General features: G+C 65.8%; 44 protein-coding genes and 2 tRNA genes (1 of these 46 running past the window's edge). 18 read left to right on the top strand and 28 right to left on the bottom strand.

Features of this window, described 5'->3' with window-relative positions:
• The 3 genes from GQ651_RS15335 to GQ651_RS15325 all read left to right on the top strand — a co-directional run.
• On the top strand, nt 1-678 hold the end of the coding sequence (locus tag GQ651_RS15335; protein ID WP_160765070.1) for a tripartite tricarboxylate transporter permease. It extends 828 nt beyond the left edge of the window; only the last 678 of its 1506 coding nucleotides appear in the window; its start codon lies off the left edge, out of view; its stop codon occupies nt 676-678.
• Between the two features lie 301 nt (nt 679-979).
• Nucleotides 980-2326, top strand: coding sequence for an acyclic terpene utilization AtuA family protein (locus GQ651_RS15330; protein ID WP_160765069.1), 1347 nt, complete (start codon nt 980-982; stop codon nt 2324-2326).
• Nucleotides 2319-2621, top strand: coding sequence for a DUF4387 family protein (locus tag GQ651_RS15325; protein WP_160765068.1), 303 nt, complete (start codon nt 2319-2321; stop codon nt 2619-2621). The genes GQ651_RS15330 and GQ651_RS15325 overlap by 8 nt, the downstream gene beginning before the upstream one ends.
• A gap of 6 nt (nt 2622-2627) precedes the next feature.
• Here GQ651_RS15325 and GQ651_RS15320 read toward each other — a convergent pair whose 3' ends face one another.
• The 8 genes from GQ651_RS15320 to GQ651_RS15285 form a co-directional block, all read right to left on the bottom strand.
• On the bottom strand, nt 2628-3482 hold the full coding sequence (locus tag GQ651_RS15320) for an MBL fold metallo-hydrolase (protein WP_160765067.1): 855 nt from the start codon (nt 3480-3482) through the stop codon (nt 2628-2630).
• A 172-nt stretch (nt 3483-3654) separates the two neighbouring features.
• Nucleotides 3655-4761, bottom strand: coding sequence for a RuBisCO large subunit C-terminal-like domain-containing protein (locus GQ651_RS15315; protein WP_160765066.1), 1107 nt, complete (start codon nt 4759-4761; stop codon nt 3655-3657).
• On the bottom strand, nt 4758-5810 hold the full coding sequence (locus GQ651_RS15310; RefSeq protein ID WP_227258209.1) for a transketolase family protein: 1053 nt from the start codon (nt 5808-5810) through the stop codon (nt 4758-4760). Before GQ651_RS15310 ends, GQ651_RS15315 begins: the two co-directional genes overlap by 4 nt.
• Before the next feature lie 224 nt (nt 5811-6034).
• On the bottom strand, nt 6035-6982 hold the full coding sequence (locus GQ651_RS15305) for a transketolase (protein ID WP_227258208.1): 948 nt from the start codon (nt 6980-6982) through the stop codon (nt 6035-6037).
• Nucleotides 6982-7425, bottom strand: a complete 444-nt coding sequence (locus GQ651_RS15300; RefSeq protein WP_160765065.1) for an RbsD/FucU family protein — start codon at nt 7423-7425, stop codon at nt 6982-6984. The genes GQ651_RS15305 and GQ651_RS15300 overlap by 1 nt, the downstream gene beginning before the upstream one ends.
• A 137-nt stretch (nt 7426-7562) precedes the next feature.
• On the bottom strand, nt 7563-8600 hold the full coding sequence (locus GQ651_RS15295; RefSeq protein ID WP_160765064.1) for a substrate-binding domain-containing protein: 1038 nt from the start codon (nt 8598-8600) through the stop codon (nt 7563-7565).
• A gap of 36 nt (nt 8601-8636) precedes the next feature.
• Nucleotides 8637-9683 carry an ABC transporter permease gene (locus tag GQ651_RS15290; protein WP_227258207.1) on the bottom strand — a complete coding sequence of 349 codons (1047 nt, stop codon included), beginning with the start codon at nt 9681-9683 and terminating at the stop codon, nt 8637-8639.
• Between the two features lie 250 nt (nt 9684-9933).
• The gene (locus GQ651_RS15285) at nt 9934-11445 is read right to left on the bottom strand and encodes a sugar ABC transporter ATP-binding protein (protein WP_160765063.1); all 1512 of its coding nucleotides are present in this window, start codon (nt 11443-11445) and stop codon (nt 9934-9936) included.
• 105 nt (nt 11446-11550) lie between these two features.
• Here GQ651_RS15285 and mtnK point away from each other — a divergent pair, with 105 nt between their 5' ends.
• The 10 genes from mtnK to ccoS all read left to right on the top strand — a co-directional run bounded on the left by mtnK (nt 11551) and on the right by ccoS (nt 24331).
• A complete protein-coding gene (gene mtnK / locus GQ651_RS15280; RefSeq protein WP_160765062.1) occupies nt 11551-12801 on the top strand; it encodes an S-methyl-5-thioribose kinase in 1251 nt (416 codons plus the stop codon).
• On the top strand, nt 12798-13886 hold the full coding sequence (mtnA, locus tag GQ651_RS15275) for an S-methyl-5-thioribose-1-phosphate isomerase (RefSeq protein WP_160765061.1): 1089 nt from the start codon (nt 12798-12800) through the stop codon (nt 13884-13886). Before mtnK ends, mtnA begins: the two co-directional genes overlap by 4 nt.
• A gap of 240 nt (nt 13887-14126) precedes the next feature.
• A complete protein-coding gene (locus GQ651_RS15270; RefSeq protein WP_227258206.1) occupies nt 14127-16151 on the top strand; it encodes a bifunctional aldolase/short-chain dehydrogenase in 2025 nt (674 codons plus the stop codon).
• Complete coding sequence (locus tag GQ651_RS15265) at nt 16151-17122, top strand: sugar-binding transcriptional regulator (RefSeq protein ID WP_160765060.1); 972 nt, start codon at nt 16151-16153, stop codon at nt 17120-17122. The genes GQ651_RS15270 and GQ651_RS15265 overlap by 1 nt, the downstream gene beginning before the upstream one ends.
• Before the next feature lie 57 nt (nt 17123-17179).
• A complete protein-coding gene (locus GQ651_RS15260; protein WP_160765059.1) occupies nt 17180-18118 on the top strand; it encodes an aldose epimerase family protein in 939 nt (312 codons plus the stop codon).
• Between the two features lie 115 nt (nt 18119-18233).
• Entirely contained in the window at nt 18234-19514 is a 1281-nt protein-coding gene (locus GQ651_RS15255; protein WP_160765058.1) for a DUF3422 family protein, read from the top strand.
• Nucleotides 19515-19993: 479 nt separating this feature from the next.
• Nucleotides 19994-21556 carry a cytochrome c oxidase accessory protein CcoG gene (gene ccoG / locus GQ651_RS15250; RefSeq protein ID WP_160765057.1) on the top strand — a complete coding sequence of 521 codons (1563 nt, stop codon included), beginning with the start codon at nt 19994-19996 and terminating at the stop codon, nt 21554-21556.
• A complete protein-coding gene (locus GQ651_RS15245; RefSeq protein ID WP_160765056.1) occupies nt 21553-22011 on the top strand; it encodes a FixH family protein in 459 nt (152 codons plus the stop codon). The genes ccoG and GQ651_RS15245 overlap by 4 nt, the downstream gene beginning before the upstream one ends.
• A complete protein-coding gene (locus GQ651_RS15240) occupies nt 22008-24173 on the top strand; it encodes a heavy metal translocating P-type ATPase (RefSeq protein ID WP_160765055.1) in 2166 nt (721 codons plus the stop codon). The genes GQ651_RS15245 and GQ651_RS15240 overlap by 4 nt, the downstream gene beginning before the upstream one ends.
• A complete protein-coding gene (gene ccoS, locus GQ651_RS15235) occupies nt 24173-24331 on the top strand; it encodes a cbb3-type cytochrome oxidase assembly protein CcoS (protein ID WP_160765054.1) in 159 nt (52 codons plus the stop codon). The genes GQ651_RS15240 and ccoS overlap by 1 nt, the downstream gene beginning before the upstream one ends.
• Here ccoS and GQ651_RS15230 read toward each other — a convergent pair.
• A complete protein-coding gene (locus GQ651_RS15230) occupies nt 24328-24558 on the bottom strand; it encodes a DUF2842 domain-containing protein (protein WP_160765053.1) in 231 nt (76 codons plus the stop codon). The genes ccoS and GQ651_RS15230 overlap by 4 nt on opposite strands.
• 62 nt (nt 24559-24620) lie before the next feature.
• The gene (locus GQ651_RS15225; RefSeq protein ID WP_160765052.1) at nt 24621-25913 is read right to left on the bottom strand and encodes an adenylosuccinate synthase; all 1293 of its coding nucleotides are present in this window, start codon (nt 25911-25913) and stop codon (nt 24621-24623) included.
• A gap of 177 nt (nt 25914-26090) precedes the next feature.
• On the opposite strand from GQ651_RS15225, the gene glpX reads away from it, so the two are divergent.
• The 3 genes from glpX to GQ651_RS15210 all read left to right on the top strand — a co-directional run bounded on the left by glpX (nt 26091) and on the right by GQ651_RS15210 (nt 29178).
• Nucleotides 26091-27056 (top strand): class II fructose-bisphosphatase, encoded by a 966-nt coding sequence (glpX, locus tag GQ651_RS15220; RefSeq protein ID WP_160765051.1) that lies wholly within the window; start codon nt 26091-26093, stop codon nt 27054-27056.
• Nucleotides 27057-27264: 208 nt separating this feature from the next.
• A complete protein-coding gene (gene recJ / locus GQ651_RS15215) occupies nt 27265-29028 on the top strand; it encodes a single-stranded-DNA-specific exonuclease RecJ (RefSeq protein ID WP_319637453.1) in 1764 nt (587 codons plus the stop codon).
• A gap of 75 nt (nt 29029-29103) precedes the next feature.
• Nucleotides 29104-29178, top strand: a tRNA-Glu gene (locus GQ651_RS15210).
• Nucleotides 29179-29259: 81 nt separating this feature from the next.
• Here GQ651_RS15210 and GQ651_RS15205 read toward each other — a convergent pair.
• Nucleotides 29260-29718, bottom strand: a complete 459-nt coding sequence (locus GQ651_RS15205) for a hypothetical protein (RefSeq protein ID WP_160765050.1) — start codon at nt 29716-29718, stop codon at nt 29260-29262.
• 210 nt (nt 29719-29928) lie between these two features.
• Between GQ651_RS15205 and GQ651_RS15200 the strand changes: the two genes are divergently transcribed.
• Nucleotides 29929-30600: a Crp/Fnr family transcriptional regulator gene (locus GQ651_RS15200; RefSeq protein ID WP_160765049.1), complete on the top strand. Its 672-nt coding sequence runs from the start codon at nt 29929-29931 to the stop codon at nt 30598-30600.
• Between the two features lie 2 nt (nt 30601-30602).
• Here the strand turns inward: GQ651_RS15200 and GQ651_RS15195 are convergent, their stop codons facing one another.
• From GQ651_RS15195 to GQ651_RS15135, 13 genes are all read right to left on the bottom strand, one after another.
• A complete protein-coding gene (locus tag GQ651_RS15195) occupies nt 30603-31859 on the bottom strand; it encodes an adenylate/guanylate cyclase domain-containing protein (protein WP_160765048.1) in 1257 nt (418 codons plus the stop codon).
• Complete coding sequence (locus GQ651_RS15190; RefSeq protein WP_160765047.1) at nt 31856-32248, bottom strand: response regulator; 393 nt, start codon at nt 32246-32248, stop codon at nt 31856-31858. Before GQ651_RS15190 ends, GQ651_RS15195 begins: the two co-directional genes overlap by 4 nt.
• The gene (locus GQ651_RS19060) at nt 32245-34143 is read right to left on the bottom strand and encodes a sensor histidine kinase (protein ID WP_160765046.1); all 1899 of its coding nucleotides are present in this window, start codon (nt 34141-34143) and stop codon (nt 32245-32247) included. The genes GQ651_RS15190 and GQ651_RS19060 overlap by 4 nt, the downstream gene beginning before the upstream one ends.
• Before the next feature lie 116 nt (nt 34144-34259).
• Complete coding sequence (locus GQ651_RS15180; RefSeq protein ID WP_160765045.1) at nt 34260-34964, bottom strand: cyclic nucleotide-binding domain-containing protein; 705 nt, start codon at nt 34962-34964, stop codon at nt 34260-34262.
• A 39-nt stretch (nt 34965-35003) separates the two neighbouring features.
• Nucleotides 35004-37109 carry a hypothetical protein gene (locus tag GQ651_RS15175; protein WP_160765044.1) on the bottom strand — a complete coding sequence of 702 codons (2106 nt, stop codon included), beginning with the start codon at nt 37107-37109 and terminating at the stop codon, nt 35004-35006.
• Between the two features lie 11 nt (nt 37110-37120).
• Nucleotides 37121-39010, bottom strand: a complete 1890-nt coding sequence (locus tag GQ651_RS15170; protein ID WP_160765043.1) for a Kelch repeat-containing protein — start codon at nt 39008-39010, stop codon at nt 37121-37123.
• Nucleotides 39011-39026: 16 nt separating this feature from the next.
• A complete protein-coding gene (locus GQ651_RS15165; protein ID WP_160765042.1) occupies nt 39027-43034 on the bottom strand; it encodes a hypothetical protein in 4008 nt (1335 codons plus the stop codon).
• Complete coding sequence (locus tag GQ651_RS15160) at nt 43031-45118, bottom strand: hypothetical protein (protein ID WP_160765041.1); 2088 nt, start codon at nt 45116-45118, stop codon at nt 43031-43033. Before GQ651_RS15160 ends, GQ651_RS15165 begins: the two co-directional genes overlap by 4 nt.
• The gene (locus tag GQ651_RS15155) at nt 45115-50028 is read right to left on the bottom strand and encodes a DUF6603 domain-containing protein (RefSeq protein ID WP_160765040.1); all 4914 of its coding nucleotides are present in this window, start codon (nt 50026-50028) and stop codon (nt 45115-45117) included. The genes GQ651_RS15160 and GQ651_RS15155 overlap by 4 nt, the downstream gene beginning before the upstream one ends.
• Nucleotides 50029-50064: 36 nt before the next feature.
• Complete coding sequence (locus GQ651_RS15150; protein WP_160765039.1) at nt 50065-52227, bottom strand: hypothetical protein; 2163 nt, start codon at nt 52225-52227, stop codon at nt 50065-50067.
• A gap of 410 nt (nt 52228-52637) precedes the next feature.
• Nucleotides 52638-52727: transfer RNA gene (locus GQ651_RS15145), tRNA-Ser, on the bottom strand.
• Between the two features lie 170 nt (nt 52728-52897).
• Entirely contained in the window at nt 52898-53995 is a 1098-nt protein-coding gene (gene ychF, locus GQ651_RS15140) for a redox-regulated ATPase YchF (RefSeq protein WP_160765038.1), read from the bottom strand.
• Nucleotides 53996-54056: 61 nt separating this feature from the next.
• A complete protein-coding gene (locus GQ651_RS15135; RefSeq protein WP_160765037.1) occupies nt 54057-54251 on the bottom strand; it encodes a hypothetical protein in 195 nt (64 codons plus the stop codon).
• A 131-nt stretch (nt 54252-54382) separates the two neighbouring features.
• On the opposite strand from GQ651_RS15135, the gene trpA reads away from it, so the two are divergent.
• Nucleotides 54383-55177: a tryptophan synthase subunit alpha gene (gene trpA, locus GQ651_RS15130; RefSeq protein ID WP_160765036.1), complete on the top strand. Its 795-nt coding sequence runs from the start codon at nt 54383-54385 to the stop codon at nt 55175-55177.
• Nucleotides 55178-55184: 7 nt separating this feature from the next.
• On the opposite strand, the gene GQ651_RS15125 is transcribed toward trpA, so the two are convergent.
• The 4 genes from GQ651_RS15125 to GQ651_RS15110 form a co-directional block, all read right to left on the bottom strand.
• Nucleotides 55185-55352, bottom strand: a complete 168-nt coding sequence (locus GQ651_RS15125) for a hypothetical protein (RefSeq protein WP_160765035.1) — start codon at nt 55350-55352, stop codon at nt 55185-55187.
• A 50-nt stretch (nt 55353-55402) separates the two neighbouring features.
• Nucleotides 55403-55618, bottom strand: a complete 216-nt coding sequence (locus GQ651_RS15120) for a hypothetical protein (protein WP_160765034.1) — start codon at nt 55616-55618, stop codon at nt 55403-55405.
• A 153-nt stretch (nt 55619-55771) separates the two neighbouring features.
• Nucleotides 55772-57082: an ammonium transporter gene (locus GQ651_RS15115; protein ID WP_160765033.1), complete on the bottom strand. Its 1311-nt coding sequence runs from the start codon at nt 57080-57082 to the stop codon at nt 55772-55774.
• A 20-nt stretch (nt 57083-57102) separates the two neighbouring features.
• A complete protein-coding gene (locus GQ651_RS15110) occupies nt 57103-57441 on the bottom strand; it encodes a P-II family nitrogen regulator (protein ID WP_160765032.1) in 339 nt (112 codons plus the stop codon).
• Nucleotides 57442-57671 lie beyond the last annotated feature (230 nt).

The raw sequence follows: 57671 nt of genomic DNA, 5'->3' as shown, positions 1-57671 counted from the left end.
TCGTTCCTGGCCTACATGACCGAAAAAAGCTTCGCGGGAAAGAACGGCGGCTTCGGCACGGGCGTTCCCAGGGGTATCGCCGCGCCCGAGGCGGGCAACAACGCAGCCGCCGGCGGCGCGCTCGTACCGATGCTCACCCTAGGCGTGCCGGGATCGGGCACGACGGCGGTTCTGCTGGCGCTTCTCATGACCCTCAACATCACGCCCGGCCCCACCCTCTTTACCGACCGGCCCGAAGTGGTCTGGGGCCTGATCGCGGCGCTCCTGATCGCCAACGTCGTGCTGCTGATCATGAACGTGCCGATGGTGAAGCTCTTCGTGCATATCCTGTCGGTGCCGCCGGGGCTGCTGCTGCCGGGGGTGATGATGGTCAGCTTCGTCGGTATCTTCTCGCTGACCGGCAGCTATTTCGACCTTCTCCTGATGACCGGCTTCGGCGTCATGGGCTATCTCTTCCGCAAGATCGGCGTGCCGACAGTGCCGATCATCCTCGGCATCCTGCTCGGCGGCCACATGGAAGACGCGCTCCGCCGCGCCATGATCCTGTCCGACGGGGACGTGACCTATCTCTGGTCCTCGCCGATCGCGATCGGTCTCTGGGCCGCGGCCATTATCGGCTTCATCGCACCGATGTTCCTCCGCCCCATCCTGAAACGTCCCGACCGGGTGATCGACTGATGTTTCGGATCTGCGATCCGACACACCGGAGGGTGAGAGCCAGTCCGCCGCAGGCGGCGACACGTCGGGTGGACGTGTCGAGGTTCGAACTGGCCGGGCCCCGGCCGAACCACCGGAGGGGTTCCACCCCTCCGGACCTACCCGGGAGTATTTTTCCCAAGAAGAAGAACAATTTGAGTCAAATTGTCTTCGCCTGTTCCGAAATATCCCGGGGGACGAGGAACGTCAGTGACGAGGGGGGCGGAGCCCCCACCGGTTTTCCCCGAAAACCGCTCACCGCGACGCCTGAGGCGGCGCAACCGTGACGCGTATCCTCGTTCCGTCCGGCGCGCTCGGCCTCGGCTGGGATCAGGAGGCCCTTGAACGCGGCATCGCGAACAGGCCCGATCTGATCGCCATCGACGGCGGCTCGACCGATTCCGGCCCGTCCTATCTCGGCCGCGGGGTCTCGAAATACGCGCGCTCGACCACCAAGGCCGAATGGGCCGCGCTGATGGACGCCGCTCACCGCGCCGGCTGCCCGCTGGTCATCGGAACTGCCGGCACCTGCGGCGCGGGCCCGGCGGTCGACTGGCTGACCGACATCACGCACGAGGTGCTGGCCGAGACCGGCCGCACCGCAAGGGTCGCCATCCTCAAATCCGACCAGCCCGCCGGGCGCATCGCTGACGCCATGGCAATGGGCCGTATCACACCCCTCCCCGCGGCACCCGAGATCGACGCCGATACCGTGACAAGCTGCGCCCATATCGTCGCGCTGGCCGGTATCGAACAGGTCAACGCCGCGCTGGCCACGGGCGCCGATATCGTCATCGCGGGGCGCACCACCGACACCGCCATCATCGCCGCGCTCCCCATTGCGCGGGGCATCGACCCCGGCCTCGCCTGGCACGCGGCCAAGATCGGCGAATGCGGCGCGCTCTGCGCGTCGAACCCGCAATCGGGCGTCCTCCAGATCGACTTCGAAGACGACGCCTTCACGTTGACGCCCCTCGCCGACGGTGCACAGGCGACGCCGCACACGGTTTCCGCCCATATGCTCTATGAGAACTCCGACCCGTTCCTCCTCTACGAGCCGGGCGGCGCACTCGACGTCACCCATGCGCGTTACACCGCGCTCGACGACACCCGCGTCCGCGTGACCGGCCCCGTCTGGCGCCCGTCTCCCGACTACACGGTCAAGCTCGAAGGCGCGCGCGTCGCGGGCTACCAGACGATCCTCCTCGCGCTCCTCCGCGACCCGCGCTATGTCGCCAAAGCCCAGGGCTGGGCCGACGACATCATCGCCCGCGCCACCGCCAAGGCCCGCGACCGCACCGGACGCGACGACTTCTCAATCGAGATCCGCCTCATCGGCCGGAACGCCACGCTCGGCGCGCTCGAACACCGCACAGGCGACCCGGTCGAGGTCGGCGCCCTCGGCATCGTCACGGCGCCGACGCCCGAACTCGCTTCGGAAATCGGCAAGCTTCTCAATCCCTACCTCCTGCACCACCCCCTGACGCGGGAAGAGGAACAGCCCACCTTCGCCTTCCCCTTCTCGCCCGCCGAGATCGACCGGGGCGCAATCTACGAATTCTGCCTCCACCACGTCATGACGCTCGACGACCCGATGGAGGTCTTCACGCTCGAGGTGATTGATGCCTGAGCTTCGCTCGATCGCCGAAAAGGTCCGCTCGAAGAATGCGGGGCCCTTCTGGATCACCGTGGACATCTTCTGCGGCACGGACACCGCCTTCACCCGCATCCGGGACGGGCTCGACACCGCGCGCGTGGCAGAGGCGCTTGATTGCCCAGGTCAAACGCTCAAACGCTTCGACATCCCAGATTTGCACGTGGTCAAGATTTCGATTCCGCGCCCCCAGGTTCAGGGCACCGCCGCCGACCGCGACATGCACGGCGCCGCGCTCGCCAACATATTGGCCGAAATCGACCTTCCCTGAGAGCGGTCAAAGGTCGATCCGCACCCCGTCGGTCCCGAGCGTGAGCGCCCCGTCCCAGTGCCGGCGCAGCTCGCGCTCCCAGTCGGCGTCGGTAAACCCCGGAAACCCGTCCGGCACGAAATGGTTGACCGCCAGATGCCCGACACCAGCCGCCGCCGCGACTCGCCCCACATCCGCCGCCGCCGTGTGGCTGCGCAGGATATGCTGCCTGAGCCGCGCGTCCTCATGTCCGAGATTGGCGATCACCGCGTCCACGCCATCCACCAGCATCGCCTCATGGACCAGCAGGTCCGCGCCCGCAGCAAACGCCGCCATCTCCGGCATATAGGCGGTGTCGCCTGACAGCACGATGGCGCGCCCGCCCGCCTCGAACCTCAGGGCGAAACTGTCGCACAGGGGCGGATGCACGTTCCGCATCGCCCGGACCGTCACCTCGCCCACACGGATCACCTCGTCCGGCCCCAGCGGCCGCAGCGCCGCCAGAGGCTCCAGCGGCACGCGCCCCTCATCGGCGATGCGAAGCGCGATATCCGCCTCCATCGAGGCGAGAAACCCCGCCCAGTACCGCTCCAGCCCGGCAGGCCCATAGACCGGCACCTCCCGCGTCAGCCCCGCGGTCCACGCCGTGTGCAGAAGCGGCCCTAACTCAAGGTAGTGATCGGAATGCAGATGCGTGACGAACACCGCATCGAGCGCGGTCAGCGCCACCCCCTGATCGCACAGACCCCGAGACGCGCCCAGACCCGCATCGACAAGGATCACCGCCCCCCCGAGCGACACAAGGATCGACGTCGGCATGTGCGACCCCGGCCGGATCGCCGGCCCGCCCTTCACGCCCATCAGCGCCACGAAATCGGCCATCATTCCTCCCCCGACTGCCGAGCCTACCCTCGCCCCGCACGGCCCACGGGACAAGCGCGAACCGCACACCTTCTTCTGTTCGGAAATACTCCGGGGTGGTGCGGAGGGGCAGCGCCCCTCCGCCTGCCGCGATCACCGAAGGTGAGCGCAATCCCTCTTCAATGGGGATACCTCAGCCGAAAGAGCCTACCAGATCGGCCACCGCGTCGCCGATCCCGTCCCCGTGACGGAGAAGCGCCCCCCCCAGAAGAAACACGGTGTCGTCACCATACATTTCCCGCATCTCGCCCGCGCGCTCGGGGCTCATGCCGCCCCCCGGCGAAGGCAGCATGGGCGCACCGATGCCATCGGTACTCTGGCAGGCCCGCGCGATCTCCCGGCACTCCGCCGCCGAGAACCCGAACCGCCCGCCCACATTGGGAAAGACCGAGATATCCGACCCCGCCAGACGCTGCAGCACCCCGAACATCATGCCATGGGTGAACCCGGTATCTTCCGACAGCACGTAAGGCCCGAGGAAGCTGGGATGGGTCATGATCGGCAGGCCTAGATCAGGTGCCTCAGCTAGCCGTCGGACAAGGTCGAACCCGTAAAGCCCGGGCATCACCAGAAACCCGGTGGCGCCCGCCGCCTTTGCGAAGCGCGCCCTCTCCATCAGCTTTTCCGCCGGCCCCGCCAGCGCTGCGAAATAGAGCGAATTGCCGCCCGTCTCGTCATTGGCCCGCCGGACCGCTGCCGCCACAGCCTCCACCCGCGCCTCGAAAGGGGCAGCGGGCTGATCGGCCAACCCGTGATCCTCCTTGATCACATGGGCCCCTGCAGCGGCCGAGCGATAGGCGACCTCCGCCAGCGTCGCGCTGCCCGATCCCATGGGCTTCAGGACCGGCGCCAGCATCGGCCCCGACCCACAGCCCGCTAGCCGCCGCACGCCACGGATGCCGAACCGCGCCCCCGGAAAGGCCCCGGCCAGCGGCCCGAGATCGAGCGCGGTCACCTTGATCCCCTTCTGGATCGAGGAGTTGCCGAAAAGCACGTTCAGCACCTGCGGCAGGTCGGTCCCAGTACTGTCGGGGGAATAGCTGATGGCGGCACGATAGCGCCCCTCGCCCTCGGCCCCGATCTCTTCGACCCGGCCCACGATCTCGTCCGCGATATAGCCCTCGGGCACCACGTCGGCGGGCACTTCTACGGTCTGTTCCAGCGCGACGCCCAGGGCGCGCTCCCGCGCCTCCGCCTCCGAGCGCGCGAAGATGCGGTAGGTGACGGTGAACCGGCTCACAGCGCCTCGGCCTTTTCCTTCGAATGCACCGCCTCTACCCGCGTGGCGGCCAGCTGTTCCTCACCGATGCCCAGGTCTCGGCCCAAAAGCCGCCCGACCCCGTCCACCAGCGCGGTCGCGTCCAGACCGTAATACTTCATCAGGTAAGGCCGCGACCCGCCATGGGCATAGGTGTCCTTCAGACCCAGCCGCACGAGCTTCTTGCCAACGCCATTGTCCGCCATGATCTCGGCCAGAAGCGAGCCGATGCCACCCTCGGTCACGTGGTTTTCCAGCGTCACCACCCCGTGGCGCACCGACCCGATATGGTCGAGCATCGCCTCCGCGTCGAAGGGCTTGATCGTGTTCAGATGCAGATGCCGCACCGATACGCCCGCCCCTTCCAGCGCCCCCTTGGCGCGCAATGCCTCTTCGGTGGTAATGCCGGAGGTCACGATCAGCACGTCATCGCCCAAGGACAGCTCGCGCATCCGGCCCACCTCGATGGGCGTATCGAAGAGCCGCGGCACCGTCCCCCGGAGAACCCGGCAATAGACTGGCCCGTCGATGGAATCCGCCGCCTCGCAGATCGACTCGACTTCGGTCGCGTCGCCGGTTTCCAGAATGGTCATGTTCGGGATCGAGCGCATGACGGCGATATCCTCGATCGCCTGATGGGTCATACCGCCGGGCGTCGTGATGCCGGGCAGAAAGCCCATCAGCCGCACCTTGCGGCGCGGATAGGCGATCGACGCCATCAGCTGGTCATAGGGCCGCCGGTACAGGAATACGCCGAAGGTATGGATGAAGGGCCGGAACCCGGCCAGCCCCAGCCCGCCCGCAAAGGACAGCATGTTCTGCTCGGCCATGCCAAGCGACAGGAACTGCTCGGGATATTTGTCGCGGAACTTGTCGATTTCGCAGGAGGACGTCAGGTCCGCCGACAGGCAGAGCACCTCCGGGTTCGCGCGGGCGTATCTCTCGAAGGCCTTCTCGTATGGCCGGTTCACGATCTCGACCATGTCAGCACCTCCCCATGCCGCGCCGCCGCGCATCCGTCCGCCGCACATGATCGGCCTTCTTCTTGGTAAAAATACTCTCGGGGAGGTCCGGAGGGGTGAAACCCCTCCGGTCGGTCGGCGCCGGAGGCGTCGAAACAAGACAAGGTCTTGCGCCGTGCTTCGCACGTCGCGCTGGGCGGGGGCTCCGCCCCCCTTGGCCTTCGGCCAATTCACCCCGGAGTATTTCCGCCAAGAAGATGGCTGATGGCGTGCGTTCAAGGAGGATCGTCATGTCAGTGCCCCTTGCCGTAATCGATGGGTGGAATGCCGAGCGACCTCGCGATCTCGCGGTTCATGTCGGCGCGCTCGCGCTCGCTCTTGAAGCGGACGTAGTGCAGGCGCGGGAAGCGGAGCTGCAGATAGGGCATTCCCCGGAAGGGCGAGGAATTGGCGAGAATGATCAGCGGCTTGCCCCGGTGCGGCGTCCTGACGGCGGCGCGCATCTGGTCGAGGTCATGGCCGTCCACCCAGACCGCGACGCCGCCGAAGGCCTCGATCTTTTCCTTGATGTCGCCCACCTCCATGACCGAGTTCATGGCCCCGTCGCATTGCTGCCGGTTCACGTCCATGAGGGCGTAGAGGTTGTCTATCCCGTGATGCGAGGCGGCGGCGATGGCTTCCCAGGTCTGGCCTTCCTGCACCTCGCCGTCGGACATGTAGACCCATGTCCGCCCCTTCTCGCCCCGCCGCTTCCGGCCCCAGGCGAGACCCGCGGCGGTGGAAAAGCCGATGCCGAGCGTTCCGTTATGGACCTCCATGCCGGGCGAGTGTTCGGCCCCGATCATCTCGACCGACGAGCCGTCCTTGTTGAACATCTCCAGCCCTTCAGGCGCCATCCGCCCGACCTCGATCAGCGTGGCATAGGCCACGAGCGCATAGTGAGCGGGCGCGATGAAGAGCCGGTCGTATTCGGGCTCGGCCGGGCCGTTATATCCCGCGCCGGTGTGATAGTCTGGGTTCGACGCCGATGGCACACCGCCGAAGGGCTTCGGGATCATCGGCAGCGTCGGCGCGCCGAGATTGAGTTCCTCGTTGTAAAGCCACGCCAGCTGCTCGGCCGCCGAACAGGCCTGGCTCAGATAGCCGCCATTGTTCCGCATCGCGTGCTCGAACACGCGGGCGCGGATGCCGAAGGCGACCTCTTCCGTGGTCTTGGTGTTTTTCAGCGCGGCCTCGGCCATCAGAACACGACCCCTTTTCTTAGGATGAAACAGCCGAAAGCGCGCGCCTCCGAGCATTGAACGACGGCGAAGCAGGTCCGCGCATGGGCATAGTAATCCTGCCGCTCGATGGACGCCGTGCCGGCCCCCTCGGGCATCCGCTCCTCGATGATGTCGAAGACGGCGCGGTGCACATCCGTGACCTCGTCCGGCTGACCGTCCACTTCCATCCGAAGCGCGCAATGCGGAACGAACGGGTCGAGAGGCATCACCGAGGTGATCAGCCGGGCGGCTTCGGCGGCATCGAGCCCGGTCAGCTGGATCGGCTCGCGAATGACGCAATGCGCCGCCGTCGACGCGGCAGGATAATTCGAATCCACCAGCGCGATCTCGTCGCCATGTCCCATCCGGGCAAGGCAGGACAGCAGATCGGGCGTCATTCGGGCGTCTATGCCGAGAAGCATGGTCAGGGCTCCGTTTCAGGGTCCGTCCGGGACGCAGCGGTCGTGATCGTCCCCAGCGCAGAGGCGAAGGCACGTTCCGGACGAGAAGGTCAGTCAGGAGTCCCCGGGCGGTGAGCCGCCCGGGGAATAGGGTCACATCACCGCGGCGGCAGCGGCATCCAGTCGGTCATGGCGACATCGGCATGGGCGAACTGGGGCATCTTGGCCGAAAGCTCTTCCATGTTCTTGATGTCGTTCTCGTTCAGGAAGTCCTGCGTGATCAGTGTCGGCGGCACGATGACGCTGGCACCCGGATCGCCGCCCGTCAGCATGATGGCAAGCGCCCGGACCGAGACCTCACCCACCACGGCGGGGTTGGTCGCCACGGTGGCCTTCCAGGCAGACCCCGGCTCGCGCATGGCGCTGATATCGGCAGTCGAGACGTCGGCCGAGTAGATCGAGATGTCGCCCGACAGCCCCGCCTCGTCCACGGCAATCTTCACGCCCTTGGCGAATTCGTCATAGGGCGCGAAGAAGACGCTGATCGTCGGATTGGCTTGCAGGACCGAACGCGCCTGGTTGGCGTTCGAGTTCGCGATCGGGTTGTCGAGCGTGCCCATCTGGGCGACCTCGCGAATGCCGGAATTGGCTTCCTTCACCTCTTCCCAGGCAACGTGACGGCGGTCGAGCGGGGCAATGCCGGGCACATAGACGTAACCTGCATCCCAGCTGGTTCCATTATCCTCAATCGCCTGCTCCAGTGCGAGCTTGCCGAGCAGATAGTCCGACTGCTCGATCTGCGGGATCGCGTCGTTCTCGACATTCACGTCGAAGGCCACGACCTTGATGCCGGCGTCGACGGCACGCTGCGCGGCTTCCTTCATCGACTCGGTCAGGCCGTGCTGAATGACGATCCCGTCGACGCCGAGCGCGATGGCCTGATCGACCATGTCGGCCTGCAGCGCGGCATCCTGACGGCTGTCGAACACGCGCAGGTCGACGCCAAGTGCGGCGGCCTGGGATTCGACGCCCGCCAGATAGGCCTGGAAGAAGTCGCCGGTAGACAGGTAGCGGACGAGGGCAATCGTCACGTCACCTGGATTGTCCAGAGGCGCGGGCATGTCCTGCGCGCTGGCCCCGGTCGCCATCATGGCCGAGGCGATCAGCCCCATCGTGACACGTCTTGTAAAGTTCATGGTCTTCCTCCCTGGAATACGGGCGCTTCGGCCCAATTAATGACCCCCGCCGCCGCGTCTGTGCGACAACGCGAATGTGAACATGAGAGCGATGACAAGCACCGCTCCCTTGACGAAATCCTGCGTGTAATAGGGCGCGTTCATCATGGTCAGCCCCTGCAGCAGGATGCCGACGAAAAGCGCACCGATAGCGGTGCCGAAGGCGTTGGGCTTGGCCGCGCCGAGAACGGCGAACCCGATCAGCGCGGCGGCAACACTGTCGAGCAGCAGGTTGTTGCCCGACGCGATATCGCCCCGACCCAGACGCGCCGCCAGAAGTATGCCTCCCACCGACGCAAGCACGCCCGAGATCATGTACGCCAGAACCTTGTAGCGTGCGACGGGCGTCCCGGCCAAACCGGCGGCCCGCTCGTTCGAGCCGATGGCATACATTAGCCGCCCGTGCCGGGTGAGCTCGAGAAAGACCCAGACCAGAACGCCCACGAGCAGGAACAGGACCACCGGCACCGGGATCAGGTCCTCCAGCACCAGATCGAACCGATGCCGCCCGATCCAGAGGAAAGCGGGCGAGAAGACGCCATCCGCCGTCTCGCCCGAAGGCAGGGTCATGCCGGTCGAGATCGACCGCCCCTCGGTCGGAATACGCTGCAGACCGATCAACAGGAACATCATCCCGAGCGTCGCCAGCAGATCCGGCACGCGCATCTTGACGATGAGAAAGCCGTTGATCGCGCCCACCACCGCCCCCATCACCAGACAGGCCATGACGGCGACGAAGGCGGATTGCTCCATCACCACCATCACATATGCCGAGAGCATCAGCGCCGAAGTCGCAACCGACCCGATTGACAGATCGAATCCGCCGACGACAAGTGTGCAGGTCACGCCAAGCGCCAGAATGCCCGTGATGGCGACGGACTGGAAAATGAACACGGCGGACCGCGGCCCGGCGAAACCGGGCGCGAAGATCGCGAAGAAGATCAGAAGCCCGATCAGCAGGCAGAGAAAGCCGTAGCGGATCGCGTAATACATCCAGCCCTTGCCCGCCCGGAGGGGCGCGCGCCCTGCATCGACTTCGGTCATGCCGCGCACTCCCCGCTCTTTCTTCTTGGTGAAAATACTCCGGGGAGGTCTGGAGGGGCGGCGCCCCTCCAGCCGGTCGACGCCGAAGGCGGCGAAACCGGACAATGCGCCCGACAGGTGTTGCGCCGTGCTGTCGCACGTCGCGCTAGGCCGATTTCTTCAAAAGAAATCGGCGCACCGAGGTGCGCTGCCCCTCGGGGTCCCCGGGATATTTCAGGGCCGATAATGGGGGATGCGGTGTGCTTCAGGCTCATGTCACCGTCTCCGGGGCGGTCTGGCCCGAGACTTCGGCCATGATGCGGGCCACGTCCACATCGCGGTTGGGATGCTCGCCCACGATCTCGCCTTCGTTCAGAACCACGATCCGATCCGCGATTTCCAGCGCCTCGTCGATCTCGGCCACGAAGACCAGCGTCGCGCGCGTCTCGGCCGTTTCGCGGATGCGGCGGCCGATATCCCGGCGCGCCTTGATGTCGACGCCCTGGAAGGGCTCATCGAGCACCAGAAGATTCGAGGCCTCGGCCATCCAGCGCCCCACCATCACCTTCTGCTGGTTGCCGCCCGACAGCGTCCCGATCCCGTCGCCCGGCCCCTGACAGACGATGCCGAGCGTGGCGATCATCTCTTCCGTCCGGCGCCGCTGACGGCGCGGATTCAAAAAGGACAACGCTGCATGGCGCGACAGGAACGGCAGCGTCAGGTTGTCGGTGATGTCGAAATCCCGGATCACGCCATTCGACGCCCGGTCCTTGGGGCAGAGGAACACACCCGCCCGGATCGCGTCGCGCGCCGTCTGCGGCGCATAGTGCGCGAACCGCAGGCGCATCGTCCCGGCAACGGGCTGTTCCAGCCCGAAGAGGACCGAGGCGAGCCGCGTCTTGCCCGAGCCCAAAAGCCCCGTGACCGCGACCACCTCGCCCTGCCGGATTTGCAGGTCGACCGGCTTCGACCCGCCGAACAGCCTGAGCCCGTCGAGGCTCAGGACCGGCTCCGTCCCCGTCTTCACCGCCACATCCACAGCCGTCAGCCCATGGCCCAGCATCGCCGTCACCGCGCCTTCGTAATCCAGCGCCTCGCCTTCGAACATGCCCGCGATCTGTCCATCCCGCATGGACACGATCCGGTCCGCCACACGGCGGATATCCGACATGCGGTGCGAGATGTAGAGGATGGCGACCCCGGTCTCTTTCAGCCTGTCCAGAAGCCGGAACAGCCGGTCGGCCTCGGCCGCCGACAAGGACGAGGTCGGCTCGTCGAGGATCAGCACCTTGGGCTCGCGCGCCATTGCACGGGCGATGGCGATGAGCTGGCGCTCGGCCACACCGAGATCGCCCACGATGGCCGAAGGGTCCAGGTCGAGCCCCATCGCCGCCGCGATCTTCGCCGCCTCCTCGCGCATGGCGCGGGCAGCCACGAAAAAGCCCGAAGACCGGTTCGTCAGGCGGTCGAGAAGAAGGTTTGAGGCCACGTCGAGATCGGGAATCACCCCGTCATCGATGGACTGGTGAACCGTCACCACGCCCTTCGCGATGGCTTCGGACGGCGACGTCGGCGCGTAAGGCTCTCCGAAGAGACGCATCTCCCCGCCATCGGCGCGGTGCACGCCGCAGAGGATCTTCACCAGTGTCGACTTGCCGGCCCCGTTGGCCCCCATCAGCACGGTGATTTCGCCGGGCTTCAGCACGAGATCGATGCCGCGTAGCACGCGGTTCGGCCCGAAAGCCTTCACGATCCCTTTCAACTGACACGCCTCGGCTGCCATGCCATCCTCCCTGAGCCCCGACGTTAGCGGGCGCTTTGCAAATGTCAACGATCTTGACAAATGACTAGCGCCTCGCGGACAGTCGGAGAAAAGACGGGAGGAGACATGTCGGATTATCTTGCGCTCGACACGGGCACGCTGCCGGAACGCCTGAGCGGAATCGAGGCCGTGGCCTCGCGCGTCGGTCCCGATCCCGCCACATGGTCGGTCAAGGAGGTGGGCGATGGCAACCTGAACCTTGTCTTCATCGTCGAAGGCCCCTCTGGAACCGTCATCGTCAAACAGGCGCTGCCTTACGTCCGGCTGGTGGGCGATAGCTGGCCGCTGCCGCTGACCCGTGCCTTTTTCGAGTACCATGCTCTGACGCGACAGGCCGCGCGCGATCCGGGCCGGGTGCCGGAGGTCTTCCATTTCGACGAGGATCAGGCGCTGATCGTCATGGAGTATCTCAGCCCCCACGCGATTCTCCGGGGCCGCCTGATCGCGGGACAAAAGACCGAGGGACTGGGCGAGGCACTGGGCCGCTTCTGCGCAAGGACGGCGTTTCGCGGTTCGGACCTTTCGATGAAGACGCCGGAGAAAAAGGCCGACACCGCGCTTTTCCTCGGCAATGTCGAACTCTGCGACATCACCGAAAGTCTCGTCTTCACGGATCCGTATTTCCAGGCCGAGATGAACAATCACAACCCGCACCTGGACGCGCTTGTCACCGAGCTCAGGGGCGAGGTCGCGCTCAAGACCGAGGCGCAGCACATGCTGGCGAAATTCGCCAACAACGCGGAAACGCTCTGCCACGGCGACCTGCATACAGGCTCGGTCATGTGCACCGACGCCGAGACCCGCGTGATCGACCCGGAATTCGGCTTCTACGGCCCGATGGGTTTCGATATCGGGATGCTGATCGCGAATTTCCTGATGGCCTATCTCAGCCAGCCCGCCCACCGGGGCGACGAGCTCGACGCCTATCAGGAATGGATTCTTTCGGTCGTCGACGAGACATGGACCAGCTTCGCGTCGGAATTCTCGACGCTCTGGGAAGCCGAGCGAACGGGCATCCTCTATCCCGCCACGCTCTTCGAGGACCAAAACCACTCGGCCAGCGGCGCGCTCTCGGACAAGCTGCGCGACATCTGGGCCGACGCGCTCGGCTTCTGCGGGATCGAACAGCACCGCCGCACGCTGAGCCTCGCCCATAACGCCGATTTTGAATCGATCGAGGATGCAGAGACGCGCGGAAAGCTCGAGGCGCGGAACCTCCGCCTCGGCGCCTATCTTCTGATGAACCGGACAACCATCGCGGACACGAGCGAGCTGCTCGACATCGCCCGCAGCTTCAACCGAAAGGATGCGCCATGAAAGTGAACGGCACCCCCTACCGCTCGATCTGGTACGAAGCGGGCGAGGTCCGCATCATCGACCAGCGCTGGCTGCCCCATGACTTCCGGATCGCGACGCTGAAGACCCGCGATGACTTCGCCACGGCGATCCGCGACATGTGGGTAAGGGGCGCGCCGCTGATCGGCGCGACGGCGGCTTACGGCGTGGCCGAGGACATGGCCCGCGACCCCTCGGACGCCAATCTCGACGAGACCTGGCAAGTGCTCAACGCGACACGGCCGACGGCGATCAACCTGAAATGGGCGCTGGACCGCTGCCGCGCCTACCTCAAACCCCTCGCGCCCTCCGACCGCGCCGAGGCGGCCCTCCGCCTCGCCCACGAAATCGCCGACGAGGATGTCGAGATCAACCGGCGGATCGGGGTGAACGGGCTGGACATCATCAAGGAGATCGCGGCGCGTAAACCGGCGGGCGAACCGGTCAGGCTTCTGACCCATTGCAATGCCGGGTGGCTGGCGACAGTGGACTGGGGCACGGCCACCAGCCCGATGTACCACGCCGCCGAAGCGGGCATCCCGATCCATGTCTGGGTGGACGAGACGCGCCCCCGGAACCAGGGCGCGCTGACCGCCTGGGAACTCGGCAGCCACGGGATCAGCCACGCCTATGTCACCGACAATGCGGGCGGGCACCTGATGCAGCACGGGCTGGTGGATATGGTGATCGTGGGCACGGACCGCACGACGGCCACGGGCGACGTCTGCAACAAGATCGGCACCTACCTGAAGGCGCTGGCCGCCCATGACAACGGCGTTCCCTTCTACGTTGCACTGCCCTCGCCCACCATCGACTGGACCGTCCGCGATGGCGTCAAGGAGATTCCGATCGAAGACCGCCCGGAACGCGAAGTGACCCATATCCAGGGCACCGCTGCGGACGGCTCAATTTCCGAGGTCCGCGTGACGCCCGAAGGCTCGCCCGGCGGCAATCCCGCATTCGACGTGACGCCCGCCCGCCTCGTTACCGGGCTCATCACCGAACTCGGTGTCACGGAAGCCTCGGCAGAAGGCCTTGCCGCCATGTTCCCCGACAAGGCCGCCTGAAATGAGCCACAGCCCCATTATCGGCCCTCAAATATCCCGGGGAGCCCGAGGGGCAGCGCCCCTCGGTGCGCCGATTTCTTTTAAAGAAATCGGCCCAGCGCGACGTGCGACAGCACGGCGCAACACCTGTCGGGCGCATTGTCCGGTTTCGCCGCCTTCGGCGTCGACCGGCTGGAGGGGCGCTGCCCCTCCAGACCTCCCCGGAGTATTTCCGAACAGAAGAAAGGGCAGTGTGGCCGCATGATCGAGAACCGATGGGATGAGACCGACGCGGCGCGCTGGCAGGCGGAGGCGGGCGACGATCCGGCGGACCGCGCACTGGCGCTCCGTGTCTATTCCTCCCGGCTGATCGGCTCGGACCCGGACCTCGTCATGCATGGCGGCGGCAACACCTCGATCAAGGTCACGCGGCGCTCGCTGCTGGGCGAGGACGAGCGGGTGCTTCACGTCAAGGGGTCCGGCTGGGATCTCGACACGCTCCTCGCACCGGGCCTGCCCGGCGTTCGTCTGGAACCGCTTCTGAGGCTGCGTGCGCTCGATCGGCTCAGCGACGAGGACATGGTGAACGCTCAGCGTCAGACGCTTCTCGACAGCACCGCGCCGAACCCGTCGGTCGAAACCCTGCTCCACGCCTTTCTCCCGCAGGACGTGGTCGACCACACCCATGCGACGCCCTTCCTCGTCCTCGCCAATCTGCCCGACGCAGAGGCGGTCGCCCGCGAGATCTTCGGCGACCGACTGGGGATCGTGCCCTATATCATGCCGGGTTTCGCACTTGCCAAGGCGGCCGCGGAAGTGTTCGAGGCCAATCCGCATGTCGAGGGGCTGCTTCTTCTGAAGCACGGCCATTTTACATGGGGGCCGACCGCGCGGGAGAGCTATGACCGCGTGGTCCGGCACACCAACGAGGCGGCGGAGGCGCTCGGCCTGACCGGCCCGACCTTCGCGCCCGGCGCCGCGCGAGACCTCTCGCCTGACGTCATCCGCGTCCTGCCCCGTCTCAGAGGTGCGCTGGCCGCGCCGGGAAGCGGGCGGATGCCGGTTCTGAACCTCCGCGCCAACGCGTTGACCGATGCCTTCCTTGCCCGGCCCGATCACGCGGGCCTTGCCGGGCGCGGCACCGCCTCGCCCGACCACGTGATCCGGATCAAGGGGGCGCCGGTCATCGTGGACGTCTCCGACGACAGCGCAGCGATTGCGGACAAGGTCGATGCCTTCGCCCGAAACTATACACAAGTCTTCGAGCGTCAGAACACCCGCGTCGGCGGAATCAAGACGATGCTCTCGCCCCTGCCCAACCTCGCCTGGATCGAGGGGCTGGGACTGGCGGGGATGGGCGCCAACGCCAAGGCCGCTGCCATCGCCGGCGATCTGGGCGAGCAGAACATGCGGGTTGCCGCCGCCGGTGAGGACAAGGGCGGTTTCTGCCCCATCGGCGAGGATGACCTCTTCGACATGGAATACTGGTCGCTGGAGCAGGCGAAGCTCGGCAAATCGAAGCCACCCGCGTTCCAGGGCCGGATCGTGATGGTCACCGGCGGCGCGGGCGCCATCGGGCGCGCCATCGCGGCAGCCTTCGCCGCAGAGGGGGCCGAGATCGTCCTCGTCGACCGGGACGCAGAGGCACTCGCGGCCGCGCGACAGGACCTCGGCACGGGTGTGACGCTGGCGCTCGACGTGACCGACCCTGCCGCCGCGGACGCCGCGATGGCCGGGGCGATCCGCCAGTTCGGCGGGCTGGATATTCTGGTGTCCAACGCGGGTGCGGCGATCCAGGGGGCGCTCGCCGATCTGGATGAGGACACGCTCCGCGCCGCCTTCGAGCTGAACTTCTTCGCCCACCAGCGCTTTGCCAAGGCTGCCATCGGCGTCTTCCGCGAGCAGGGCCAGGGCGGGCAAATCCTGTTCAACGTCTCGAAACAGGCGGTCAATCCGGGCAGGAATTTCGGCGCCTACGGGCTTCCCAAGGCCACGACCTTCTTCCTGCTCCGGCAGCTGGCGCTGGAACACGGGCCCGAAGGCATCCGCGTCAACGGCGTCAATGCCGACCGCATCCGCTCAGGCCTTCTGACCGAGGACTTCATCGCCAGCCGCGCCGCTGCGCGCGGCACCGATCCGGCGGGCTATATGGCCGGCAACCTTCTCGGCCGCGAGGTCGAAGCGCATCACGTGGCGGATGCCTTCGTCGCCCTTGCCAAATCCGAGCGCACCACGGCCCATGTGATGACCGTCGATGGCGGCAATATCGAGGCGGCGCTCCGCTGATGCCGGACGGGCGGTCCATACTGAAGGACGGCAGCGCCTCCGAGGCGACGCTGGCCCATGTGGCGATGCTTTATTACCGCGAAGGGCTGACACAGGGCGAGATCGCGCGGCGGACAGGCGTCAGCCGCGCGACTATTGTGAACTGGCTCCGACTCGCCCGCGAACAGAACGTGGTCGATATCCGCATCCGGGGCGAAAGCTTCGCCGCCTCGCCTTTGGCCCGCCACGTGGCCGAGCGCTTTGGCCTCGTGGATGTCTACGTGGCCCATGGCGATGCCGACCCCCTTCCCCCCTCGGCCATGCTGGACCGGACCGCCGCGCTTGGCGCGCAGGCCATGCGCGACCTTCTGGATGACGGCGATCGTCTTGGCGTGGCCTGGGGCGAGACGGTCCTTCGCATGGCGAAGACCTTTCCAACGGCGCAGCTTCCGGGGCTGATGGTCCATCAGCTCATCGGCTCAATGTATGCCGATCAGCTTTTCGCCGCCGAGACCTGCACCATCGAGATCGCCCGCCGCCTTGGAGCGGGCTGCCGGACGCTCCACGCGCCCGCAATCCTGTCGTCGGGCGATCTCGCTGCGCGGCTCCGGAAAGAGCCGGTGATCGCGGGACAGCTCGCCGCCTTCTCGGGTCTGACCAAGGCGCTTTTCTCGGTGGGCGATGTCAGCGACCGGACAACGCTCGTCGCCGCCGGGATCGGCACCACAGAGGATGTCGCGTGGTACCGCGAGCGGGGCGCGGCTGGCGTCCTCTCCTGCCATTTCATCGACCATGACGGCCAGCCCATGACCGGCCCCCTGACCGACCGCACCATCGGCGTCGCGCCAGAGGTGCTGCGTAACGTACCCCTCAGGATGCTCGTTGTTTCGGGTGAGGAAAAACTCGACGCGACGCGCGCGCTGATCCGGGGCGGCTTCGTCACCCATCTCGTCACCGACGAGGCCAGCGCCCGCATTCTGCTCGACAGTTGATGGAAACCGGCGCGCGTGGTTGAACGGGGGAGACTGTCCCATCAAAGGCGTGCCCCCATGACTCGAGACACCATTGGCGAAATACCCGACGGACGCCCGATCGAGCGTCTGACCCTGTCCTCCGGCACCCTTGACGCACAGGTTCTGACCCTCGGCGCCACGCTGGAGCAGGTCCGTTTCCCCGGCGGTCCGGGCCTCATGGCCGAGATCCCTCTGCCCGAGCGTCTTCTGCCCAAGGCCTATGTCAGCCCCATCGTCGGCCCCGTCGCCAATCGCATTTCGGACGCAACTGCCCGGATCGCGGGACGCGAATACCGTTTCGAAGTGAACGAGCACGACCGGACGTCGCTCCATTCGGGCGGCACCGGCGTGCACCGGGCGCTCTGGACCGTCACCCGGCACGACGCGGGCGGCGCGACGCTCGAAATTGCGCTGCCCGACGGTCTCGGCGGGTTCCCGGGCAACCGCGTGATGACCGTGGACTATGCGCTCACGGATGCCGAAATCGCTCTGACGATCACCGCCATCACCGATGCGCCGACGCTGATGAACCCTGCGCATCACCCCTACTGGTCGCTCGGACCCGGCCCCGGCTGGGCGGGCCACCGCCTGACCGTCGCTGCCGACCGCGTGCTGCCTGTCGATGACCTGACGCTTCCCACGGGCGAAGTCCTGGACGTCACCGGGACACCCTTCGACTACCGCAGCCCACGCGTGCCCGACGGGACGCTGGACCACAACTTCTGCCTTGGCGATGCACCCGCAGAGGCGCCGCGCTTCGCCGCCCGCATCGACGGCGATGGCTACAGGCTCAACATCCTCACTGACGCGCCGGGGCTGCAGGTCTTCACCGGCAAACCCATGGGCATCCCCATCGAGCCGCAGTTCTGGCCGGACGCGCCCTCCAACCCGCATTTCCCCCAGATCGGACTCGAGCCGGGCCAGACCTTCCGCCAGCGCAGCATCTATCGCTTCGAACAGACCGGAGAACGATGACCACGCCCCTGATCGTATACAGTCGTCCACCGCTAAGCGTCGGAAATATATCTGTTTTTACTTTACTTGGCGGCGCAAGCGGCTAGGTTCAGCGCATCAGACAGGCAGGTGCCCCATGTCCCCGATCGCGGATCATCCCCTACGCTACCAGTTGGTGAACGAGCTTCATGCCCGTCCCTTCCCGGTGCTCAAGGGACCGTGCCGCGCCGCCTATCTCGCCATCAAGCCCGCCACCGATGCCGCCGCACGCGACCGCGAACTCGATCGCAAGCACCTTGCCGCGCTTCTCGACCACTACGCCGCGCCGCATCCCGAACCGGGCGCGACGCATTACTTCGGCCCCATCGGCAAGCACTTCATCAAGTGGGAAAGCCACACCGAATTCGTGACTTACACGATCTTCGGCGACGGCGTGGCCGACCGGCCCTTCGACGCCCACACCTTCAGCATGTTCCCCGAGGACTGGCTGCGGGACGCGCCCGGCGTGCGCATCACCTCGGCGCTGATCCGCGTCGAACTGAGCGAGACCGCCGACGACATCCCCGCCAAGGTCGATGACTGGTTCGTCCCCGAAAGCCTCGCCGTCAGCCGCGTGCTCGACGACAGCGCCGTCGTCGCGGGCGATTTCCGTCTCGATGCGGCCGGTCATATCCGCTTCGCCGTCTTCGCCCGCCCCGATACCGGCTCGCGCCGGATCGGCCGGATCGTGCAGCGCCTCTGCGAGATCGAGACCTACAAGACCCTGTCCATGCTCGGCTGGACGCGCTCCCGCGAACTCGGTCCCCGCATGGGCGCGATCGACCAGCAGCTCAGCCACCTCATGGGCGACATGACCGGCGACACCGCCCGCCCCGAGGCGACGCTCAAGGCGCTTCTCGGCGTCTCGTCCGAGCTTGAGAACATCCTCGCCCAGACCGCCTTCCGCTTCGGCGCCACCGGCGCCTACGAGGCGCTCGTCAACCAGCGCATCGCGATCCTGAGGGAACAGCGTTACGACGGCCGCCAGACCTTCGCCGAATTCATGACCCGCCGCTTCGACCCGGCGATGCGCACGGTGAAATCGACCGAGGCGCGGCTCAAGACCATGTCCGACAGGGCGCTCCGCGCGGGCGACCTCCTTCGAACCCGCGTCGACGTCGAACGCTCGGCGCAGAACCAGACGCTTCTCGAAAGCATGGACAAACGCGCCGACCTGCAGCTCCGCCTGCAACGCACGGTCGAAGGTCTGTCGGTCGTGGCGATCAGCTACTACGCGGTGAACCTCGTAACCTACATGGTGTACCCCCTGGTCGAACCGACGGGCCTCTCAAAGGGCATGGCCACAGCGCTCCTGACGCCACTGGTGATCCTGGGCGTCTGGTTCATGGTCCGCCGTGTCCGGAAAAGCCTGCACTAGCCTCCTTCGCCTGTTCCGAAATATCCCGGGGGAGCGGCCGCAAGGCCGCGGGGGCAGAGCCCCTACAAAAATGTATCGTGTGCGCGGCGTGCCGCGCGCCTTTGGATCAGACCACCGTACGGATGACCCACCCGGAATTAACCCCAGCCGTGGCATATCCCTGCCCGAAGCTTCCCTGCGGTGGGTCGGGTGACGACCGGCGCGCCGTTTGACATCTCCGGTCCATGGGGTCGTAAAGAAGGCCCCTTGTCCGCACCGGCCATTACGCCCCGACAGGGGGTCAGGACAGCATCCGGACCGCACCGGCGGCGCCGCCACCCTGATCTGAACAGCTCATAGCCGCAGGCGCACCACCGCCGCCCGACCGGACCGCCTCCATGGCGGGACCGGCCGAAGCCATGCGCGCCGTTTGACATGGGTCAAGGAGGTTGCCCCACCCCCATGGCATCCAGACCCTGCGAACAGAGCAGGAATCACCCATGTCCCAAGAGGAAGCCCCAAGCCTATACGCTGCGCGCGAGCCCGTTTTCCCGCGCCGCGTCTCGGGCAAGTTCCGCACGCTCAAGTGGTGGATCATGGGCATCACGCTCGGCATCTACTACCTGACGCCGTGGATCCGCTGGGACCGGGGCCCTGCCCTCCCCGATCAGGCGGTGCTGGTCGATATGGCGAACCGCCGCTTCTATTTCTTCTGGATCGAGATCTGGCCCCACGAATTCTACTTCGTCGCGGGCCTTCTCATCATGGCGGGGCTGGGCCTCTTCCTCTTCACCTCCGCCCTTGGCCGCGTCTGGTGCGGCTATGCCTGTCCGCAAACGGTCTGGACCGACCTCTTCATCCTCGTCGAGCGCTGGATCGAGGGCGACCGGAACGCCCGCGTAAAACTGCACAATGCGCCCTGGAACGCGCGCAAATGGCGGCTGAGGCTCACCAAATGGGCCGCGTGGCTGGTAATCGCCGTCGCCACCGGCGGCGCCTGGGTCTTCTATTTCGCCGACGCGCCGACCCTTCTCCGCGATCTCGTCACGCTGCAGGGCCATCCGATCGCCTATACGACCATTGCTGTCCTGACGCTGACCACCTTTTTCTTCGGCGGGTTCGCCCGCGAGCAAATCTGCATCTACGCCTGCCCCTGGCCGCGCATTCAGGCGGCGATGATGGACGAGGATACGATCACGGTCGCCTACCGCGAGTGGCGGGGTGAGCCGCGGGGCAAGCACAACCTCCGTCTCCAGAAGCAACGCGAGGCCGCCGAGGCCAAGATCGCCGCCGAACGCGCCATCGGTGCCAACGTGGCAAAGTACGCGCCGACGCCCTTCCCGGGCCGCGACCTGCAGGTGGGCGGCACCCCGGTCCTCTCCGCTGAGACCGAGCCCGCACCCGGCGACTGCATCGACTGCATGGCCTGCGTCAACGTCTGCCCCATGGGCATCGACATCCGGAACGGCCAGCAACTTGAATGCATCACCTGCGCGCTCTGCATCGACGCCTGCGACGACGTCATGGCCAAGATCGGCAAGCCGCGCGGCCTGATCGACTATCTGGCGCTGACCGACGAAGTGCGCGAGCGCGAGGGAAAGCCGCCCCGCCCGATCTGGAACCACATCTTCCGGCTCAGAACCATCGTCTACACCGTGCTCTGGTCGCTGGTGGGGCTCGGCCTCGTCTTCGCGCTCTTCATCCGCGCGGAAATCGACGTGACCGTCGCCCCCATACGGAACCCGCAATTCGTGACGCTCTCCGACGGTTCGATCCGGAACGCCTATGACGTGCGGCTCAGGAACAAGCATGGCGAGACGCGCCCCTTCCGCATCTCGGTCAAGGGCGACCCGGCGCTTCGCATCGAACTGGAGGGCACCGTCTACGAGACCGCCGACGTGGCCGCGAACGAGCAGCTTCTGCAGCGGGTCTACGTCATCGCCCCGCCGGGCTCCGACCCGGCCACATCCGAGCGCACCGAGATCCGTTTCTGGGTCGAAGACCTCGTCTCGGGCGAGCGGGTCCATAACGACAGCCTCTTCAACGGAAGGGAACCGCAATGAGCGAACGCCAGATCACCGGCCGTCAGGTCTTTTTCGTTACCGCCTCGGCCTTCGCCGTCATCATCGCCGTGAACATGACCATGGCCTTCAAGGCGGTCTCGACCTTCCCCGGACTGGAGGTGAAGAACTCCTACGTGGCGAGCCAGAGCTTCGATGCCCGCCGCGCGGCGCAGGAGGCGCTTGGCTGGGACGTGGCGCTCGGTCACGAGAACGGCACGTTGTCGCTCGCCATCACCGACGCCGATGGCCGCCCCGTCCGGGCCAACGACCTTTCGCTACTGATCGGGCGCAAGACCACGTCGGGTCAGGACCAGACGCCCGAGATGACCTATTCGGGCGGCCAATACAGCGCCCCGGTCGATCTGGCCTCGGGCCACTGGACCGTGCGGCTCAAGGCGACGGCCCCCGACGGCACCCCCTATGAGAAGCGCCTCGCGCTCTACGTGCCCAGATGACACTGGCCGAACACCCCTCGCTTCAGGCCTGCCCGGCCTGCGCCACCGCGCCCGCGGCCGAAGCGCTGGCAGGGCGTGGCGGCGCGGGCGAGGCGCGGCTCGATCTCAGCCTGCCCACGATCCATTGCGCCGCCTGCATCTCGGGCGTGGAACGCGCGCTTCTGGCCGTGCCGGGCGTGGCGGACGCCCGCGTGAACCTGACCCAGAAACGCGCCCGCATCCGCGCCGATGACAGCGTGACGCCCGAGGCGCTGGTCGAGGCGCTGACGGCGGCCGGCTATGAGGCGCATGAACTCGACCCCGGCGCGCTGGCCGCGACCACGGGCGACGCCGCCTCGCGCGACCTTCTGATGCGGCTCGGCGTGGCGGGCTTTGCCATGATGAACGTGATGCTCCTCAGCGTCGCGGTCTGGTCGGGTGCCAGCGACGCCACCCGTGATCTCTTCCACTGGATCAGCGCCGCAATCGCCATCCCGACCATCGCCTTTTCCGCCCAACCCTTCTTTCGGAACGCCCTTCGCGCGCTTGGCGCGGCGCGGCTCAACATGGACGTGCCGATCTCGCTGGCGATTCTCCTGGCCGCCGGAATGTCGATCTTCGAGACGGCCGAGGGCGGCAGCCACGCCTATTTCGACGCCGCTCTTTCGCTCACCTTTTTCCTGCTCGGCGGGCGCTATCTCGATCAGCGCACCCGTACCGCCGCCCGCTCTGCCGCCGCCGAACTGTCGGCTCTCGAAGTGCCCCGCGCGACCCGGATCACGGGCGAGACGGTGCCGGTCGCCGCTCTCCTCCCCGGCGACCTGCTCCTCGTCCGTCCGGGCGCGCGGGTGCCGGTCGACGGCACCGTGACCGAAGGCACAAGCGAGGTCGACCGCGCGCTTCTGACCGGCGAGAGCCTGCCCGACCGCGCCGGCCCCGGTGCCGAATTGCACGCGGGCGAGATCAACCTGACCGGTCCGCTGACGCTGAAGGTCACGTACGCGGGCAAGGACACGACGCTTGCCCGGCTGGCCGATCTGGTGGCCATGGCCGAGACCGCCAAAAGCCGCTACGCGTCGCTCGCCGACCGGGCCGCGCGCATCTATGCGCCCGCCGTGCACCTGCTGGCCTTCGCCGCCTTCGCGGGCTGGATGTGGGCCACGGGCGACGTCCGCCTTGCGCTCAATATCGCGGTCGCGACGCTCATCATCACCTGCCCCTGCGCCCTTGGCCTTGCCGTCCCCGCCGTCTCGACCGCCGCGTCGGGCCGCCTGTTCCGGCAGGGGCTTCTGATCAAACACGCCACCGCGCTCGAACGTCTGGCCGAGGTGGACACGATCGTTTTCGACAAGACCGGCACCCTGACCGAGGGGCACCCGGTCCTCAGCGGCCATGACGCCGATGACGAGGCCGCCGCCGTCGCCCGCGCGCTCGCCGCCGCCTCGTCCCACCCGCTGGCGATGGCGCTTCACGCGGGCCTCTGGGCCGCTCCGGCGGCTGTGAGCGACATTCGCGAAGTGCCGGGCCACGGCATCGAAGGCACCTGGCAGGGCCGGACCGTTCGCCTTGGCCGCGCCGACTGGCTGGGCGCGCCCATGGGCGGCGGCACGGCCACGTGGCTTGCCATGGGCGACGCCGCCCCCGTCGCGTTCCACTTTGTCGATACGCTCCGCGAGGGCGCGTCCGAGACCGTGGCCGCGCTCCGCGACCGGGGCTACGCCATTCACCTGCTGTCGGGCGATACCGAAGACGCGGTCGCAAGCCTCGCCGCCGCCACCGGGATCGAACACTGGCAGGCCGCTATCCGCCCGGACGAGAAGGCCACCTTCATCGAAGGCCTCACCGCAAACGGTCACCGCGTCCTGATGGTGGGCGACGGGCTGAACGACACCGCCGCGCTCGCCTCCGCCCATGTCTCGATCTCGCCCGCGTCAGCCCTCGACGCTGCACGCACCGTCAGCGACATGGTACTGCTCGGACGCGCGCTGACCCCGATCACCGACGCCATCGCCACGGCCAAAAACGCCCGCCGCCGCATTCTGGAAAACTTCGGGATCGCCGCGACCTACAACGCCATCTCGATCCCGCTGGCGCTCGCCGGTCTCGCCACGCCGCTCGCGGCCGCGCTCGCCATGTCGACCTCGTCTATCCTTGTCACGCTGAACGCGCTAAGGCTTCGCTGATGGAAGTCCTCGTTCTCCTGATCCCCGTGTCGCTCTTCCTTGGCGGCCTCGGCCTTGGCGCCTTTGTCTGGGCGCTCAAGTCACGGCAGTTCGAGGACCCCAAGGGCGACGCCCACCGCATTCTGACCGACGAGTTCGACGACAAGCCGCGCGGTTAATCCTCGCGCGGCTCCGCATCGGGATCGGCCTTGCCGACACCCTTGAACACCGCCTTCAGCGGCAAGGCCCAGGCGACGCCCAGCACCACATAGATCACGAATTCCAGCCAGATCGGCGGCCGGTCGAACAGCGCCACCACGTTCACCGCGACGATGACGTAAAGCGGCAGCCCCACCAGCAGGATCAGAAGCGACAGGCGGCGGCGGGTTTTCCAAGACAGGGCCATGGGTGTCTCCTTTGGCCGCCCAGATAGGGGCGGTGCGCGGCGGGGCCAGAGCCCCGCGACACTCAGTCCGCGAAGGGGTCGGTGACGAGGATCGTGTCGTCCCGCTCGGGGCTGGTCGACAGAAGCGCGACGGGACACTGGATCAGCTCCTCGATCCGGCGCACATACTTGACCGCCTCGCCCGGCAGATCGGCCCAGCTCCGGGCGCCTGCAGTCGATTCAGACCAGCCCTTCATCGTCTCGTAGATCGGCGTGACGCGCGCCTGGCTTTCGGCAGCGGTGGGCAGATAGTCCAACTGCTCGCCATCCAGCTCATAGCCCACGCAGATCTTCAGTTCTTCGAACCCGTCGAGCACGTCGAGCTTGGTCAGAGAGATGCCCGACACGCCCGAGGTGGCGCAGGTCTGGCGGACCAGAACCGCGTCAAACCAGCCACAGCGGCGCTTGCGGCCCGTCGTGGTGCCGAACTCGTGACCCCGCTCGCCCAGACGCTGCCCGTCCTCGTCGAAAAGCTCTGTCGGGAACGGCCCCTCGCCCACGCGGGTGGTGTAGGCCTTGACGATGCCAAGGACGAAATCGATCGAACCGGGTCCGATCCCCGTGCCGGTCGCCGCCTGACCCGAAATGACGTTGGACGAGGTGACGAAGGGATAGGTGCCGAAGTCGATATCCAGAAGCGCGCCCTGCGCCCCTTCGAACAGTATGCGGCGGCCTTCCTTCTTCTTCTCGTTCAGAACTTTCCAGACGGGTTGAGCATATTGCAGGATCTCCGGCGCGATCTCGTTCAGCATCTTCAGAAGCGCGTCCCGGTCCACAGGCTCAAGACCCAGCCCCCGGCGAAGCGCATCGTGATGCACCAAGAGCCGGTCGACCCGCTTCTCCAGCGTCGCCGCATCGGCCAGATCGGCCACGCGGACCACACGGCGGCCCACCTTGTCCTCATAGGCCGGGCCGATGCCCCGCCCGGTGGTGCCGATCTTGGCCACGCTGTTCTGCGACTCGCGGGCGCGGTCCAGCTCGCCGTGCAAGGGCAGGATCAGCGGCGTGTTCTCGGCGATCATCAGCGTCTCGGGCGTGATCTCGACACCCTGCGCGCGGATCGTCTCGATCTCCTTGACCAGATGCCAGGGGTCCAGCACGACGCCATTCCCGATGACCGACAGCTTGCCGCCCCGCACGACGCCCGAAGGCAGCGCATGGAGCTTGTAGACCTCCTTGTCGATGACCAGCGTGTGGCCCGCATTGTGACCGCCCTGAAAGCGGCAGATCACATCCGCCCGCTCGCTCAGCCAGTCGACGATCTTGCCTTTGCCCTCGTCGCCCCATTGCGCGCCGACGACCACCACATTGGCCATGCCCGGAACTCCCTGCGTTGATGCCGATTGGCGTATACCGGGACCGAAGGGTCGGGAAAACCTGAAAAAGCGCCCGCGCCCGCGACAATTCGGGCGCGGACCGCTCCGGGCTTTGTCCTTGCCCCCTTCCGGACCGGACAGTATCGAAGGTCCAACGGATCATAGGAGAGCCACCCGATGCGCACCCAACCCGAATTCCACGACCGCATGTTGTCCCTCGGCCTCGCGCGGGTGTCCGAAGCGGCAGCCCTGGCCTCGGCCCGGCTGATCGGCCGGGGCGACGAAAAGGCCGCCGACCAGGCCGCCGTGGACGCGATGCGCACCCAGCTCAACCATCTGGACATCAAGGGCGTGGTCGTCATCGGCGAAGGCGAGCGCGACGAGGCGCCGATGCTCTATATCGGCGAGGAAGTGGGCTCGGGCACCGGTCCCGAAGTGGACATCGCCCTCGACCCGCTCGAAGGCACGACGCTGACCGCCAAGGACATGCCGAACGCGCTCGCGGTGATCGCCATGGGCCCGCGCGGATCGATGCTGCACGCGCCGGACACCTATATGGAGAAACTCGCCATCGGCCCCGGCTTCCGCCGCGGGGTGGTCACCATGGACATGTCCCCCGCCGAACGCGTCTCGGCCCTGGCCGCCGCCAAGGGCTGTTCGACCGAAGACATCACCGTCTGCGTGCTGGAACGCCCCCGCCACGAGGAGATGATCGCCGAGATCCGCACTACCGGCGCGGCGATCCGCCTGATCACCGACGGCGACGTCGCCGGCGTGATCCACTGCGCCGAGCCGTCCACAGGCATCGACATGTACATGGGCTCGGGCGGCGCACCCGAAGGCGTGCTGGCGGCAGCGGCGCTCAAATGCATGGGCGGCCAGATGTTCGGCAAGCTCGTCTTCCGGTCCGACGACGAAAAGAACCGCGCCAAGAAGGCCGGGATCAAGAATTTCGACCGGGTCTATACCCGCGACGACATGGTTACAGGCGACGTGATCTTCGCCGCCACCGGTGTCACCGACGGCTCGATCCTGCCGGGCATCAAGCGGGAACCCGGGGTCCTGACCGCCGAGACCATCCTGATGCGCTCGAAAACCGGCTCGGTCCGGCGCATGACCTACCGCCACCCCATCGGAAGATGACCGGCCAGCGAGGGGCGCCGCCCCTCGCGCTCCCCGGGATATTTGAGAACAGGCGAAGAGAATTTGAATCAAATTTTCGCTTCTTCTGTTTAGAAATACTCCGGGGTGAATTCGCCGCAGGCGAAGAGGGGCAGCGCCCCTGCTCTTTCCACCGGCTGAGGGCGCGATTACCCTCCCGCTTCGCGAAATCCTCCGGACTGGACAAGACGTGACCGAACAAACGGCAGATACCTGTTTTCTGGGCGTGACCGCGTCGATCACGGGCCGGCGCTGGACCGGACCCGGGGCCGAGGCGCTCAGACTGGCCGAAGCGATGTCGCAATCCACCGGCCTTCCCGATCCGGTCTGCCGGATCCTTGTCGCGAGAGTCGTCGTGCCCGACGAGGCCGAGAGCTATCTCTCGCCGACGCTTCGCTCGCTCCTGCCCGATCCGATGCGCCTCCGCGACATGGGCGCGGCGGTAGAACGGCTTATTGCCGCCGTCTCGGGCCACCAGAAGATCGCGGTCTTCGCCGACTACGACGTGGATGGCGGCGCTTCGGCGGCGCTTCTCCTCGACTGGCTGAGGCAGCTCGGCCGCGACGCGACGCTCTATGTTCCCGACCGGATCGACGAGGGCTATGGCCCGAACCCCGAGGCCATGGCCACTCTCGCCCGAAGCCACGACCTGATCGTCTGCGTCGATTGCGGCACGCTGTCTTTCGACGCCATCGCCGCCGCGAAAGGCGCGGATGTGATCGTGCTGGACCATCACCTGGGCGAAGAGACGCTGCCCGAAGCCGTGGCCGTCGTGAACCCCAATCGTCAGGACGAAAGCGGCGATCTGGCCCATCTGCCCGCGGCGGCCGTGGTGTTTCTGGTCCTCGTCGAGGCCAACCGGCGGCTTCGTGAGCAGGGCAAACCCGTCCCGGATCTGATGGGCATGCTCGACCTCGTGGCGCTCGCCACCGTTGCCGACGTGGCGCCGCTCGTCGGCGTCAACCGCGCCTTCGTCCGGCAGGGTCTGACCGTGATGGCCCGCCGCGCACGGCCGGGGCTGGCCGCGCTGGCCGATGTCGCAGGCCTCGACGCGCCGCCCTCGGCCTATCATCTGGGCTTCATCCTCGGACCCCGGATCAACGCGGGCGGGCGGATCGGACGCGCGGACCTGGGCGCGCGCTGCCTGTCGGCCGTCGATCCGCAGGAAGCGCGGTCGCTGGCGGAACGGCTGGACCAGCTCAACACCGAACGCCGCGAGGTCGAGGCCGCCGTCCGCGCCGCCGCGCTGGCCCAGGCCGAGGAGCGCGGGCTCGACGCGCCGCTCGTCTGGGCCGCCGCCGAGGGCTGGCATCCCGGTGTCGTGGGCATCGTCGCAGCCCGTCTGAAAGAGGCCACGAACCGCCCCGCGGTCGTCATCGGCCTGGATGGCGACGAGGGCAAGGGGTCCGGCCGCTCGGTCGCGGGTGTCGATCTGGGCCACGCGGTTCAGAAACTCGCCGCCGAGGGGCTTTTGCTGAAGGGCGGCGGACACCGCATGGCTGCCGGCCTGACCGTGGCGCGCGACCAGCTGGAACCCGCCATGGCGCGTTTGGGCGAGCTTTTGGCCCGCGAGGGCGCGGGCGCTGGCGGTCCGCGTGACCTGCGTGTCGATGCGCCCCTGATGCCCGGAGCCGCCACGCCGGACCTGATCAACGAGATCGAGGCCGCGGGCCCCTTCGGTCAGGCCGCGCCCGCGCCGCGTTTCGCCTTTCCGAACGTTGCGATTCTTCACGCCAAACAGGTGGGCAGCGGCCACCTGAAACTGAGCTTCGGCGATGGCCTCGGCGCGCGGCTCGACGCCATCGCCTTCGGCGCCTTCGACACCGATCTCGGCCAGCGTCTGTCCGCCCATGGTGGCGCGCGGTTCCACCTGGCCGGCCGGCTCGAGATCAACCACTGGGGCGGCCGGCAGTCGGTGCAGCTTCGGCTGGAGGACGCCGCCCCGGCGGATTGAGGGCGATCCGCAAAAAGGCCGAAAAACCCTCTTGCCCTTCCTCCCGACTTTCCCTAATTACCCGCCCACAGCGCTGGCCCGTTCGTCTATCGGTTAGGACGCCAGGTTTTCAACCTGGAAAGAGGGGTTCGATTCCCCTACGGGCTGCCAGTTCTCCAGACAGAATTTCCGTTCCGCAAGACTCGCTCCAGCCCGACAGTCGGCGCTGCGATTTGCGCCGCTGCGACGGGCTCACGCCTTGTCCAGCCCCCAATGGGCGGCAAGTTCGCGCGCGACGTGGCTTCCGCTTGGATAGTAATGGCATCTGTCGAGGTAGGACCACGCCGCAACGACCGCTTTTTTCTGCAGGTCGGTCAGCACGCGCTCGACTTCAGGATCCACAGGCCAAGCCTCCAGTTCCATGGACACATTATCAACCGGGTCGTCGACATCGGACGCCCGGCGTAGCATCACCATCTTGAAAAGACGGGGAAGCAGGTAAACCTTTGTGGCTGGCGGGCAGATGATGACCCCTTCCATGGCCGAGACATAGTCGGACAATGTGACCTCTTCCCAGTCAAGGCGGTTGAATGCGTCAACCTCTTCGTCGCAATGCGACCCCTTGTACGAGGTCATTGGCGTGGGTTTGGCGATCATCCCGAACGCCTCGTAAAGGCACTGGAGGACAGTGTCGCGTTCAGTGTCGGTCATTGGGACCAGACTATTCAATACCTGGCAGATCGCAAGATTTCGCCGCCCGCTCGGCGAAAGCGCGGCCATGTCCAGACGATCCGAATCCCTTGGGTGCTCAACCCACCGACATTCTTGCGCGCCTCCCCGCCCCTCCCTATTCTGCCGTTCGGAAGACCGGACCCACCAGCGCCCTGGCGGACGGTCCGGGACGACAAGGGGAGAGGCGACGTGGAACTGGATTTCGGCCTGACGGCCGGGCACCTCGCCTATCTCGGATTTCTGCTGCAATTCTTCGCCTATCTCGCCCGGGACGAGCTGCGCCTCCGCCTGCTCATGCTCTCGGGCAGCGCGGCGTTTCTGCTCTATCACTACCTGCATTCCGGCGCGGCGATCAGCGAGATTTTTCTGTCCACCGCGGGCCTCGCCCTTACGAATCTCTTCATGATCTCCATTGTCGTGATGGAACGCACGACGCTTGGCATGTCCGAGCGCGACAAGGCGCTTTTCGCGCGGTTCGACATGCTGACGCCCGGACAGTTCCGGCGCCTTCTGAAGCGCGGGACAGTGCGCAAGGCCGGGACGGAAACGGTGCTGATGCAGGACGGGGCGGCATCGGAGCGGCTGTTCTTCATCCATGAGGGGCGCGTGCGGATCGTGAAATCAGGGCAGGAGACACCGGCAAGCGCGGGCATCTTCATCGGAGAGGTGGCGTTTCTGACGAGCAAGCCCGCGACCGCGACCGTGATGGCCGAGCCGGGAACCGAATACCTGGAATGGGACAGCGCGGTCCTCAGGAAGCTGATGAAAAAGCGGCCGAAATTCCGGGTGGCGCTGTCGGCGCAATTCAATTCGGACCTCGTGCGGAAGGTCGCCAGCTCGCTGCCCAATCCGGGCCTGTGACTCTATTTCGCGGTGCAATCCACCAGCACATCCGACGCGCCGCCCAGAGCGCGTTGAAGGTGGAGAAGCGTCAGCGGGTCGTCGGGCAGCGTTCCGATGAGCGCCGCGAAGGACTGCCGCGCGTTGGGCCGGCCCTGCGCCAGATCGTCGAAGGCGGCGCGGTAGGCGGCCATCGCCTCGCTTCCGGCGGTCTCCGGGGGCTGCGGCTCGAACGTCATGACCGGCTCGGCATGACCCGCCAGCCGCAAAAGGCCCGCAGGGCGGCCCGTGAACTCCGGCACCTCGTCCACCACCGACCGGCTGACCGCGATGCGGGTGCCGAGGGTCTTGTTGGCGGCCTCCAGACGCGCGGCGGTGTTCACGGCGGCGCCGTAGGCGGTGTAGTCGAAAAAGCTCTCGCCACCGAAATTGCCGATCACCGCCGAGCCGGTGTTGACCCCGATCCGCGTGATGCCGAGGGGCAGGCCACGCCCCTGCCAGTCGGCGCGGAACGCCTCGGCGAACCGGTCGATATCCAGAGCGCAGGCCACCGCGCGTGCGGCATGGTCGGGCTGCTCGACGGGTGCGCCGAACATGGCGTGGATCGCGTCGCCAATCACCTTCATCACGGTGCCGCCATGCTGGAAGATCGTGCGCGCCAGCCCGTCGAAATAGGCGTTCAGAAGCTCGACCACCGTATCGGGGTCGGTCGTCTCGACGAGGTTGGTGAAGCCAGCCAGATCGGTGAAGAGGAACGTCGCCTGCCGCCGCTCGCCGCCTTTGGGCAACTCGCCCCCGCCCGAGACCATCTCGACCACGGAGGGCGAGAAATAGCGGGCGAGCGTCGCGCGGGCCAGCTCCGCCTCTGACTTGGCGCGCTTGAGGGCGCGGGTCTCGTCCAGATGCCTCAGCGTCTTGTCGATCGTTACCTGAAGATCGGCGAGGTCGATGGGTTTGGTCAGGAAGTCGAAGGCGCCCCGGTTCATGGCGGTGCGGATGTTCTGCATGTCGCCATATGCGGATACCACGACCGCCTTCAGGTCGGGGTGCCGCTCGGCCAGATGCCCGAGCAGCGTCAGCCCGTCCATCCGCGGCATGTTGATATCCGACAGGACCAGCGCGAAGTCGGGGTCCTCGTCCAGAAGGTCCAGCGCCTCCTGCCCGTCACGGGCGAAGGCGAGCGCCATTTCGCCCTTGCGGATTTCGCGGCGGAATTTCTGGGATAACAGGTGCTCGACGTCGGGCTCGTCATCGACCACGAGGATGCGATGCACGCTCATCGCCGCCCCTCCGCCGCGACAAGCTCGGAAAGCGTGGATTTGAGCAGGTCGAAATCCACCGGCTTCGGCACCAGCGTTTCCGCGCCCAGCCCCTTGACCCTCTCGGTCGTGCCTCTGTCGCCATAGGCGGTGACCATGATGACCGGCAGGTCCGGCCGCAGCCCCTTGACCCGCTCCAGAAGCTCTATCCCGTCCATGCCGGGGATATTGAGGTCCGACAGAAGCACCGCGGGCGTCTCGCCGTCCAGCACGTCGAGAGCCTCCTGCCCGCGCTCGGCGAAACGGAACTCGTAGACACCCTTGCGGATTTCACGGCGGAACTGCTGGCGGAAAAGCTCGGCCATGTCGGGCTCGTCATCGACGACGAGGATGCGGCGGGCCCCGGTCATTCTGGGGCCTCCCCTCGGGCGGCTTTCGGCAGGCGGATGGTGAAGGTCGTGCCCTCGCCCTCTGCACTGGTCAGGTCGATCCGCCCGCCATGCGCCTTGACGATGTCGAAGCTCATGGAGAGGCCCAGCCCTGTCCCCTCACCCGCCGGTTTGGTGGTGTAGAACGGCTCGAAAATCCTCTTTCGGGCATCTTCGGGGATGCCCGGGCCGTTATCGGTGACGTCGACCACGTAGTCGCCCCCCTCGGCCCGCGTGGAAATCGCGATCTGCGCAGGCGCCCCCCCGGCGGCGGCGGACTTGCCGGCGGCGTAGATGCCGTTCGAGATCACGTTGAGGAAGACGCGTTGAATTTCCTGAGGCACCACGGTCACGTCACCCACATCGTCGGACCATTCGGTCTGGATATCGGCATTGAAAGACACGTCCGACGCCCGCGCACCGTGATAGGCGAGGTTCAGCGCCTCTTTGACCAGCCCGTTCAGGCCCACCGTCTCGCGCTGGCCGGTGCCCTCACGGGAATGGGACAGCATGTTCTTGACGATGCTGTCGGCACGCCCGCCATGCTGGTCGATCTTGACGAGGTTTTCGCGCACCGTGGCGAGCGTGTCCTCGACATCCTCGCGGGTGTCGTCATCGGCATAGGTCACACCGTCCGACAGAAGCTCGGCCAGTTCGTCCAGCATCTCGGTCGAGAGCTTGGCGAAGTTGTTGACGAAGTTGAGCGGGTTCTTGATCTCATGCGCGATCCCCGCCGTGAGCTGACCGAGGCCCGCCATCTTCTCGGCGTGGATCAGCTGCTCCTGCGCTTTCCTGAGATCGGCGAGCGCTGCCACCGCGCGATCACGGGTCGCGCCCAGCTCCTGCTCCATCCGCTTCCTCGCGTCGATCACGTAGATCGCATTGAGCCAGCTTTTCTGCCCTTCGTAGACCAGCGAGCGCGTGGAAATCGTGACCCAGAACTCCTCGTCCGAGGTGTTCTTCATCAGCGTCTCGAAATCGTTCAACTCGCCATCCGCCTGAATGCGGCCGAGGATCTCTGCCGGGGTGGCCGGATCGACGAAAAAGTCGCTCAGCGTGATCTCGGACAGTTCGGTCGCCTCACTGACACCGAACTGCGCACGGGCGGCCGGCGTAACCTCCAGCGCCGAGTCCCCGCGGGCCAGGATCAGCGGGAAGGGAATGGCGTTGATGACGTTCCGCTGCGTGGCGCTCAGCTCCATCTGGCGGCTCTTCTCGCGCTCGGCGGCCTCGATCTGGGCCGTGCGCAGGTCTTCTTCCGCCTGGAACCGCGCCTCCATCGCGCGGGTGTTCGCCATGGTCTGCTTGATCGCCGCGATCCGGGTCTGCTGCGACTGATGCGCGAAATAGGAGATCGTCAGGTAGGCCAGCACGAACATGACCGACGCGCCGAAAGCGGGCAGCGCCCCGGTCCAGAGCACCGTCAGCCACGTGATCCCGAGGGTGGTGAAACCGAAACCCATCGACACGCGCGTGGAGTTGATGCTGGTCGTCGCGAACGTGCCGATAAAGGCCAGAAGCAGCGCGACGGTGCGCGTCCGCTCGTCGCCCGCCTGAATGATGAGCGACAGCATGATGCCCCAGCCCGCGCCCATCACGACCGCGAAGATCAGGAACGACCGCATCCGCCGGGCCGAGACGTCTGTGGGCCGGTCGCGATGGCGAAGGCGGAAGAACCCGCTCATCGCGAGGTAGATCATCACGAAGATCACCGCCGCCGGCAGACCCGCCCAGCCCATCAGGACGCCGGGCCCGAGATTGGCCAGAAGGATGATAAACGCGAAGGACATGCCGATCAGGATGCGCGGCGAGGCGAGAACGACCTCGACCGCCTCGTCGATCCGCAGCTCGCGGGCGAGATCGGGGTCTTTAGCCACCCGTGCCGATCCTTCTGGCCGTCATGTCCGTCCCTGTATCCGCCTGTCCCGCATAACGTGCATTGTCGGTGCCTGACTGCCGGGGGACAAGCCCCTTCTGACGCCTCGAACGAGACCTACGCACCTCTGGCGCGCCCCGACGCGCGGGCATTCGCCTCGGCCAGTTTCTCGCGGACTGACCGGCTGAGCGCCTGTTCCAGAAGGGCGCTGAAATCGGAATCGCGGCGGCCGAGCGTCAGGAGCGCGCTCCGCGAAATGACGAAGGCGCGGGATGGCGCATCGACCCTTACCGTGGCCGAGGCGGGGCCGCCCGCCTGCACGTTCATCTCGCCGATCAGGCCGCGCGACAGCGTCGCGACACTCTGCCCGCCGCTGACGACCTCGGCCTGCCCGTCGGACAGATAGACCAGGTTCGCAACCGGCTCGCCCTCGCGGGTGATCTCGGTGCCGGGGTCGAACGTGACCCAGTTGCCCCGGTTCAGAAACCGCCGTCCGAGAGGTTTGGGCATGGCGGGGAAGACGTCATCGATAAAGGCGCGCTCGTCGGGGTCGAAGCGGACCATCGCGTTCAGGATCGCGCGACGGCTGAGGCCAACCACGCTGATCACGATCCATGTCACCTGAATGATGGCCGAAGACATGTTGAAGGCGGACATCAGGCTGGCCAGCACGAAGCAGGCGGCCAGAAGGTTCAGAACCGAGTAGAGACTGCCGCTGCCGAGTATGACGCCGAACTGCAGAAGCACGTAAGAGCCGAGATAAAGCCCCACGCCGATATACCCGGCGATCTCAAGCGCTTCGGGCGACATGAGTTTGTCCATGCCTGATACCTTCTCTTTCCTCGGGCTTCGGGCGACCGCTCAGCAATCGTTGACCTTCTCGCCACCCGCCACTGCAAGGTCACGCCCCTTGAACCCTTCCGGCAGCAGAACGTTGTCGAAGGGTGTCATGATCACATCCAGCCCGTCGGTCTGCCCCTCGATGATCCTGAACCGGCCGGGCGACCAGATGCAGTCGGTATTTACCCGGTTGGCAGACGACAGGACCAGATCCCAGACATTGCGGTCCGAGCCCACCAGGTAGAGCGCCCCGTTCCTGGCGGCGTGAAGCGTCATCTGCGTCCCCGAGGGCCAGCCTTCGATAACGTTACCCGTCACCGGTACGAAGCTGCGCGAAGACGCACCTGGCCGGGGACTGAGCCCCACCAGCTGCCTGCTCGCCGTATCGAGGTAGTAGCCGATATCGTCGGCCACGACGACGCGCGCCGAGCGGGGTGTCAGACTTTCGCCCGGCCCCATCGTCAGAATAACGATGTCTGTGCCCTGCCCGCTTTTCCAGTCGGCGGCGACCACGGTCCAAGTGCCGCCCCTGTCCGGGGGCATCAGCCGGGGTATCAGAAGCGACTTGTGCTGGTTTGGACCGGGAACGACACCGTCGGGGACCGGCTGACCGAAAACGCCGACCTTGTGCCAGCGGTATTCCAGTTCGTCCCGGTCCTCGATGTCGGTCAGCGGGTTCTCGTAGGCGGCGAGCGTTGCGCTGCCCGGCGCGCCAAGGTCGGGTATCGTGGCCACGTAGACCCATTCGGACTGGTCCCCGTCCTGAATGACGACGGGCGCGTGTAGGATGGGCTCGCTCGCAAGTGACAGGTCGTTTGGGAAAGGCAAGGGCGCATACCGCACGCCCCCCGTCGCGGTATCCACCGCCAGAAGGCCGCAGGCGGGAATGGCGGCTTCGGGGTCATCGACGCAGCCCTGCGTCGTCACCACATACACCCAGCGCCCGGTCGGGCCCACGGTCGCGACACTGACCTTGCCCTCGCGCATGGGGACGCGCCAGAGCGTCGCAAGCCTTGGGTTAAGTCCGATGAAGTGCTGGCCGCTGGCGAAATAGAGGCTGCCGTCCGGCCCGATGGAAGGGTCCTCGTTGGGAAGGACGTCAGCCGGTGTCGGCGGTCTTACCGGAAAGGAATCGGCCCCCTGCCGGTAAGTGACAGGGTTCCACTCTTTCGCGTCCGGCTCGAGATACCAGGCTGCGGCCGAGGCCTGCGAAACCGCATAGATGCGGTCCGTGTCCGACATCAGCAGGTCTGTTCCCATCGCGTTGGCCGGCGTGACCTTGGTGTCACCGTGTCGCCAGCCCGTCACCCTGACCCGCAGCGATCTGAGGAAGCCCGGTGTCAGCGAATAGAAAAACGGGGGCGAGAAGATCACGTGATAGGCATTCTCGACGAAGGGGGCGTCCCACTGGACCGACGCAGGAAAGCGGACATAGTTGCCCCCCTCGGGGTTGCCCGGCCGCGCGCCATAGGGAGAAGATAGCCCCTCCAGTCCCACGGACTGGATGCGCTCCTGCCCGGCCCCTTGCATGGTCAGTTGCAGGCGCGGACGGAAAGACGCGATTTCGGCCGTTTGCCCGTGCCAGACGCGCTGCGCGTTGGTGCCGCCCACGGTCTTCAGCGTTATGTCGACATCGGGGGCCTGATTGCGTGCGAAGGCCCAGTCAAGGCGGCGGAAGTCGAACCGGGTGATCTCGCCCTGTTCGGGGTCAGATCCGTAAAAGACGATCTCCTGCAGCGCAGTGGGCAGGGAGTGGTTATGCTGACCGACGGTCGCGGTCCGGGGTTTGGCGGATAATTCTATCTCCGCCTCGCCACCTCCGGAATCCTGCCGCCGCAGGATCAGGTCGCCCGAAATCACACGCCATTCGCCGGGTCGTTCGGGTATCTGGAAGCTCAGCGTTTCGGCGTTGTTGAGAAGAGTTGTGAAGGTCTCGCCCTCGCCCTCGTCGAGATAGACGCCGGTGCCGTTGGTGATGTCGCTGGTATCGAGAATCGTGGTCACCCAGGTTTTCTGCGGCTCCTGGGCGAAGACGGGCGCGGAAGCGGTCGCCACGGCGCATAGACAGCCGAGAAGCGCGCGTGCGGCGGGCCGCAGCCGGCCCGGTACGAATGGTGTCGATCTCATGATGTGCCCCTTCACAACAGGATACTCAGCCGGACGGGCGGCTCTTTCTGGAATAACGGGCTGACCGACCAGAGATAGAGCCGCCCCTCGAACGATAGCGACCTCAGCCCGAAATGCGCGCCGGAAAATGTCTGCCAGCCCCGGCCCACGTCGACCCGGTGCCAGACTTTGTTCTCGTCCTTCAGTTCGAACATGTACGAGACGGTGGTGTTGCCCTTCTCGCGCTGGTCGAGGAACGTGGCCAGCACGACGACCCGATCCGTGCCATCATGCCGCGAAGTCGTTCCCAGCGAAGCCCCGAGCGGCCCGCCCGGAGAAGGAAGGATGTCGATCTGCTTGTCCCAGGTCTTGCCGTCCTTGCTCATCCAGATGTCATTGAAGTCCGTGCCCGAGCAATTCCCGCCGAAGAGCCAGATTTCGTGGCCATCCTTCGTGTTGCACACGGTACAGGAATGCCCGCGCCGCGCCGTCCACGGGGCCGTGGCGTAGACCTCCCAATCCCGGGTTTCGGGCTGAAAGACCAGCACGTCGCTGAAATAGGAACGGTTCTGCTTTTGAAATCCGCCGATCACCAGAAGCCGCTCTTCGCTGTCTTCGCCGGCCACGACCACGCAGGAATGCCCCGCCCGGCCGAGCCGCTTGTCGGGAGGGGTCTGGACATTGTCGGGCAGCGGCGCGACGTCCTCGCGCCGCCAGCCTGTCTCGCCTGTGTCCGGATCGCGCCCGTAGGACCAGACATCTGCCCCGTCGCGGTTCATGTCCACGCTGCTTCCGCCCACGAGCCAGATGCGGTTCTGATAGACGACGCCGGGGCTTGTCTCCATTCCGCCCGATGAGCGTCTGCCGACCATTTCGCGCGGAAACAGGCCGTTCTCTGCGGGCACCCAGTCGTCGAGCCCGCCGGCCGAGAACCGCAACCCGACCTTGCGTTCACCCAGATGGAAAAGCCCGTAGAGCCCCACCTGATCTCCGACCCCGAAGGCGGTATGGGCGAAGAGTTGCAGAGGGCTTTCATCCGCGAAGGTGATCTGGTTCCAGCCCGGCGCGAGGACCTGCACAAGAACCGTTTCCTCGATCCGGGCGTCGGGTCGGACCCCGCCATCGGGATCGGGAAACGTCACGCGAAGCCGGTACGTGGTGGTGATCGAGGGAAAATCGGTCAGAACGCCGTGGAGCGTACCCGCCTCGGCATCGATCGTCACGCCCGAGCCGCCTCCCCGTCCGCCATCCGAGCGGGAGAGGTCAATCGGCACACCGTTCCTGAGAACAGCTACACGGGCGTTGCTGCGTTGGTCCTCGTCGGGAATGGCCAGAAGAAACGACAGTTCGACCGGATCGCGCCCGGCATGGGAGACGACATCATCGCTGGACCGGAAATAGACAAGGCTGGCACGGTCCGCGCTTGGCGGGTCCTTCACGATGTCGACCGTCCGGCGCAGAATCGTCTGCCAGACACGGCCTTTCATTACCTGCACAAGGACACAGACCTGCGCGGTGCCCGGCGGCACCGACAGCGGAAAGTCGGCAAAGTGGAACACAAGCCGCTCATTTGCGGGCAAATTCCGGCCCTTCGAGTTGGTCCACCACGCCTTGAGCGGCAGGGGCAGACCGCTTTCGGCGGTATCCTCGAACAGTGCCGGGTCGACCGAGCCGAGATCGCTTGTCGTGCCGTTGAGGTTGAAAACCGTCTTCGAGGGCAGTTCGCCCGCGGCAAAAAGAGCAGCAGCGTCCTGTGCCACCGAAACCAGCATCGTCACCCGGACCGTTGCCTCGGTGCCGGTATTCGTCACAGCGATTTCGACGCTGTTCCCAGTGCGTCCACCGCCACCGAAGTCCAGCTTGACCTCGCCGAGCGACACGTCGAAGTCCGCGCCGGCGGCGGTTGTCATGTCCCAGGTCATTCTCGGCCCCTTTTCCTCAGTTTCCGTTCAGCGTGATGTCGCGGCGGACCCACTGCCCCGCCCCTTCGGCCCAGAGCGCAAGCCGCGTGACGCCTCCGCCGGTGTCCAGATCGCACTGCTCCGGCAGATATCCGGCGAATTCGGCAAGCGGAGGCGTATCTTCCGGCGCGTCGGCATTGACGATCCGTATCCGCTCGGCATGTTCGACCGTCCACCTCAGCCGCACACGACCCGGCCCGCTGCCGCCGGGATCGGCGGCGAAGGCCCGTATCCGCACCGGCCGCGCAACCAGCCTGAGCCAGCCTTCCGACAACTGCCGCTCCGCCTCCGAGCGGACCGCCCAGGTGCTCGCCTCGGCGATCTCGTCTTCCAGCCTGAAATCGCCCACATCGGGAGCGTACCAGGCCCAGGACCACTCGCCGTAATCCCCCGACGGCCGGGGCATGGCCACGGCATCGCCGGTGCCGATGACAGGCGCCACCTGAAAAATCGAGGCAACAGGCAGGCGCGCCCCTAGGCTTTCCGGTTCGGGCAGCGACAGCGTTCCGCGGGGCAGAAACCCCGTGACCGCGTGGATATGCGCCTCGGGGTCCATCAGCGCCAGAAGCGACAGTGGCGCGTCCATTCCGATCTTCAGCGCCTGTTCCCCGAAATTGCCGGGCACTTCCGGGTGATCCGGGCCGAGCGGGTTCCAGGCAGGCATCAGCACCGGCGCATCGTGCGCGAAAACGCCGATCAGCCCGTCCTCGCGGTCGAGCGCATCGCCCAGCCGGACCGGCCAGCCCTCTGGCACCGCGCCGATCAGAGGGCCGTCGCTCTGCAACTCGAGCCGAAGCCGGACAAGTGCAATCGGGCGGCCGGTCAGAATGCTGGCCGCGCGATCCTCGTCCGGCACCGCGCGGTCGATGCGGGCAGCGGTACGGTTGATGAGTTCGGTCAGATAGTTGCACTCGGCCGAGCCGAGGCGGCACTCGTGTGTCGCGGGGTCTATCACCCAGTCGCGGAACCTCAGGAGGTCGGCGTCAGTCGCCTCGGGCGCCGTCGTGCCTTGGGCCTCAATCCTGGCGGGCGTGTCGTCCCAGAGATACCCCCCGTTGCCCTGACGCTGCAAAGCGCCCACCGCCCGGCCCGACGCCGTGTAAAGGACAAGCGACGCTTCGAGATGGTTCGGCACAATCCAGCCCGCGAGCGGCGAGCCCGCATCCCGCCCCGGATCAAGCTCGAAAGCAAGCCGCATCGGCTGAACGAAGCCGGGCGAAAAATGCGCGCGCTGCGTCTCTGTACCGGACGCGGGGGCCGCGACGACCGGTGCGGCGGCCTGCACCAGCACCGCGTTATCGGCGCGGGGTTTTGTCGCGACGGCCACCGGCAGCCCCACGGAACGGCCGAAACCGTCGATGATCCTGACCTGACGGAGTTCCAGTGCGCCTGCCCGTATCGCATGTGCCGGGCGCGGCGGCTCGGTATCCTGGTGGAGGGGCGCCTGCGTCCAGTCCAGAAGCTTATGGACCGGATCGAAGGGAAAAAGCGCGGGGCCGTCGTCATCCGGGCCGGGTGCGAGATCGAGATCGAAGGGTGGAAGACGAAGCACGCTCTGCACGCCGCCAAGCGCCTTTGCAAAACCGTCGAGCATCTGCGCGCGGACCGGGCGTTCGGCCAGATCCTCCCGCAGCCAGTGCATCGCCACCTCGCCGCCAAGAAGACTGGTCAGCCGTCCTATCCGGCTGTCCACATTGGCCGCGAAACTGGCCGAGAGGACCGCTGTTTGCCGGATTTCGGTCTCATGCGGAACGGCATTGCGCGAGTCTTCCGTTTTCGGCGCAAGCGCGCCGTCCGGCCCGATCTGCCAGCCCGCGTCCACCGGTCCCGACAGGTCGGCAGGATGCCAGGCCGCGCGCCAGGCCAGAAGAAGCGGCGACCAGCCGTTGCCGCCATTGGCCACGGCGGCGGGGTCGGGCGGGATGCCAAGCGACGGACCAGAGCCCTTGTCCGGCACGGGCGGCGAAGCCGGAGCAAGTCCGGTCAAGTCTGCCTCGCCGCCTTCGTCCGCGCCGGCGCTGGCCAAGGCCTCTTCTTCCGGGTCGGGCGGCGGCGGTCTGCGGCGCGCCGCGTCATCCAGTGCATCCGACAGAAGGCTCTCTGCCGCGTCACTGTCGCGAAGGCCCGAGAGCCGCGCCATCCGCGCAACGAGGCCGCGGTCGAACAGAAGCGCCTCGTCCAGAAGTCGCGTGGCGAGCGGGGCGAATTCCGGTGCCGCATCAGACCCGAGCACGTCATCGCGCAACGCCGCGCCCGTCACGGCGCCCTCGGGGCCGCGCGCGGGCTTCAAGGTCCAGCCGCCCAGCACCTGATCCTCATGGCGCCATTCCTCGGGTCCATGGGCCGGAGCGCCGTTCATCGGCGACATCAGCGGGCCCGATATCGCGACGGCGGGCTCGGCCGGGGTCCAGAACGGCGCCGCTTCCGCGGCGACCAGTTCGAAGCCCGCAGCCTTCCCGGCCAGGCCAAGAGGGCTGTCCGCCACGGGGTCGCCACCCTCTGGCGGCGTCGCCACCGGACCGGGATACCCAAGCGCTATCGTCGCTTGGCCCCGCTCGGTCCCGAGTGCCTCCAACTCGCTGGTCAGAAGCGCAGCCGCCGCGTCATAGGCGCTTTGCGCGGCGCCGGTCGGTCCTGTCTCGGTGTACCCGGTGACCATCGCCTTGCGGGTCCAGTCGGTCCAGAGGTGGAATACCTCTTTCCGACGCGCGGCCAAAGCCCGTTCCATCCGGTCGATCGCCGACACTTTCGCGTTCAGCGCGGCAAGTCGCACGGCAAGGTCGGGCGGCACGCGGCTTGGGGCAGCCTCGGGCGGGAGGGACGCCTCCGACGGTTTGTTTTCATAGGCAAGAGGCTTGAACGCGTAGACCGTACCACCCGGCCGTTTGTGGAACCGGCGGGTGTGCAATTCAGTCCTGAGCTTCTTCAGGGTGACGTCTTCTTCGATCAGCCCTTCCTGAAGCGCGGTCAGAAGCTCTTCCGACTGCTCCGACTTGCCGAACAGCGCTGAGAGCGCCTCATGGGGCGTTGAGCCGAGAGCGATGTGATGCTTGCCCGATTGTATCCGGGCCAGCGCGTGTCCGCCGCCGGTGTCGTTGCCCTCGGCCCCGTCCTGCCAATCAAGCCCGTGGACCGCACCGTGACAGAGCACGCGCCCGGGGATTTCCCGGGTCCCTGCGCCCGTCCAATAGGCATCGCCCGCGGCAAGCCAGTCGAGAAACGCCCGCCGCCGCGCTTCGGGCGTCTGGCCCCGGGCTGCCTCGAACCGCGCCAGCGGATCCTGCTTGGGGTCATCATACCAGCCGGCCACAACGTAGCTGAGACGAAGATCGCCCCCCTTTAAATCGTCGGGGCATGGCGCGGGATCATGAAAGCCGAAGCTCCGCCGGCAGGCGGTATAGCCAGCGGCAAAAAGCGGATCGCCCGGCCCCACCGCGGTCAGGGGTACCGGCGCGGGCCGGGACACGGCGTCGCGCGCGGCAAGCGCGGCATCCGTCAGAACCCGCTTTTCTGTCTCCTCGTCGATCCGAAATACATCCTCGCGACCGCCGATGCGCAGCACCCTGAGCGCCGGGCCCGTCGTCTCGACAGGCCAGGCCACGCCCTCGGGGTCCTCGACATCGCCCAGCACCAGCCACGCATCGAGCCGCGCCGGCACCTCGGGATCGGGGCCATGGGCGATGCGCTGGACAAGCCAGCGGTTGGGCGCTGCATCGAAAGTGAGCTCTGTCTCGTCATCCTGACGCCCCTGAGCAAGAGCGGAAGGCAGATGGAAATGCAGATGCACGCCCTCGGGATGCAGCGACGCGACCTCTCCGTCGATGGGATCGCGCATCAACTCGGGCCCGAAGGCATAATCGCGCAAGAGCGCGGCATAATCCGGGCTGGTATCCGCCCAATGACCCCAGCGAGACGCACCTCCGCCGATGACCAGCGCCTCGACCCGGACAGGCGCGAGAAGGACGTTGCCCGACGGGAAACTCATGGAGCCTTGACCCAGCGGACGATGGTCTGTGCGGCCTCGGTCAGTTGAAGCGCAAGGTCACCCGACCCGAACGACGGTGACGCCTTGGCAAGCGAGGCCAGCCCCTTGCCCAGCCGGGGCATGTCGATGACCCTGCCATCCGCGCCGCGCATCGGCACCCTGAAGCCGGGAGCCTCTTTCCCGTGCGGTGCGCCGGTCTCGGGATCCCGCAGCACCGATTTGAAATAGCCGCCCGTGCCCTTTTCCGCCCCGTGGTAGACGGCCTCGGCGGGGGGGCAGATTTCGACTTCGGACAGGGCGCCATCGAAGATGCAGATCAGCGTGTCCGGCGCGATCCGGTCGATCCTGAGTGGCAGCGCGGGCGTTTCACCGATCTTTGCGTGCATCTCGAGCCCGTTCCAGTGGGCGACCAAGGGGGATTTCATCAGAAAACCCGACAGCGGCCATTTGAGCGCGACCTGCCGCTGCTTCTTGACCGCGTCGGGCTGCGTTCCTTTTGCGGCGGGCGCGATCTTCGGCTCGGCCTCTGGCGCGCGGCTTCGGACATCGGGCGCGTCGGCAAGGGCGGTATCCATAAAGCGCGCACGGATCCATTCGTCGATCATCTGGTCGCCTGACGTGACCCGCCCGACGCTGCACGCTCCTTCGAGCAGGCATTTCAGCCAGTTCGGATCGACCTGGAAGAACCGGAGGCTTCGGTCCGGCAGAAGCCGCGCATCCGGCACAAGGTAGTCGTAAGGCACCCGATAGAGCAGCATGAGCCGCGCCAGCCAGCGCGACACTTCCGCCGGCGGGTCGAGCGCCACGCCTGTCTTTTCCTGCCCGTCCTTGCCTCCGGGAAGCCAGACGCCGCCGGAATATCTGTCCGCGTCCGGGACGGGCGCATCGCCCTTTGCCAGAGCCTCGGCCATCTGGCGGCGCTCGCTCTGTCCGATGTCGCCGCCGAGAAGCCCCCCCGTCATCTTCCGGCCCGCAAGCGCATTCATGTCCGCCCGGACGGTATCGCGGAACCGGCGCATGGCGGTTGCAAAGCCCTTGTCCTGAAGTGCCAGAAGGCGGCCCAGTTGAAACGCTGCTGCATAGGACGTGTCGAACATTCCGTCCTGCGGATCGTAGCGGAGCGCGGCATCGGGCGAGCCGCGGAAGACCGTTTGAGCGTCGGGGCCGGCATAATCCACAGGCGTCAGCGGTCCGCGATACCACGACACTGTCCGGTCGCCGTGGCGCATGGCGTGGGGCAGCGCGCAATAGCCCTTGGCAAAGGCATCGCGCACATGAGCCTGCTCGGCGTCCTCGTCGCCCGCCGGCGCGGCCAGCGGAATGGCGTAGGGACCACCGCTCAGCGCCGCCGCCTCGCCAGCGAGCCCGGCCTCACCGGTGCTGGAAAACTGCCAGTCCGCCAACAGATCGAGCGTGACGGTCGGCTCGGACGTCTTGGGCTTCGACGCCGCATCGGCGGCCAGAAGGTCTTTCTTGCCGGCAAGCGAAACCAGAACGGCATGATTGCGCCCGGTGGCCTTTGGCCGGGCCGGGTCCGGCGTTTCGGGGAAGCGATTGGCAAGCACCACGGCGAATGTGCCGTCCGACATGAAGAACGGCGTTTCCTTGGCGCCGGTATCCACGCGGCGGACATGGGCGATCCAGTTCAGATCGTCGGCGGTGGGTGCGATCCGCCGGAAGAGCGCGCCGTCGAACGTGATCTCGCGCCGGCCGTCCACGTTTCGGATATCGACCGCGCCCTCGTCGCCCGCCCCGATCACCAGAAGCGCAATCGCGCTTGCCTCGTCGGTCTCGCTGCGGGGCGCGTCGGTCAGCGACATGTCCCATGGCAGTGTCGGGCGCATCAGAACGATATGGGGCAAATGCCCCTCGAACGCGCCGGATGCACCCTTGGGCGGGTAGACCGAATGCAGGTCGGTCGGCAAAAGCGCACGGACCGGCTCGCCCACATGGAACTCGATCGCGTTCCGATAGGGGGGTGTCGCAGAGCCGAGCGCCGCGACCGCGTGTTCCGCCGTCAGGCGGTAGCTCCCTTGCGGCAGGACAGGACGCATCGATGAGAGGAATTCCACCTTGCCGCTCATGCCGCCTTGCCCTTTCGCTCGGTTGAGGCGCCAAGGGGCGTGACCACCACACCATCACTCTGGAAATAGACCGTGCCAGCGGCGAGGCGGTCCTGCATGTACGGCAGCGACGCGTCCTCCGGCAGGCTGAGGCCGGGCGAGACCGCACCCAGTGCGGCAAAGGTTGCGCGGCGCCGTTCGGCCCCGGCGGCGAGGTCTGCGGCGGTCAGGGGTGTGACCTCTCCGCTGCGGGTGGGTGCAGGGAGAGGCTTGGGGATCGGCCGCGCGTCAGCCGCTCCGGCAAGGAGCGCGGTCAGCAGAATAGTGGTCCCGTCCGGCGCGGGCGTCTTCGACGCGAAGGTGATCGTTGCACTCATCGCCGCCTGGACGACACTCGCAGCCGCCTTGGCCGGGGGGACCATCTTCATCTGCTCAAGCGGCGCTGCGACCTCGCCCCAGAGCGCCTCGGGAACCCCTGTAGCTTCGGCATGGGCGGTGGCGCCAAGGTCCACGGGTGTGCCGTCGAGCGTGGTCAGGATCAGGCGGAGCGGCGCGTCGAGACTGCCTTTCGCCATAGGCCGGATTCCCAAGGGCGTTGCCGGAATGTCCTGGCGCGCCTGCTCGACACCGTTCAGCGTCAATTCCGTAATCGGAATGGCGGTGCCCACGGACAGTTTGAGCACACGACCATCCACCCGCGGGGCCGCGTCTTTCCCCGGCTCGGCCAGCAGCCCCCGGGCAATCCGCAAGGGCAAGGTTTCGGCGTCGTTCCCCGGCAGGAAGGCCGCCTTGAACTGCGCCGCCGTCAGCGGTGCGGCGGCTGTTCTGCGCTGACCGAATCCGATGGTGAAGGTGATGATGGCGATCCTGACGCGCACCTCGCCCGCAAGCGGAGGCCCCCAGAGCTTCAATCCCACCGACGCCTCGGCCCGCGCAGTCCCGAGAAGCATATCTACTGCCACCCGGAGACGGATACCGATATCGGCGCTGTAGGCGAGCGGCTCCCACCGAAGCAGGAAATGCGCATGAGCGACGAAGGAGGCCGAGATTTTTCCCGACTTGTAGGCGGCCTGGAACTTGCCCCCCAGCATGATGCAGGACGGTGTCAGCGCGAAATAGAGCTCGGACGAGAACGAAAGCGCGCCCGACACACGCCAGCTTGCGCGCAGACGCGGCACCTGCGGGAAATGCGGCGGCGGTATGAAGGTCGGCGCATAGCCGCCGAGGGTCACCACGAACTGCCCGGCATGTTCTGGGCCGAACCAGATGAAAAAGGCGAATCCGCCGGTCAGCTTGCAGTCCTTCGACAGCACGTAGCTGACATCGGTGAGCCGGCCCTCGACCGCCAGCAGCCCGTCGGCGGGGCGGTAGCTGGCCCTGATCGCAAGCTCGATATTCGCGACCGGATTTCCTTTGGCGCCACGTGGCAGAGACATGCGCGAGAGGCCCAGAAGGCCGATCTCGACCTCTTGCCCGAAGGCGACCGTGACCAGAACCGCCGACTGAATGATCTCGAAAGACGAGAACTTGATCCCCGCCGCGACCCAGTACTGGTCTGCAGCCGGCGCCACGTAGTGGGCCAGTGCCTCCATCGCGGCCGAGACAGAGGTGGCCGGGTCGTCCATCTTGATGAAATCGGCATCGAACGCGGCGCGGATCAGCGGGAAATCCTGTACCTTGTCGATGGCGGGCAAGGTGAGCCGCCGGTTATAGCCGAAGCCCGCCGCGATGCCCTGTACGCGAAAGAACGGCGGCCCGCCCAGCTCGGCATGAAGCGCGGCGAAGATGAAAAGCGACGGCTGGCCGCCCGTTTCGGTATAGGCGCCGAAGCCGGATATGGCGAAATCGGCAGCGCTGAGGATCGCCGCGCCTTCATAGGAAACGACGCCGTCGACCTTGCGTCGAAGGAACCCGCCGGCCAGAGACACTTCGCCCCCGTCATAGGCAAGGTCCAGCCCGTCAAGGCCGAAGGTCGGGTCGGGCGCATCCTTGTCGACGATCACTTCGAGGTGGAAGCCGTTCAACCCGAGGCGTACCGGACCCAGCCCGACCGAACAGTCGATTTTCAGCCCGACGCGGCCCATTCCCTTGCCAGGCCCATAGCTAAGACCCAGGCGGCTGACGCTGAGTGGACCGATTGTCTTCCCAATAGTAAAGGATTTTTCAAGCAATGGTGTATTGTTGCCCGGGACTTCTTGCTCGGGCATCTCGCCCTTGGGCGGCGCGGACGGTGGACGCTCGCTCTCGTCCGCGGTGGCGCCGCCATCGAGCAGGAGCGGCATCGGCTCGGCGCCGCCCGTCAGAAGCCCGACCGACAGGCTCAGGCCCGGCTGCATCGCGGTCGCACCTTCCTCTCCGCCCGGAAGCGCGCCATCCGGGGACAGGCAGGCATTGATCGCCGCGACGTCCTCGGAACTGAGCGCGGCGGTGGTCCCGAAGAACGAAAACCGGTCGACACCGATCTGCCCCGACCCGAGAAGCCCGCCGATGGGCAATGCCGACAGATCGACCGTGGCGGCATCGAGATCAAGAGACACGCCCGCCGCGAAAGCCCCCTTGCCGTCTTCGTGGCGGTAGGCGACGAAGACGTGGTGGAAGCCGATCTCGACGCGCGGCAAGCCGTCTGCGAGGCCGGCTGCGACCGGTTCGATCACATCGTTGAGCGACAGTTTCTCGCCACCCTTGGGCGCATATTCGCAGACCAGCAGCGTCTTGCCGTCGTCGTAGTCCAACTCGCCATGGACCCAGTGCGGTCCGATCAGGAACTCGACTGACAGGTGGACCTTGGGCTTGGTCACACCGTCTTCCGTCTGTTTCTTGACCTCGACATGCAGGCGCAGGTCGATGTCGGTGCCGTCTTCGACGGTCCAGCCTTCGAGGGTGAATTTCAGGTCGCTCGAGGCCTCGTCCCGGCCGCTCGCTGTGAAGGACACGGCGACCGTTTCGATCACCATTTCGGACAGAAGCGGCGGCAACGGTTCGTGGTGATGGAACCCTCTGAGAAGCGCCCCGATGTCAATGGGCGCTTTGGTCCTGCCGCTGACCGACCAGGCATTCCCGGCCCCGTCATAGCTGGCCGCGAGCGCGAGGTAGACGCCGCAGAGGCGCATGTCCACGGACAGATCGGCGCTGAAATCCTTGCCGTCCTTGGCAAGCCTGAGCCGGTTCAGGGCAAGCGTCAGCGTCCCTTCCTCGGCGCCGGTCCATGACAGCACGTCCCAGGGATCGGTTGAGAAGGCGTCAAGAGCATAGGTGTCCCGCCCCGGCGCGGCGCTGAGGGTGACTGAACCGAGTGTCGCACCTTGCATCCCTTCGCCCAGCCGGTCCGGCGGCTGGCCAAGGATGCGCGACAGCGCGTCGGTCAGGCTCATTCCGCTTGCTGCGCGGCCCGCGAAGCTCCAGCCGTCAGGGCCGAAATGAGCCTCGACAAAGAAAGAGAGCCGGGATTGTCCGGCGTCTTCCAGATGCATGCCGCCTTGCAGCCCGAGCAGTGCCGTGCCGCTCTCTACGGTCACAGACACCGCGAAATCGTCCAGATGCCAGCCATCCCTTCCCGGCACCGCCAGCGTGTCGGCGCCGGGATGGATATCGAAGGCCAGCGCGAATTCGGCCGCTTCGAGATCGCCGCTGACGAACAGATCGCACCTGAGCGCCCGCAACTTGTCGAGAAGCGGACCTTCCGTGCCGATCATGCCGGCGATCAGTGATCCGATCGGCGCATTCTTAATGCTGGCCCAGACCGCGAAGTCCGGGATCGAGACCGCAACGTCCAGCTCTGTCTGGGCGCCGGTACGGCCGAAGTGGACGGCTGCTTCGATCACCCCGTGAAAAGCGCGGTCGTCGGATGCGGGCCGATCCACCCAAAGCGACAGCGTCGGGCTGAGCGTCGCCATATCCTCGACCAGGACGAACGGATCGCCCTTTTTGGTCACTTCGAGCCCGGCGGCGAGCACGGTCTCGGCGGCCGCAGCGCCGGGATCGAACAGGAGCCACATGTCGCTGACGGAAATGTCCAGAAGGTCGGCCACCACCTTGTTCGTGAAGACGCCGTCGTTTCGGTCGGCACCGATCAGGTCCACGACATCTCCCATTGTCAGCGTGTCCTGAAGCCGCGCCATGACGGTGCCATAGTACAGGTCGACCGCAAGGCTGGCTTCGATCGTTCTGTCACCCGGAAGATCGAGCGCGATCCCGAGGCGTTCCTCGCACCCGCCGGCGGGATCTTCGGCCAAGGGCACACTCAGGCCCGGTGCTGTCGGATGAAACGTGACCCCCGTCAGCGACAGGTCCAGCGCGCCGGGCAGAAGTTCCGGCCAGGAGAGATCAAGGTGGAGGGGACGCAGCCGATACTCTTTCTCGGTTTCCCAGATACGCAGACGCCCGCCAGAGGCCGGGATATGCCCGTCGACCCGCGCGGCGCAGAGCGTCTCGGTCGTCAGCCCCGACGAGAGCTGTGACCCAAGAGCGTCAAGGAAGCGACCGCCTGCCGCGGAAAACGAGACGCCTGCGCCCTGCGGGGCAATCGGGGCGGCCCCTCCGGGCAAGGTCAGTCCGGGCAGATCGAATGTCGCAATGCACAGGAAATCGACCCCGACCGGCCCATGGAACACCGCCTGATAATAATCGCTGTGGGCGTCGATCATCCGGGACAGGGCGGCGTCGAGGCCGGCATCCGGAGCGCCCCTTGTCAGCAGAAGCGCGGCGTCCGGCTGCGCCCCGCCTGTCCAGAGCACATCCGCCGCGCCAAGCCTGAAATGGGCCGCGGACCCGGATGCACCGAGGTCGATGTCACCGGCGCCCTCGCCGAGTTCGCCATCCTCGCAAAGGTGATCGAGAAACGCGGCGAGCGCGGCGTCCGAGAACCCCGCCGCCCCTAACCGGGCCAGAACCGTCCTGCGGAACAGGTCGAGCGCCGGCCTCTGCTCAGCCATGGTCGGACACCCCGCGGATATTGCGCCGCGCCCAGGTCAAGTCTGCCGCGAGTCCGGCTCTTCGGTCTCCGACACCAAGCTGGAGGTGTCCGAGCTGTCCTCGCTGTCGGTGTCGCTATCGTAATAGCTGTCAGGCATCAGCGATGGCACGTCGGTCGGGCGCTTGCGGCGTCGCCGCATCTTGCGCTTTCCCTTCGGATCCTTTTCGTCGGCGTCGGAGCTTTCCGTGTCCGTGCTGTCGCCATCGTCGGAACGGCTTTTGTCCTTAACGTTTCTCAGGACTTTCCTGCGCATGGCGATCGCGAAGGCCCAGCCGATCAGGAAATGGAAAAAGCGTCTTCGCTTCTTCTTGTTCTTTCCGCTTTCCAGGTCTTCCAGACCAAAGGCGGAGAGAAGTGTTTTTCCGATTACCTTCCCGTAGACATCCCGGACCCACGCCGGGTCAATTCGATCCGCTCCCGATGCCTTCTTTTCAAGATAAGCCCCGCAGAACTGGATCAGCCGATCGGACAGGCCCTCTTCCGGTGTCTCGATGCCGCGTGCCTTCTGGCCGCTCAGGATGAAGAAATCGAGATCGAGGAGCGGGATGTCAGGAAGAAGCTCCCACGCCGAAGGCAAATCTGCACTGCCGAGAGGGTTGTAGGCGTCATCGATGGCATCGAGAAGCTCATTCAGATCGTCGACGAAATCGATGGCCTCGGCCGGCGCCTTGATCTTTTTCTCCTTTCGGATCGTGCGGGAGAATTCCAGCCAGGGCGTAAGATCTTCGTCGTCATACCCGTCCGGGAAAACCGGGTCGCGATCGGCGTCCTGAAGCGTCCGGGCCGCATCCAGTTGTTTTTTCCTAAGTGCCGGACGCAGTGCCTGCGGGCTATGACCGAATTCTGCATCCTTTACGTGGCCTTCGACCTTCTCGAAATCCAGTGGCCGCCCATCCACCAGCGGCGTCGCCATCAGCCCGGCCTCATCGAAGGCATAACGGGCAATGAGTGTTGTCGTTTCCTGATCAATCTTGTCCCTGATCATCCGGTAATGCTGAAGCTTCAGAAAGTCGCTGCGCTCGGCCCAGGCGGAATTCTTTCGGTCGATGAAGAGTGACGTGCTGAAAAGAGGGTTGTCATGGGCGAACGGGCTCGGTCGGACGGCTCCGCCAACCCCGCCCCTGGCCGCGTAGTAATTGATGCTCTTCCGGATGCTTTGGCTTGCGGCCGTCCTCTGGAACTGAAGCGCTTCGGTGAATACGCCGGCCAGCGCGCCGCCAAGGCTGTGTCCGACTGCGTGAAATGTTCCGATCCCGGCCCCCTGTTCGTCGAGGGTTCGGCAGATGATCTCGACCGCGAAATCGATTGCCGGAAGCGCATTGTCCACGCATCGGGCATAGCCGAGGTGGTTGCGTACCGGTTCTTTCGCAATATCCGGGAAGACCTGAATCTGCCTATTCATTTTGGCTTTGGCGGTTTTTTCCTCGTTCATTCCGAAATTGGTGACGTAGTCGGGATGCCCCTCGTTGGTGTTCATGACTCCCGAGCGATACTTGCCGCTGCGCGAGCCCCGGAACACGACAAAGAGGTCGTAGAGGTTTGCGTCGTCACGCTTCCGCGCCAGGACATGGCCAAGAAGGCCCGACATTCCCGTGTCGTTCGCACCCAGAAGCCCCATCTGCCCTTCGAAGGCGACGAGCAGGTCGGTTGCGCCCTGCCCGCCTCGGCGTTCGCGGCACAGCGCTGTGAGGTTGTTCTTGTTGACAACCTCACCGGGAGCGGTCGGATCGAATTCGCCTTCGCTGACAATCCAGAATTCGGCAATGCGCCGCGTGATCTCCGGCGGCGTCACGTAGAGGACGAATCCTTCCTTATCTCCGTTTTGCCGCGACACACCCGGTCTCCAGGGCGAAACGCGCCTGTAGTCCTGAACGATCGTTTCCAGCGCAGGGTTGTGTTGCCGCGTGCTGCCGACAAGAAAGTCCGCAGGCCCGCGGTAGCGCGAAACGCCGCTTTGCATGTTTTCTGCGCGGTAATGATCCCGCATGCCGCTCAGCATCCCGGTACGATAAGCCTCTTCCCGGCTGGTGCTGCTGGCAAGCACCCTGATCTGTTCGCAATAGGGATCGAAGGGCCGGACCAGCGCCTGAGAATGCAGTTGATATGCGAGGATGCAGAGGTCGAGCAGATATACCGGCGTGAACAAGTCGTCTTCCATTCCGCCGAGGCGTGATTGAATGGGTGCCGCCGGCCCTCTCAGGAAAGAGATCAAGTGCCTTTACGTCAAGGGAAAGTCACTTGGCATGTGTTCAGGGCCCATTTTAAAGCCACGCCAGGCGTCCAGGACGCCCGGACCCGCGAGAGTCGCGTGCCTCACGTCGGTCAGGATGCCCTTAGGACACACCTCATTCATGATGGTCCCGAGCGCGCCTGCTTCCTGCGCCGAAGCAGCAAGAAACCACGTGACGAAGCCCTTCAGTGAATACGCGGCCCGCGTCACGCCAAGGAAATTGGTCCGGGGAGCAGCACGGACGCCCCCATTCGTGCGGGATAAGACAAAGGAGTCCCCGTCCCCCGAAATCGACAACTAGTCAATTCCATCGAAAATTGGCGAGTGGGGGGGGGTGGTGGCGGAGCCGATGGGATTCGAACCCACGAGACCCTTTCGGGCCTACTCCCTTAGCAGGGGAGCGCCTTCGACCACTCGGCCACAGCTCCGCGGACGGGTCTATCCAAGGGGGAAAAGCGCGGCAAGGGGAAATACGGGGGGCCGACGCTCAAATCAGGGCGACGCTGCAGCAGGCGCGCATCCTGTCGGTTTCTTCTGTTCATAAATACTCACGGCCTGACGCCGGCCAAAAGCTGCACCTCCAGGGCGCTCAGCCCACTCAGCCGCTGTGGAGGAAATGCAGGACATCGCCGTCCTTGACTACATAGGCCTTGCCCTCGGCGCGAAGCTTGCCCGCGTCGCGTGCGCCCTGCTCTCCGCCAAGCGACACATAGTCGTCATAGGCCACTGTCTCGGCGCGGATGAATCCCTTCTCGAAATCGCCGTGGATGACACCTGCGGCCTGCGGCGCACGGGTGCCCGCGGGGATCGTCCAGGCGCGCGCTTCCTTGGGGCCGACGGTGAAATAGGTCTCCAGACCCAGCAGGCCGTAGCCCGCACGGATCATCCGGTCGAGACCGGCTTCCTTCAGCCCGAGTTCTTCGAGGAACATCTCGGCCTCTTCCGGGTCGAGCTGGGCGATCTCTTCTTCGATCTTGGCGGAAATCACGACCGCCGCCGCGCCTTGCTCTTCTGCCATCTTCGCCACGCGCTCGGAATGGGCATTGCCGGTCGCGGCCTCGTCCTCGGCCACGTTGCAGACATAGAGGACCGGCTTCGCGGTCAGAAGCTGAAGCATGGACCATGACTTCTGGTCCTCATCGTCGATCTCAAGCGTGCGGGCGGGCTTGCCGTCTTCCAGCACGGCCTGGGCGGCCTTCAGAAGACGCTCCTGCTGGATCGCCTCCTTGTCGCCGCCCCGCACCTTGCGGACGATGTTTTGCAGGCGTCGCTCGATCGACTCGAGATCGGCCAGCATCAGTTCGGTTTCAATGGTCTCGGCGTCGGCCACGGGGTCGACGCGGCCTTCCACATGGGTGACGTCGCCATCCTCGAAACAGCGAAGCACATGAGCGATGGCGTCCACTTCGCGGATATTGGCCAGAAACTGGTTGCCCAGCCCCTCGCCCTTGGAGGCGCCTTTCACGAGGCCCGCGATATCGACGAAGGTGATCCGCGCCGGGATGATCTGCTTCGACTTGGCGATTTCGGCCAGCTTGTCGATCCGCGCATCGGGCACGGCGACCTCGCCCACATTGGGCTCGATCGTGCAGAAGGGAAAATTCGCCGCCTGCGCGGCCGCGGTGCGCGTCAGCGCGTTGAACAGCGTCGACTTGCCGACATTCGGCAGCCCCACGATACCGGTCTTGAAACCCATGTGCTCAGCTCTCGTTCCTGGCGTCGCGCGTCTGTAAGCCGCGCGCGCCGGGCGTGCAAGGTCAGCGCCGCTCGCGCCGGTCCTCGCGGGCCTGGAAGATGATGAACCAGGCAAGCAGGATGAACATCGGGTGCGTCAGGCCACCCGAAAAGATGATTGCCGGCACCCAGATCAGGAAGATGATGACAGCCAGAATGGGACGGCCTGCGAACAGGATCGACAGCGGCGGCAGGAGAAGCGCGAGAACATAATTCATGGCGGATAAATTGGGTCTCGACGGGCGTCTGTCCAGATCCGACGTGCAACGTGATTTCCCCGCATCGCGCGATTGATCTTCCCGCCCGTGTCGTGCAAACCCTGACTGTCCTGAAACCGGAGCTTCCGCCCATGACCCGCATCGACGCCAAATTTGCCGCGCTGAAGGCCGAGGGCCGAAAAGCCTTCGTCGCCTATGTCATGGCGGGCGATCCGGATTACGACACGTCGCTCGAGATCGTGCGTGGGCTGCCCGGCGCAGGCGTCGATATCATCGAACTGGGCCTGCCTTTCACCGACCCGATGGCCGATGGCCCGACGATCCAGCTTGCCGGTCAGCGCGCACTCGAAGGCGGACAGACGCTGAACAAAACGCTCGAGCTGGCGCGCGCCTTCCGCGAGGGCGACGACACGACGCCCATCGTGATGATGGGCTACTACAACCCGATCTTCTCGCATGGCGTGGACCGGTTTCTGGAAGACGCGAAGGCAGCCGGAATCGACGGCCTGATCGTGGTGGACCTGCCGCCCGAGGAAGACGTCGAGCTTTGCATCCCCGCGCAGAAGGCGGGGCTGAACTTCATCCGTCTCGCCACTCCTACCACCGATGACCGCCGCCTGCCCAAAGTGCTGCAGAACACGTCGGGCTTCGTCTATTACGTGTCGATCACGGGGATCACGGGTTCGGCCAATGCGGTCGCCACCGATGTCGGCCCCGAGGTTGCGCGGATCAAGGCGTCGACAGACCTGCCGGTCATCGTGGGCTTCGGCATCAAGACGCCCGAAGGCGCGCGCACCATCGCGGAAGTGGCCGATGGCGCGGTCGTGGGCTCGGCCATCGTGGACCGGATCGAAAAGGGCGAAAGCCCGGCCGATGTGCTGGCCTTCGTCAAGGGTCTGGCCGACGGCGCACACGCCGCCGGCTGAGGCCTGCTCAGGCCAGCGCTTCCTCGAAATTGGTGTTCAGACGGCTGTAGCGGTTATCGGTCCGCGCATCGAAAGCCGATGTCTGAGGCTCTGGGCGCTTCGCCAAGCACCAGGCGATACCGCTTTCCAGGACCGAGCCCAGCAGCACGACGCCCGACAGAATAAGAATGTCCATAACAATTCACCTTTACCAAAAAGATGGCCCGTGAGGCCAAAGCGCCGCCCTCAGCAGGACGGGGCGCTGTAGGAAATATAGCGGCGCGGCGCGGGGGCCTCGACTTCGTTGAACATGTCGTCCTCGTCGAAGAACGCATCTTCGTCAATCTCGGCGACGTGATGCGCATTGCGCCGGGCGATCCGAAACCGGATCAGGACGATCGCCGCCACAAGAAAGGGCGACGCATAAAGAAGAAAGAGGATGAGAGGGGTGGAAACACTCATAACCGACACTCGCAAACTGACTACGTCTTAAGACATACACAATCATTGCGGCGAAACCGTGGCGAAATTGGGGCATTTGCCACAATTCCGGCATAAAAAAACCCGGGCGCGAGCGCCCGGGCCAGGTTGTTCGAAAGCTGACAGGAAGGAGGATCAGCCTTTCGAGAAGTCGGGATAGGCTTCCATGCCCAGTTCCGAAGTATCGAGACCGTTGATCTCGGCTTCTTCGCTGACGCGGATGCCCATGATGCCTTTCAGCACAATCCAGACCACGAGGGAGACCACGAAGGTGAACACGCCGTAAGCGATGATACCGGTGATCTGCGTCACGAGGCTGGCGTCGCCGTTGTAGAAGACGACCGCGATGGTGCCCCAGATACCGGCGATCAGGTGGACCGGGATGGCGCCGACGACATCGTCGATCTTCATCTTGTCCAGCATCGGGACCGCGAAGACCACGATCACACCGCCGATGGCACCGATCCAGAGCGCGCCGAAGAGCGTCGGAGCGAGCGGTTCGGCCGTGATCGACACGAGACCGGCAAGAGCGCCGTTCAGAACCATGGTCAGGTCGACCTTCTTGTACATCACCTGGGTCAGGATCAGGGCAGCAACGGCACCCGAAGCAGCGGCCATGTTGGTGTTGGCGAAGATTCGCGACACGTCGGTGATGTCACCCACGGTGCCAGCAGCAAGCTGCGAACCACCGTTGAAGCCGAACCAGCCGAGCCACAGGATGAACGTACCGAGCGTGGCGAGAGCCAGGTTCGAGCCGGGCATCGGGTTGACGCGGCCGTCCTTGTACTTGCCAAGACGCGGACCGAGGATGATGGCACCGGCAAGAGCCGCCCAGCCACCGACCGAGTGCACGATCGTCGAGCCGGCGAAGTCCGAGAAGCCCATTTCCGACAGCCAGCCGCCGCCCCACTGCCAGGAGCCCGAAATCGGGTACATGACACCGGTGAGGATGATCACGAAGATCAGGAACGGCCAGAGCTTGATCCGCTCAGCCAGAGCGCCCGAGACGATCGAGGCGGTCGCGGCAACGAACATCAGCTGGAAGAAGAAGTCCGAACCGACCGATGCATAGTCGAGCGCGGCGTCTTCAGCGGCAAGGCCGACAGGTTCGAGCGACGTGGTCGAGAACCACGGACCCATCCAGCCCGACACCCACCAGCCGTCGCCGGGGTACATCAGGTTGAAGCCGATCAGCCAGTACATGATCGAGGCAAGCGAGAAGAGTGCAATGTTCTTCGTCAGCTGCATCGTGACGTTCTTGGAGCGCACGAGGCCAGCTTCGAGCATGGCAAAGCCCGCCGCCATCCAGAACACCAGGAAACCGCCTACAAGGAACAGAAGCGTGGTGAAGATATAGGGCTGGATGTCGGGTGCATCCTGCGCCAGGGCCATCGTCGGTGCAGCAAGCGCCAGCGCCGAGAGGGCAAGTGTCTTTCTGAGGTTCATGTCTTTTCCCTTTCCCGCGCTCAGATAGCGTCGTCGTTGGTCTCGCCGGTGCGCACGCGGAGCGCGCTTTCGACGTCGAGGACGAAGATTTTGCCGTCGCCGATCTTGTCGGTCTTGGCGGTCGTGGCGATGGTTTCGACGACCTGGTCGACCATGGCGGCAGACACGACGATCTCGAGCTTGACCTTGGGTACGAAGTTCACGGCATATTCCGCGCCGCGATAGATTTCGGTATGACCCGACTGCGACCCGAAGCCCTTGATTTCGGTGACCATCATGCCGCGCACCCCGATCGAGGTGAGGGCTTCCCGCACCTCCTCGAGCTTGAACGGCTTGATCGCTGCAATGATGAGTTTCACGATGCTCCCCTTCCGTTTACGCGACATCCCTTCGCGTCGCGTTGCAGGGGGACAAAGAGCGGGGTGGTGCGCCTTAGACAAGGAATCCACCCCTCGAAATTGCCCTGAAACACCACATGCTTGCACAATTTTTGCACAAAATGTGGGCGACGCCTAATTTTTGGGCGAAAGAGAATCCCCGCGTCTGCACAGATTCCCGTCACCCCGCATCTCCACATCCGGCACAAAAG

Origin of the sequence: Kangsaoukella pontilimi (assembly GCF_009830125.1) — a bacterium.
In the GTDB taxonomy this organism is placed as follows: domain Bacteria; phylum Pseudomonadota; class Alphaproteobacteria; order Rhodobacterales; family Rhodobacteraceae; genus Kangsaoukella; species Kangsaoukella pontilimi.
Note: the sequence above shows the minus strand (reverse complement) of the source record. Positions and strands in the feature narration are given on the sequence as shown.

Coding starts and splice junctions, on each gene's coding strand:
- GQ651_RS15325 (WP_160765068.1), top strand. CDS start 2,319: ATGCCTGAGCTTCGCTCGATCGCCGAAAAGGTCCGCTCGAAGAATGCG.
- GQ651_RS15320 (WP_160765067.1), bottom strand. CDS start 3,482: ATGGCCGATTTCGTGGCGCTGATGGGCGTGAAGGGCGGGCCGGCGATC.
- GQ651_RS15310 (WP_227258209.1), bottom strand. CDS start 5,810: ATGTGCGGCGGACGGATGCGCGGCGGCGCGGCATGGGGAGGTGCTGAC.
- GQ651_RS15305 (WP_227258208.1), bottom strand. CDS start 6,982: ATGGCCGAGGCCGCGCTGAAAAACACCAAGACCACGGAAGAGGTCGCC.
- GQ651_RS15300 (WP_160765065.1), bottom strand. CDS start 7,425: ATGCTTCTCGGCATAGACGCCCGAATGACGCCCGATCTGCTGTCCTGC.
- GQ651_RS15295 (WP_160765064.1), bottom strand. CDS start 8,600: ATGAACTTTACAAGACGTGTCACGATGGGGCTGATCGCCTCGGCCATG.
- GQ651_RS15290 (WP_227258207.1), bottom strand. CDS start 9,683: ATGACCGAAGTCGATGCAGGGCGCGCGCCCCTCCGGGCGGGCAAGGGC.
- GQ651_RS15285 (WP_160765063.1), bottom strand. CDS start 11,445: ATGGCAGCCGAGGCGTGTCAGTTGAAAGGGATCGTGAAGGCTTTCGGG.
- mtnK (WP_160765062.1), top strand. CDS start 11,551: ATGTCGGATTATCTTGCGCTCGACACGGGCACGCTGCCGGAACGCCTG.
- mtnA (WP_160765061.1), top strand. CDS start 12,798: ATGAAAGTGAACGGCACCCCCTACCGCTCGATCTGGTACGAAGCGGGC.
- GQ651_RS15270 (WP_227258206.1), top strand. CDS start 14,127: ATGATCGAGAACCGATGGGATGAGACCGACGCGGCGCGCTGGCAGGCG.
- GQ651_RS15265 (WP_160765060.1), top strand. CDS start 16,151: ATGCCGGACGGGCGGTCCATACTGAAGGACGGCAGCGCCTCCGAGGCG.
- GQ651_RS15260 (WP_160765059.1), top strand. CDS start 17,180: ATGACTCGAGACACCATTGGCGAAATACCCGACGGACGCCCGATCGAG.
- GQ651_RS15255 (WP_160765058.1), top strand. CDS start 18,234: ATGTCCCCGATCGCGGATCATCCCCTACGCTACCAGTTGGTGAACGAG.
- ccoG (WP_160765057.1), top strand. CDS start 19,994: ATGTCCCAAGAGGAAGCCCCAAGCCTATACGCTGCGCGCGAGCCCGTT.
- GQ651_RS15245 (WP_160765056.1), top strand. CDS start 21,553: ATGAGCGAACGCCAGATCACCGGCCGTCAGGTCTTTTTCGTTACCGCC.
- GQ651_RS15240 (WP_160765055.1), top strand. CDS start 22,008: ATGACACTGGCCGAACACCCCTCGCTTCAGGCCTGCCCGGCCTGCGCC.
- ccoS (WP_160765054.1), top strand. CDS start 24,173: ATGGAAGTCCTCGTTCTCCTGATCCCCGTGTCGCTCTTCCTTGGCGGC.
- GQ651_RS15230 (WP_160765053.1), bottom strand. CDS start 24,558: ATGGCCCTGTCTTGGAAAACCCGCCGCCGCCTGTCGCTTCTGATCCTG.
- GQ651_RS15225 (WP_160765052.1), bottom strand. CDS start 25,913: ATGGCCAATGTGGTGGTCGTCGGCGCGCAATGGGGCGACGAGGGCAAA.
- glpX (WP_160765051.1), top strand. CDS start 26,091: ATGCGCACCCAACCCGAATTCCACGACCGCATGTTGTCCCTCGGCCTC.
- GQ651_RS15205 (WP_160765050.1), bottom strand. CDS start 29,718: ATGACCGACACTGAACGCGACACTGTCCTCCAGTGCCTTTACGAGGCG.
- GQ651_RS15195 (WP_160765048.1), bottom strand. CDS start 31,859: ATGAGCGTGCATCGCATCCTCGTGGTCGATGACGAGCCCGACGTCGAG.
- GQ651_RS15190 (WP_160765047.1), bottom strand. CDS start 32,248: ATGACCGGGGCCCGCCGCATCCTCGTCGTCGATGACGAGCCCGACATG.
- GQ651_RS15180 (WP_160765045.1), bottom strand. CDS start 34,964: ATGGACAAACTCATGTCGCCCGAAGCGCTTGAGATCGCCGGGTATATC.
- GQ651_RS15175 (WP_160765044.1), bottom strand. CDS start 37,109: ATGAGATCGACACCATTCGTACCGGGCCGGCTGCGGCCCGCCGCACGC.
- GQ651_RS15170 (WP_160765043.1), bottom strand. CDS start 39,010: ATGACCTGGGACATGACAACCGCCGCCGGCGCGGACTTCGACGTGTCG.
- GQ651_RS15165 (WP_160765042.1), bottom strand. CDS start 43,034: ATGAGTTTCCCGTCGGGCAACGTCCTTCTCGCGCCTGTCCGGGTCGAG.
- GQ651_RS15160 (WP_160765041.1), bottom strand. CDS start 45,118: ATGAGCGGCAAGGTGGAATTCCTCTCATCGATGCGTCCTGTCCTGCCG.
- GQ651_RS15155 (WP_160765040.1), bottom strand. CDS start 50,028: ATGGCTGAGCAGAGGCCGGCGCTCGACCTGTTCCGCAGGACGGTTCTG.
- GQ651_RS15150 (WP_160765039.1), bottom strand. CDS start 52,227: ATGGAAGACGACTTGTTCACGCCGGTATATCTGCTCGACCTCTGCATC.
- ychF (WP_160765038.1), bottom strand. CDS start 53,995: ATGGGTTTCAAGACCGGTATCGTGGGGCTGCCGAATGTCGGCAAGTCG.
- GQ651_RS15135 (WP_160765037.1), bottom strand. CDS start 54,251: ATGAATTATGTTCTCGCGCTTCTCCTGCCGCCGCTGTCGATCCTGTTC.
- trpA (WP_160765036.1), top strand. CDS start 54,383: ATGACCCGCATCGACGCCAAATTTGCCGCGCTGAAGGCCGAGGGCCGA.
- GQ651_RS15125 (WP_160765035.1), bottom strand. CDS start 55,352: ATGGACATTCTTATTCTGTCGGGCGTCGTGCTGCTGGGCTCGGTCCTG.
- GQ651_RS15120 (WP_160765034.1), bottom strand. CDS start 55,618: ATGAGTGTTTCCACCCCTCTCATCCTCTTTCTTCTTTATGCGTCGCCC.
- GQ651_RS15115 (WP_160765033.1), bottom strand. CDS start 57,082: ATGAACCTCAGAAAGACACTTGCCCTCTCGGCGCTGGCGCTTGCTGCA.